General features: G+C 71.6%; 44 protein-coding genes (1 of these 44 cut by a window edge). 30 read left to right on the top strand and 14 right to left on the bottom strand.

Annotated features, from left to right (window positions below; all coding sequences use genetic code 11):
* From tesB to ACODT5_RS31770, 4 genes are all read right to left on the bottom strand, one after another.
* Window positions 1–115 carry the 5' portion of an acyl-CoA thioesterase II gene (gene tesB / locus ACODT5_RS31785; RefSeq protein WP_422522578.1) on the bottom strand. The gene continues 764 nt to the left of window position 1, outside the view, so the window shows 115 of its 879 coding nt (coding positions 1–115); its start codon is at window positions 113–115; the stop codon falls past the left edge of the window.
* A gap of 17 nt (window positions 116–132) precedes the next feature.
* Window positions 133–1,290, bottom strand: a complete 1,158-nt coding sequence (locus tag ACODT5_RS31780) for an acyl-CoA dehydrogenase family protein (protein ID WP_385369043.1) — start codon at window positions 1,288–1,290, stop codon at window positions 133–135.
* A 140-nt stretch (window positions 1,291–1,430) separates the two neighbouring features.
* Complete coding sequence (locus ACODT5_RS31775; RefSeq protein ID WP_422522577.1) at window positions 1,431–1,805, bottom strand: MmpS family transport accessory protein; 375 nt, start codon at window positions 1,803–1,805, stop codon at window positions 1,431–1,433.
* 206 nt (window positions 1,806–2,011) lie between these two features.
* Window positions 2,012–4,279: a helix-turn-helix domain-containing protein gene (locus ACODT5_RS31770; RefSeq protein WP_422522576.1), complete on the bottom strand. Its 2,268-nt coding sequence runs from the start codon at window positions 4,277–4,279 to the stop codon at window positions 2,012–2,014.
* A 97-nt stretch (window positions 4,280–4,376) separates the two neighbouring features.
* Here ACODT5_RS31770 and speB point away from each other — a divergent pair, with 97 nt between their 5' ends.
* The 6 genes from speB (at window position 4,377) to ACODT5_RS31740 (ending at window position 11,101) form a co-directional block, all read left to right on the top strand.
* Entirely contained in the window at window positions 4,377–5,345 is a 969-nt protein-coding gene (gene speB / locus ACODT5_RS31765; protein WP_422522575.1) for an agmatinase, read from the top strand.
* A 38-nt stretch (window positions 5,346–5,383) separates the two neighbouring features.
* A complete protein-coding gene (locus ACODT5_RS31760; protein WP_422522574.1) occupies window positions 5,384–7,051 on the top strand; it encodes a thiamine pyrophosphate-binding protein in 1,668 nt (555 codons plus the stop codon).
* Between the two features lie 82 nt (window positions 7,052–7,133).
* Window positions 7,134–7,508 (top strand): hypothetical protein, encoded by a 375-nt coding sequence (locus ACODT5_RS31755; protein WP_422522573.1) that lies wholly within the window; start codon window positions 7,134–7,136, stop codon window positions 7,506–7,508.
* A gap of 16 nt (window positions 7,509–7,524) precedes the next feature.
* Entirely contained in the window at window positions 7,525–9,681 is a 2,157-nt protein-coding gene (locus ACODT5_RS31750; protein WP_422522572.1) for a hypothetical protein, read from the top strand.
* Window positions 9,650–10,333, top strand: coding sequence for a hypothetical protein (locus tag ACODT5_RS31745; RefSeq protein WP_422522571.1), 684 nt, complete (start codon window positions 9,650–9,652; stop codon window positions 10,331–10,333). The genes ACODT5_RS31750 and ACODT5_RS31745 overlap by 32 nt, the downstream gene beginning before the upstream one ends.
* A gap of 84 nt (window positions 10,334–10,417) precedes the next feature.
* Window positions 10,418–11,101 (top strand): hypothetical protein, encoded by a 684-nt coding sequence (locus ACODT5_RS31740; RefSeq protein WP_422522570.1) that lies wholly within the window; start codon window positions 10,418–10,420, stop codon window positions 11,099–11,101.
* Here ACODT5_RS31740 and ACODT5_RS31735 read toward each other — a convergent pair.
* A complete protein-coding gene (locus tag ACODT5_RS31735) occupies window positions 11,091–11,498 on the bottom strand; it encodes an ATP-binding protein (RefSeq protein ID WP_422522569.1) in 408 nt (135 codons plus the stop codon). The two genes, ACODT5_RS31740 and ACODT5_RS31735, sit on opposite strands and share 11 nt — an antisense overlap.
* Window positions 11,499–11,662: 164 nt before the next feature.
* Here ACODT5_RS31735 and ACODT5_RS31730 point away from each other — a divergent pair, with 164 nt between their 5' ends.
* The gene (locus tag ACODT5_RS31730) at window positions 11,663–12,427 is read left to right on the top strand and encodes a GntR family transcriptional regulator (RefSeq protein ID WP_422525100.1); all 765 of its coding nucleotides are present in this window, start codon (window positions 11,663–11,665) and stop codon (window positions 12,425–12,427) included.
* 72 nt (window positions 12,428–12,499) lie between these two features.
* Window positions 12,500–16,366: an ABC transporter ATP-binding protein gene (locus ACODT5_RS31725; protein ID WP_422522568.1), complete on the top strand. Its 3,867-nt coding sequence runs from the start codon at window positions 12,500–12,502 to the stop codon at window positions 16,364–16,366.
* Window positions 16,367–16,390: 24 nt separating this feature from the next.
* Here the strand turns inward: ACODT5_RS31725 and ACODT5_RS31720 are convergent, their stop codons facing one another.
* Window positions 16,391–16,945: an EF-hand domain-containing protein gene (locus tag ACODT5_RS31720; RefSeq protein WP_422522567.1), complete on the bottom strand. Its 555-nt coding sequence runs from the start codon at window positions 16,943–16,945 to the stop codon at window positions 16,391–16,393.
* Between the two features lie 98 nt (window positions 16,946–17,043).
* Between ACODT5_RS31720 and ACODT5_RS31715 the strand changes: the two genes are divergently transcribed.
* The 3 genes from ACODT5_RS31715 (at window position 17,044) to ACODT5_RS31705 (ending at window position 20,725) form a co-directional block, all read left to right on the top strand.
* Window positions 17,044–18,627 (top strand): aldehyde dehydrogenase family protein, encoded by a 1,584-nt coding sequence (locus ACODT5_RS31715; RefSeq protein ID WP_422522566.1) that lies wholly within the window; start codon window positions 17,044–17,046, stop codon window positions 18,625–18,627.
* A gap of 130 nt (window positions 18,628–18,757) precedes the next feature.
* The gene (locus ACODT5_RS31710) at window positions 18,758–19,171 is read left to right on the top strand and encodes a hypothetical protein (RefSeq protein WP_422522565.1); all 414 of its coding nucleotides are present in this window, start codon (window positions 18,758–18,760) and stop codon (window positions 19,169–19,171) included.
* 84 nt (window positions 19,172–19,255) lie between these two features.
* Window positions 19,256–20,725: a S28 family serine protease gene (locus ACODT5_RS31705; RefSeq protein WP_422522564.1), complete on the top strand. Its 1,470-nt coding sequence runs from the start codon at window positions 19,256–19,258 to the stop codon at window positions 20,723–20,725.
* Between the two features lie 31 nt (window positions 20,726–20,756).
* Here the strand turns inward: ACODT5_RS31705 and ACODT5_RS31700 are convergent, their stop codons facing one another.
* Both ACODT5_RS31700 and ACODT5_RS31695 read right to left on the bottom strand, forming a co-directional pair.
* Window positions 20,757–22,619 carry a glycoside hydrolase family 3 protein gene (locus ACODT5_RS31700; protein ID WP_422522563.1) on the bottom strand — a complete coding sequence of 621 codons (1,863 nt, stop codon included), beginning with the start codon at window positions 22,617–22,619 and terminating at the stop codon, window positions 20,757–20,759.
* 10 nt (window positions 22,620–22,629) lie between these two features.
* Window positions 22,630–23,586 (bottom strand): LysR family transcriptional regulator, encoded by a 957-nt coding sequence (locus ACODT5_RS31695; RefSeq protein WP_422522562.1) that lies wholly within the window; start codon window positions 23,584–23,586, stop codon window positions 22,630–22,632.
* Between the two features lie 142 nt (window positions 23,587–23,728).
* Here ACODT5_RS31695 and ACODT5_RS31690 point away from each other — a divergent pair, with 142 nt between their 5' ends.
* Entirely contained in the window at window positions 23,729–24,796 is a 1,068-nt protein-coding gene (locus ACODT5_RS31690) for an EamA family transporter (RefSeq protein WP_422522561.1), read from the top strand.
* Window positions 24,797–24,859: 63 nt separating this feature from the next.
* Here the strand turns inward: ACODT5_RS31690 and ACODT5_RS31685 are convergent, their stop codons facing one another.
* The gene (locus ACODT5_RS31685) at window positions 24,860–25,735 is read right to left on the bottom strand and encodes a helix-turn-helix transcriptional regulator (RefSeq protein ID WP_422522560.1); all 876 of its coding nucleotides are present in this window, start codon (window positions 25,733–25,735) and stop codon (window positions 24,860–24,862) included.
* 401 nt (window positions 25,736–26,136) lie between these two features.
* On the opposite strand from ACODT5_RS31685, the gene ACODT5_RS31680 reads away from it, so the two are divergent.
* From ACODT5_RS31680 to ACODT5_RS31630, 11 genes are all read left to right on the top strand, one after another.
* Window positions 26,137–26,940 (top strand): hypothetical protein, encoded by an 804-nt coding sequence (locus ACODT5_RS31680; protein ID WP_422522559.1) that lies wholly within the window; start codon window positions 26,137–26,139, stop codon window positions 26,938–26,940.
* Window positions 26,941–27,137: 197 nt separating this feature from the next.
* On the top strand, window positions 27,138–27,719 hold the full coding sequence (locus tag ACODT5_RS31675) for a GNAT family N-acetyltransferase (protein WP_422522558.1): 582 nt from the start codon (window positions 27,138–27,140) through the stop codon (window positions 27,717–27,719).
* 390 nt (window positions 27,720–28,109) lie between these two features.
* Window positions 28,110–28,694 carry a cysteine hydrolase family protein gene (locus ACODT5_RS31670; protein ID WP_422522557.1) on the top strand — a complete coding sequence of 195 codons (585 nt, stop codon included), beginning with the start codon at window positions 28,110–28,112 and terminating at the stop codon, window positions 28,692–28,694.
* Between the two features lie 43 nt (window positions 28,695–28,737).
* The gene (gene hypE, locus ACODT5_RS31665) at window positions 28,738–29,763 is read left to right on the top strand and encodes a hydrogenase expression/formation protein HypE (RefSeq protein WP_266908658.1); all 1,026 of its coding nucleotides are present in this window, start codon (window positions 28,738–28,740) and stop codon (window positions 29,761–29,763) included.
* A 23-nt stretch (window positions 29,764–29,786) separates the two neighbouring features.
* The gene (hypF, locus tag ACODT5_RS31660; RefSeq protein WP_422522556.1) at window positions 29,787–32,213 is read left to right on the top strand and encodes a carbamoyltransferase HypF; all 2,427 of its coding nucleotides are present in this window, start codon (window positions 29,787–29,789) and stop codon (window positions 32,211–32,213) included.
* Entirely contained in the window at window positions 32,210–33,544 is a 1,335-nt protein-coding gene (locus ACODT5_RS31655; protein ID WP_422522555.1) for a diaminobutyrate--2-oxoglutarate transaminase family protein, read from the top strand. The genes hypF and ACODT5_RS31655 overlap by 4 nt, the downstream gene beginning before the upstream one ends.
* Window positions 33,545–33,603: 59 nt before the next feature.
* Window positions 33,604–34,329, top strand: a complete 726-nt coding sequence (locus tag ACODT5_RS31650; RefSeq protein ID WP_422522554.1) for a hypothetical protein — start codon at window positions 33,604–33,606, stop codon at window positions 34,327–34,329.
* Window positions 34,310–35,632 (top strand): MFS transporter, encoded by a 1,323-nt coding sequence (locus ACODT5_RS31645; RefSeq protein ID WP_422522553.1) that lies wholly within the window; start codon window positions 34,310–34,312, stop codon window positions 35,630–35,632. Before ACODT5_RS31650 ends, ACODT5_RS31645 begins: the two co-directional genes overlap by 20 nt.
* Before the next feature lie 61 nt (window positions 35,633–35,693).
* Entirely contained in the window at window positions 35,694–37,019 is a 1,326-nt protein-coding gene (locus ACODT5_RS31640; RefSeq protein WP_422522552.1) for an amidohydrolase, read from the top strand.
* The gene (locus ACODT5_RS31635) at window positions 37,016–38,317 is read left to right on the top strand and encodes an ATP-grasp domain-containing protein (protein ID WP_422522551.1); all 1,302 of its coding nucleotides are present in this window, start codon (window positions 37,016–37,018) and stop codon (window positions 38,315–38,317) included. The genes ACODT5_RS31640 and ACODT5_RS31635 overlap by 4 nt, the downstream gene beginning before the upstream one ends.
* Window positions 38,318–38,412: 95 nt before the next feature.
* On the top strand, window positions 38,413–41,025 hold the full coding sequence (locus ACODT5_RS31630) for an ATP-grasp domain-containing protein (RefSeq protein ID WP_422522550.1): 2,613 nt from the start codon (window positions 38,413–38,415) through the stop codon (window positions 41,023–41,025).
* A 12-nt stretch (window positions 41,026–41,037) separates the two neighbouring features.
* Here the strand turns inward: ACODT5_RS31630 and ACODT5_RS31625 are convergent, their stop codons facing one another.
* Window positions 41,038–42,261 carry an RNA-guided endonuclease InsQ/TnpB family protein gene (locus tag ACODT5_RS31625; protein WP_422522549.1) on the bottom strand — a complete coding sequence of 408 codons (1,224 nt, stop codon included), beginning with the start codon at window positions 42,259–42,261 and terminating at the stop codon, window positions 41,038–41,040.
* A 143-nt stretch (window positions 42,262–42,404) separates the two neighbouring features.
* On the opposite strand from ACODT5_RS31625, the gene ACODT5_RS31620 reads away from it, so the two are divergent.
* The 3 genes from ACODT5_RS31620 (at window position 42,405) to ACODT5_RS31610 (ending at window position 45,452) form a co-directional block, all read left to right on the top strand.
* Window positions 42,405–43,745: an MFS transporter gene (locus ACODT5_RS31620; RefSeq protein ID WP_422522548.1), complete on the top strand. Its 1,341-nt coding sequence runs from the start codon at window positions 42,405–42,407 to the stop codon at window positions 43,743–43,745.
* On the top strand, window positions 43,742–45,010 hold the full coding sequence (locus ACODT5_RS31615; RefSeq protein ID WP_422522547.1) for an aminotransferase-like domain-containing protein: 1,269 nt from the start codon (window positions 43,742–43,744) through the stop codon (window positions 45,008–45,010). The genes ACODT5_RS31620 and ACODT5_RS31615 overlap by 4 nt, the downstream gene beginning before the upstream one ends.
* A 67-nt stretch (window positions 45,011–45,077) precedes the next feature.
* Entirely contained in the window at window positions 45,078–45,452 is a 375-nt protein-coding gene (locus ACODT5_RS31610; protein ID WP_422522546.1) for a nuclear transport factor 2 family protein, read from the top strand.
* Between the two features lie 107 nt (window positions 45,453–45,559).
* On the opposite strand, the gene ACODT5_RS31605 is transcribed toward ACODT5_RS31610, so the two are convergent.
* The gene (locus ACODT5_RS31605) at window positions 45,560–46,159 is read right to left on the bottom strand and encodes a DUF937 domain-containing protein (RefSeq protein WP_422522545.1); all 600 of its coding nucleotides are present in this window, start codon (window positions 46,157–46,159) and stop codon (window positions 45,560–45,562) included.
* A gap of 308 nt (window positions 46,160–46,467) precedes the next feature.
* Here ACODT5_RS31605 and recD2 point away from each other — a divergent pair, with 308 nt between their 5' ends.
* Window positions 46,468–48,714, top strand: coding sequence for an SF1B family DNA helicase RecD2 (gene recD2, locus ACODT5_RS31600; RefSeq protein ID WP_422522544.1), 2,247 nt, complete (start codon window positions 46,468–46,470; stop codon window positions 48,712–48,714).
* A gap of 183 nt (window positions 48,715–48,897) precedes the next feature.
* Entirely contained in the window at window positions 48,898–50,187 is a 1,290-nt protein-coding gene (locus ACODT5_RS31595; RefSeq protein WP_243335006.1) for a citrate synthase, read from the top strand.
* 327 nt (window positions 50,188–50,514) lie between these two features.
* On the opposite strand, the gene ACODT5_RS31590 is transcribed toward ACODT5_RS31595, so the two are convergent.
* Together ACODT5_RS31590 and ACODT5_RS31585 are read right to left on the bottom strand one after the other, a co-directional pair.
* Window positions 50,515–52,818: a heavy metal translocating P-type ATPase gene (locus tag ACODT5_RS31590; RefSeq protein ID WP_422522543.1), complete on the bottom strand. Its 2,304-nt coding sequence runs from the start codon at window positions 52,816–52,818 to the stop codon at window positions 50,515–50,517.
* Between the two features lie 106 nt (window positions 52,819–52,924).
* Complete coding sequence (locus ACODT5_RS31585; RefSeq protein ID WP_422522542.1) at window positions 52,925–53,158, bottom strand: heavy-metal-associated domain-containing protein; 234 nt, start codon at window positions 53,156–53,158, stop codon at window positions 52,925–52,927.
* A 175-nt stretch (window positions 53,159–53,333) separates the two neighbouring features.
* Between ACODT5_RS31585 and ACODT5_RS31580 the strand changes: the two genes are divergently transcribed.
* Window positions 53,334–54,578 (top strand): cation:proton antiporter, encoded by a 1,245-nt coding sequence (locus ACODT5_RS31580; protein WP_422525099.1) that lies wholly within the window; start codon window positions 53,334–53,336, stop codon window positions 54,576–54,578.
* Here the strand turns inward: ACODT5_RS31580 and ACODT5_RS31575 are convergent.
* Complete coding sequence (locus tag ACODT5_RS31575) at window positions 54,556–55,272, bottom strand: TetR/AcrR family transcriptional regulator (RefSeq protein WP_422522541.1); 717 nt, start codon at window positions 55,270–55,272, stop codon at window positions 54,556–54,558. The two genes, ACODT5_RS31580 and ACODT5_RS31575, sit on opposite strands and share 23 nt — an antisense overlap.
* A 141-nt stretch (window positions 55,273–55,413) precedes the next feature.
* On the opposite strand from ACODT5_RS31575, the gene ACODT5_RS31570 reads away from it, so the two are divergent.
* A complete protein-coding gene (locus ACODT5_RS31570; protein WP_422522540.1) occupies window positions 55,414–57,666 on the top strand; it encodes an MMPL family transporter in 2,253 nt (750 codons plus the stop codon).
* Window positions 57,667–57,671 lie beyond the last annotated feature (5 nt).

Genomic DNA, 57,671 nt, shown 5'->3' with positions numbered 1-57,671 from the left:
CCTGGCCGCCGAAGACCCGCGGTACCAGCGCGGAACGGCTGGTACCGCGGAAGATGTTCTCCTCGATCTGCTCGAGGTCGAGCAGGTCGAGGAGAGTCGTGAGGGCCTCGTTCATGGGGGAAGGCTAGATGCCTACAGGCCCATCGACTTGGCGATGATGGACTTCATGACCTCGCTGGTGCCGCCGTAGATGCGGTTCACGCGGTTGTCGGCGTACAGGCGGGCGATCGGGTACTCGTTCATGTAGCCGTAGCCGCCGTGCAGCTGGAGGCACTTGTCGATGACGCGGTGCGCGACCTCGGTGCAGAACAGCTTCGCGGAAGCGGCCTCGGCGGCGGTGAGCTCACCGGCGTCCAGGGCCTCCAGGGCGCGGTCGGCGACGGCTTCGGCGGCGTCCACCTCGGCCTGGCAGGAGGCCAGTTCGAACTTGGTGTTCTGGAAGTGCGCGACCGGCTTGCCGAAGACGGTGCGGTCCTGCACGTACTCCTTGGCGAACCGGACGGCGGCCTTGGCCTGCGCGTAGGCGCCGAAGGCGATGCCCCAGCGCTCGGACGGCAGGTTGGCGCCGAGGTAGTAGAAGCCCTTGTTCTCCTCGCCGAGCAGGTCCTCGACCGGGACCTTCACGTCGACGAACGCCAGCTCGGCGGTGTCGGAGGTGCGCAGGCCGAGCTTGTCGAGCTTGCGGCCGATGGAGTAGCCCTCGGACTTGGTGTCCACGGCGAAGAGGGAGATGCCGAAGCGGCGGTCGTCCTCGCTGGGGGCGGAGGTGCGGGCGCAGACGATCACGCGGTCGGCGTGCACGCCGCCCGTGATGAAGGTCTTGGAGCCGTTGAGGACGTAGTGCGTGCCGTCCTCGGAGAGCTTGGCGGTGGTCTTCATGCCCGCGACGTCGGAGCCGGTGCCGGGCTCGGTCATCGCCAGGGCCCACATCTCCTCGCCGGAGACGAACTTCGGCAGGAAGCGCTTCTTCTGCTCGATGTCGGCCAGCATCTTGATGTACGGGAGGGCGAGCAGCACGTGCACGCCGGAGCCGCCGAAGTTGACGCCCGCGCGGGAGGTCTCCTCGTAGAGGACGGCCTCGAACTTGTGGGTGTCCAGGCCGGCGCCGCCGAACTCCTCGGGGACGTTGATCCCGAAGATGCCCAGCTCGCCGAGCTTGTAGTAGAACTCGCGCGGGGCCTGACCGGCCGCGAACCACTCGTCGTAGACCGGGACGACCTCGGCCTCGATGAAGGCGCGGATGGTCTCGCGGAACGCCTCGTGGTCCTCGTTGAACACCGTACGGCGCACGGCCGACTCCCTTCGTCGCGGCAGTCCGCCGCCCAATCTAAGCGCTTGCTCAGATTAAGTTACCGGCGAGTTGGTCGCGCTGTCCAGAGTGAGGTCCGGCACGTCGGTAGTGAGGTCCGGCACGTCGGGCCGGAAGCCGGTCAGAAGCCGTCGCAGATGGCGGAGGCGAAGGGGCCGGTGGCCGTCGCCGTGACCGGCGGGTCGTCGTCCACCGTCACCGAGCAGGTGGCGGTGCCGCCGTCGGGGCCGAGGGTGACGGCGAGGGAGCCGCCCTTCACGAAGCCCTTCGTGGTGATCTCCTTGGTCCAGGGCAGGGTCGGGTCGCCGACCTGGCTGGTGGAGAGGTTTCCGTCGCGCCAGGTCGAATAGGTGATGGCGACCACGCCGGAGGCGGTGCCGGTGGCCGCGTACGTGATCCGGGCGGGCCGCGCGGCCTCCTCGGACACCTCGTTGACGAAGACGGCGAAGAGGGCGGCGCAACCGCCGAGTAGGAGGAGGAGCAGGCCTAGGAGCACCCACGGCCAGCGGCGGCGCCTCCGGGGTGGTGGGGGGTACGGGTACGGGTACGGGTACGGGTGCGAGGTTGGGTCCGCGTACGGCTGCCGGGGTGGGTGCCGGGGTGGGCGCGGTCCCCATTGATGGGGGTCCGAGGGTTCTGCGGGGGTGTCCGGGCGGTTCATGTCCTCAGCGTCACCCCGTCCCTGGCGCACCGCGACACGGCCTACGGGCCGTCCGCGCCGTCGGTGTGGCGCAGTGCGAACCACAGCTCCATCCGGGTGTCCGGATCGTCCAGGTCGGCCCCGCGCAGCAGGTCGGCGGTGCGGGTGATGCGCTGGCGGACGGTGTTGCGGTGGATGCCCAGGGCGGCCGCGCTGCGGTCCCAGCTGCCGTGGTGGGCCAGCCAGGCGCGCAGGGTCTCCCGGAGTGCGGGGGAGAGGGGGGCGAGCAGGGCCTCGGCGTGGGCCCGGGCCTCGGCCGCGCCGACCAGGCCCGCGAGGCCGGGGTCCCGGTGCCGGGCCAGCGGGGTGCGGGCCGCCTCGGCGCGTTCCAGGGCCCGCCCGGCCTGCGCGTCGGCGACGGGCAGGCCTCCGGGCTCGGCCGCGGCGCTCACCCCGAGCCGCCAGCCGGGCTGCGGGGTGGGCTCGCGGTCGGTGAGCAGGCGTACGGAGCCTGCGCGTGCGGAGGCTGCATGCGCGGAGCCTGCGCGTACGGAGTCGTCGCGGACGGGATCCCCTTGTACGGAGTCCCCGCGCGGGTCCAGCAGTACGGTGCCCAGCGCGGCCGCCAGGGCCTGCGGGTCCCCGGTGCCGCGGGCGTGGACGGCGTACCAGGGCCCGGGGCCGAGCGCCGTCCCCGGATCCCCGTCGAGCAGCAGCCGGGTCAGGGCTGCCTCCGCCCCGGCGGGGCGGTGGGCGGTGAGCAGCGTCAGGAGGACGGCCGCGACCGAGGCGATGGTGTGGTCCCCGGGCGCTCGCGTCGGGGTCGCGAGGGCGAGGGCCCGCCCGGCGCCGAGGGAGTGGACGCTGAGGTGGAGCCCGCCGTGGGCCGCCGTGGCGGTGACGGCGGAGCCGGGTGCGACCCGCCGGGCGAGTTCGGTGAGCACGGCGAGCGCCTCGGGGTCGGGCGCCGTTCCGGCGGAGGCCCCGGAGGCCCCGGAGGCCCCGGAGGCGGCGGTGCCGCCCGGGCCGGAAAGGCCCGCCGGTCCCACCTTTCCCGCCGGTCCAGAAGGTCCCGCCGGTCCTGCGGGCATCGGCCCGGGTTCCGCCCCGGCGGCGCCCGCCCCGAGGCCCTGCTCCTGACGGGCGTCCGGGCCCTCCGGCGCGGTGGGCGCGGCCCCGGCCCCTGCATCGAGGGGTGCGGGTCGAGTGGTGCCTGCCCTGGTGGGCACGGGTGCGGGCCCGGTCCCTGCCCCGGTGGAAGCGGGTCGAATGGTGCTTGCTCCTGTGGCTGTGGTCCCGGTCGCTGGTCCGGTGGGCGCAGGCCCGGTCCCTGCCCCGATGGGTGTCGGCCGATCGGTGCCTGCCCCGGTGCGTGCGGTCCCGGCCCCTGTACTGGTGGGTGCGGGCCCGACTCCTGCCCCAGTGGGTGCGGGCCGATCGGCCCCCGCCCCGGCGGTGGGTGCCGGCTCGGATCCCGCTGCTGCGGGTCCTGTCCCCGAGGGCCCCGGCGTGGTGGCTGTCGGGGCGTCCGGCCGGGTGGTGGGGAGGAGGCCGGCCCAGCCGCCCAGGGTTGCCGCGAGTCGGCGTAGGACCGCCGGGACCGGGTCCGGGCGGGCGGCGGCCGCCGCCAGGGACTGCTGGGCTTCGGTCACCCGGCGGAGCTCGGCGGTCCGGGCCCGTGCCATCAGCCGCCAGACGCTCCGGCCGACCGCGGTGAACGGGGTCCCGGGCGGCACCTCGACCAGGGGCAGCCCGTACCGCTCGCAGGCCTCGATCAGGGCCCTGGGCACGGTCTCGTGCACCGGGGTCACCCCGAACCCGACGGCTCCGACCCCGGCCCGGACCAGCCGCGCGACGTACGGACCGGCGTCGATCAGCTCGCCCGCCGCGTGCACGGCACTTGTGTCCCCGCCGTCCAGGTGCCCGGCACCCCCGCGCCCGGTGTCGGCCGGCTCCGCGCCGGCCCACTCGGTGTGGGCACGGCCGTTGTCCGCGTGCCCCGCGCCCCCGTGGCCGGGGCGCACGTCGGCGGGCCCGGCTCCCGCCGGACCGACGTCCGCCGTCCCCGCGGGCTCCTCGTGGCTGCCCGCGCCGTGTTCCGTCCCCCCAGCCGGCCAGGCCACCGCGAGGCCCGCCCCCGCCGTCAGGAGGAGTTCGCCGCCGAGCAGGTACGGGGACGGGTCCGCCATCTCGGAGGCGTGCACCCCGTGCAGCTCGGCCTCGGCGGGTCCGGCGAGGTGGCGCAGCCCCAGCTCGTGGTCGGCGAGCAGCCGGGCGAGCGCGACCGGCGGGGTGGGAGGGGCTTCCACGAGTGGATACTCCGTACACATCGGGGGACTCTGGTGGATGAAACGTACACTTCGCGGCTCCGGGGTGTCCGTTTACGCTCGAAGGACCGCACCGCACACCTCCCCGGAAGGCCCCCTCATGAGCACGCAGCCGCGCGGCCCCGTCGACTCCTCCCGCATCCCGCGCTACGCGGGCCCCGCGACCTTCGCCCGGCTGCCCCGCCTGGACGAGGTCGGCGGCAAGGCCGACGTGGCCGTCGTGGGCGTGCCGTTCGACTCCGGTGTCTCGTACCGCCCCGGCGCCCGCTTCGGCGGCAACGCCATCCGCGAGGCCTCCCGCCTGCTGCGCCCGTACAACCCGGCGCAGGACGCCTCCCCGTTCGCGCTCGCCCAGGTCGCCGACGCCGGCGACATCGCCGCGAACCCCTTCAACATCAACGAGGCCGTCGACACGATCGAGGCCGCCGCCGACGAGCTGATCGGCAACGGCTCCCGCCTGATGACCCTCGGCGGCGACCACACCATCGCGCTGCCCCTGCTCCGCTCGGTGGCGAAGAAGCACGGCCCGGTCGCGCTGCTCCACTTCGACGCCCACCTGGACACCTGGGACACGTACTTCGGCGCCGAGTACACGCACGGCACCCCGTTCCGCCGCGCCGTCGAGGAGGGCATCCTCGACACCGAGGCCCTGTCCCACGTCGGCACCCGCGGCCCGCTGTACGGCAAGCAGGACCTGGACGACGACGCCAAGATGGGCTTCGGCATCGTCACCTCGGCCGACGTCTACCGCCGCGGCGCCGACGAGGTCGCCGACCAGCTGCGCCAGCGCATCGGCGACCGCCCGCTCTACATCTCCATCGACATCGACGTGCTCGACCCGGCGCACGCCCCCGGTACGGGCACCCCGGAGGCGGGCGGCATGACCTCCCGCGAGCTGCTGGAGATCATCCGCGGCCTTTCCTCCTGCAACCTGGTCTCGGCGGACGTCGTCGAGGTCGCCCCGGCGTACGATCACGCGGAGATCACCTCGGTCGCGGCCTCGCACACCGCGTACGAGCTGACCACGATCATGAGCCGCCAGATCTCTGCCGCCCGGCAGGGGCAGTAAGCACAGCAACGCGGCGAAGGCGAAGGGCAACTAAGAGCGTGACGCACGACCACGACCTGGTACTCCGTCCCACCGAAGCCCAGAAGGCGGCGGCGCTCGCGCCCCCGCCGGGGCGCACGGGCGGGGACCTGGTCGTGGAGACGCTCCGCTCGCTCGGCGCGACCACCGTCTTCGGGCTGCCCGGCCAGCACGCGCTGGGCCTCTTCGACGCCGTCGGCCGCTCCGACCTGCGCCTGGTCGGACTCCGTACGGAGAACAACGCCGGGTTCGCCGCCGACGCGTACGGCCGGATGACCGGCGAGGCGGCACCGCTCCTCCTGTCCACGGGCCCGGGAGCGCTCATGGCGCTCCCCGCCCTGGCCGAGGCGGCGGCGGCGTCCGCGCCCGTCCTGGCGATCTCCTCGCAGGTCCCGACCCCGGGCCTGGGCGGCGGACGGCGCGGCCACCTGCACGAGCTGCGCGACCAGTCGGCCTCCTTCCGGGACGTGGTCAAGTCCGTGCACACCGCCCGGACCCCCTCCCAGATCCCGTCCGTGATCGCCGAGGCCTGGGAATCGGCGCTGACCGCCCCGCACGGGCCGGTGTGGGTGGAGATCCCGGAGGACGTCCTGCGCGCGGAAACCGTCGTCCCGCAGGTCACGGGCATGGACGCGACCCCGCACGAGCTGGCCCCGCGCCCGGAGCTCACCGCTCTGGCGGCGCACTGGCTGGAGAACGCCGAGCGCCCGGTGATCATCGCGGGCGGCGGGGTGATCCGCTCGGACGCGGCGGGCAAGCTGAAGCAGCTCGCGGAACGGCTGAACGCCCCCGTCGTCACCACCTTCGGCGGCAAGGGCGCCTTCCCCTGGACCCATCCGCTCTCCCTCCAGTCCTGGCTGGAGGACCGGCACATGACGGACTTCCTGGAGGACGCCGACGTCCTGCTGGTGGTCGGCTCGGGCCTGGGCGAACTGTCCTCGAACTACCACACGTTCTTCCCGGAGGGCCGGGTCGTCCAGATCGAGGCGGACCTCGGCAAGCTGGAGTCCAACCACGCGGGCCTCGGCATCCACGCGGACGCCCGCCTCGCCCTGCAGGCACTCCTCGAAACGGTCGCCGAGCGCCCCGACCCGCAGGCCCCCGAGCGCGTCGCCCTGCTCCTCGCCGACGTCGCGGCCCGCCTCGCCACCCAGGACCTGACCCTGGAGCAGCAGCTCCTGACCTCGATCCGACAGGCCCTCCCGCCCCGCTCCCCGTCCTTCTGGGACATGACGATCCTGTCCTACTGGGCCTGGTCGGCCTTCGACGCCAAGCACCCCAACACCATGCACTCGGCGCAGGGCGCGGGCGGCCTCGGCTACGCCTTCCCGGCCGCCCTCGGCGCGGCCGTCGCCGAGCCGGACACCCCGGTCCTGGCCGTCTCCGGCGACGGCGGCGCGATGTACTCGATCGCCGACCTGGCCACCGCCCGCCAGCACGACCTGGACGTCACCTGGCTGATCGTGGACGACGGCGGCTACGGCATCCTGCGCGAGTACGGCTGCGAGACGGGCACGGCCCTGACCGGCCCCGACTTCGTGGCGCTGGCGGCCTCCTTCGGAGTCCCGGCGACCACGACGACCCCGGAGTCCCTCCGCGAGGACCTGGCCAAGTCCCTGAAGACTCCGGGCCCTTCGCTCGTGCTACTTCCGGCCAAGCTGAAGATGTTCGCCCCCACCCACGTCTGAGTGATCCGAGGCCCGGGTTAGGTTGGTACCGGTCATTCCGGTCGGCCCGGGCCGGTCCCGGTCGCAAATCCTTGGGGGAGCGGTGTCGTTCGAGCAGCAATGGGCCCAGCAGAGGCAGTCCACGCCCGCGCCGGGCACCGGAGTCCTGGGGACGGCCCCGCCCGAGAAGAAGAAGGCGGCCGACACCATCGAGAACGTCCTCCAGCCCGGCACGACGAAGGCGGCGGACGCCGCCGACGAGCCGACGACCACTGCGGTCAAGGCCTTCGCGGGCTGGGAGACGGCGACCGGCCTGACGAAGGCCCACACGCACTGGGACGACCAGGTCAAGCGCCTGATGGGACGCCTGAACTCGGAGAAGACGGCCCTGCGCGGCGCCTCGAACCTCTTCACCGGCAACGACCAGCTGACGGGCCAGGGCTTCCAGCCGGTCACGTCCAAGCTCTCTGGCCTGTAGGGGAGACGGACACACGATGCCGAACTACCAGGAGATCGTCACCACCGACCTCGGGGCGCTGGTCACCGCCGCCGACGGCTGGAAGTCGATGGCGACGCAGTTCAAGACGCTCGAGGACGTCTACGAGAAGGAAGTCCAGAGCGTCTCCGCCGGATCCGGCTGGATGGGCAGCAGCGCCCAGACGGCGAGCAACAACGCCGCCATCACCCGCCGGGAGTTCGACGCGGCGCAGACGCAGGCGCTGGCCATGGAGTCGCTGCTCCGCGACGCGCACGCCCGCTTCACGGACCTCAAGGGCCGGGTGACCTCCGCCGTCGCGGACGCGGTGAAGGCCGGCATGAAGGTCTCGGACGCCGGCATCGCGAGCTACGACTTCAGCAAGGCCGACCCCGCCTCCGTGAACGCGATCCGCCACGACCCCGACCTCCCGGAGATCGAACGGTCCTGGACGCAGCGCATCGCGGACACCGTCAAAGCCGTCACGGAGTTCGACGAGGACGTACGCATCGCCCTCCTCAACGCCTCCGGAGCCGACGGCACTTCCCCCTTCGGCTTCAACTCCCGGGCCGTCGGCGACGTGGAGGCGGTGGAGGCCCTGGCCCTCACCCAGAAGATCCAGTCGGGCGACGCCTCCCCGGACGACCTCAAGCACTACGACGAGCTCCTCCGCCAGAACGCGAAGGACAGCCACTTCGGTGAGGCGTACCTGCACGCGCTGGGCGCGAAGGACACGGTCCACCTGGCCGACCAGCTCGTCCTGGCGTCCAGCGAACGCGGCGCCTCGGCGGCGGACAAGAAGCTCTACGAGTCCATCAGCACGGGCCTCGCGGGAACGATCGCCTCGGGCACGAAGGACCCGGACAGCTACGCCTACAAGCCCTTCATGGCGGGCCTCAAGGAGCAGGGCCCGGCCCTGGTCGCCGACGGCCTGCGCCCGACGTACGGCTACCAGTCCCTCGTCACCGTGATGCAGCGCGGCGACGGCTACGGCAAGCAGTTCCTGAACGACCTCGGCGACGGCATGATCGAGGCCGAGAAGTCGAAGCCCCACATGTACGACCACGCCTACGACTCCCAGCGCCCGAACCTGGTCACGGACCCCCTGGACGGCCTCCTGGGCATCATGGCCAAGGACCCGGACGCGGCAACGCACTTCCTCGACCCCGAGGCCCCCGGGAACAAGAACGAGCACCTGAAGTACCTCCTGACCGACCGCGACATGCCGGACCCCTGGATCTCGACGGGCGTGGGCCAGCCGATCGAAATCCAGGGCGACAAAACAACCGGCCTCGGCGCGGCCATCCAGGCGGCGGCCACGGGCCACGTGGACGGCGAGAAGCTCGGCCCGCCCGGCCCGCACACGGAGGGCCAGGCCCGCGTGATGCACGACGCGGTCCGCCTCCTGGACAAGGAAATGGGCGGCGACGAGTTCCCGAAGGACCTGGAGGGCCTGCGCCAGCCGATGGCGAAGGCGCTGGTCGACTACGTCGCGGACACCCACCTCATCTTCGGCGGCCAGGAGTCGAGCCTGGGCGGCTCCGGGGGCAGCGACTCGATCTCCGGGTCGGGCGATCAGTCCCACATCGCGGTCGGCCAGGGCAGCCTGGTCCGCGTGGTGCGGGGCATCGCGGACGACGGCCCGGCGTTCGCGCTGATCTACGAGGCGGAGCGGGCGTATTCGGCGGAGCGGCTGGCGACCGCACCGGCCTTCGACGGGGATCCCGTGCACGGGTCGAGCGCGAACTGGGACCACAGGAGTTACGAGATCGGCACGGCACAAGGTGCCCTCAACGGAATCGGCGCGGACGTCTACAAGGACAAGGAAGACGACAGGGCCGACTGGGCGGAGAGCACCGCCGAATACTCGTCAGCGGCAGGGAACGCCCTCATCGGCGAGATTCCGATCGTGGGCACTCTGGGCGGATCCCTGATCGACGCGGTCAAGTACGACTGGGTCCAGGACATAACGAACGAGGCCGAGGACCAGGGGAAGCAGGACTCCAGTCGCAACTACGGCCAGGGGAGCGACGACCTCAACAAGCTCTACGAGCAGTGGCGCGTCCAGAGGGAGATGGGGACGGAGGATGGTGGATTCACCAACGCGAGGGACAGGGCGGGCGGCGGTTATGACGACGGACGGAATGCTGCGCATGCGCACCTCAAGTCGTCGTGACGTGGGCAGGGCAGCCAAGTGGTCGGTGGTCGCGCTTGCGTGCTTGCTAGCGGCTTCCGGGTGTTCCGCGCAGGATGCCGAGTCCCGTCCTGACCACCTCTGCGAGATTGCCGATCCCTCGGACGAGCGGGATCTCCTGCGGCAGATCGTCAGGTCCGACGAATTCGACACACAGATCAGCACCACCACCGAGCGCCTGGTGGACCGCCTCAAGGGGGACCTGCGGACGATGCCGTCCGACGACGAGACGTCGCCGTGGCTCGTGTGCGGGTACGTGCCCACGCAACGGAAGGACACGGGCCGGGTGCGGTTGCAGGTCCGCTGGCAGCCGCATAGCCACCGGGAAGGGACCCCGGAGGGCAGTGTGCCCTTCGAGGCAAATGGGGCCGTCGGCAGGGCCAACGACGTCGGATCGCTGCTGCGCGTGCGCTGCGACATGCCCGGCGACCTCCGGAGCCTGTCCGACGCGGCCGTGCTGTCAGTGGAAGGCTCCTTCGGAATCAGCACTCCTCGGACGGATATGGTCCAGGCGGACCGGGACCGGCAGACGACCCTCACCTACTTCATGGCCCGCCGCGTCACCGAAGCCCTCGGCTGCGAGAACAAGCCGCTGGAGCAGGCGCCCGTGGTCAAGCCGCTCCCTACTCCCTGACGACGCAAGCAGAAGGAATCGCGGGAAGTGGTCAGTTCAGAGAGGCGAAGGGCAGCGGGAGCGGCGGCTCAGGCGGTAGTCGGGATGCTGGGCAGTCGCACCTCCGGCAGTGAGGCCGGCAAGGTCGTGCGGCGATCGGTGGTTGTCCTCGCGTGCGTCCTCGCGGCCTCTGCGTGTTCCGGGGAGCCTCAGGAGTCCGAGGCCGGTCACCTGTGCGATGTGGTCGAGGACTCCCCCGAGGGGGCTGCGCTCCGCCAGATCACCGGTCCTGGCGAATACCGGACCGAGGCGTACGGAACCAGCGCTGAGCGGGCGGCCGACCTGACGGAGGACCTGCGTGGCAGGGCGCAGGGCAAGGACACCGGTGCTCGCACGGTGTGCGCCTACGTCCCTTCGCAGCAGGCGAAGTCGCAACGGGTGCGGTTCGAGGCGAACTGGGCCCCGCGTGACGCACCGAAGGAACCGCCCCTGCCCGGGGGTCTTCCCTTCGACGTGAACGGCACGTCCGGCGAAACCAGTGACATCGCGTCCAGGCTGTACGTTCCGTGCGACCTGCCGGGAGATCTCCGACCGCTGTCGGACAAGGTGTGGCTCAAGGCGAGCGGCTCCTTCACGGTCAACATCCCGCGCGAGGACATGGACCAGGCGGCCAGAGACCGGCAGACGGCCCTCACCTATCTGATGGCCCGCCGGATCACCGAAGCGCTGGGCTGCGAGAACAAGCCGTTGGCGCAGGCGCCCGTGGTGAAGCCGGTCTCTACTCCCTGACCTCGGCCCAGATCGCCTTGCCGATGCCGTGCCGCCGGGGGCAGCTGCCCCAGCGTTCCGCCAGGGTGGCGATGATCGCGAGGCCGCGGCCCCGCTCGTCCGTGTCCGCCACCACCTGTGGCGTGAGCTTCACGGCGGGGCCCGCGTCGGCGACCTCCACGCGCAGCAGCCCGTCGTAGCGGGCGAGCCGGATGCCGATGTCCCGGCCCTGCGGCGCGCGCGAGTGCCGTACGGCGTTGGTGACCAGCTCGGAGAGCAGTAGCTCCGCCGCCTCGGCGGGCGTCGTTCCGATGCCCCACGCGGTGGCCTGTTCGCGCAGTAGCGCGCGGGCGCGCCCCGGAGCGCGGGGACTGCGGGGCACGATCCAGAGCATTTCGTCGGCAGAAGACAGCGTCATGGGGGCCTCACCTATCTAGATACCTAGGAATAGTGAAGCGAGGGTCCGATCACCCGTCAAGGGATATCTAGATATGTTCATTGCTGGCGAGTGTTGCGCGGGCGGACGGCCTCCGGTGCCCTGATGCGCCCCTAGGCTGTCGGGAGATGATCGGGGAGGACCGCATGCCGAACGACGGCTCCGCACGGCAGCCCAAGTACCTGCGCATCGCCGCCGCGCTGAAGGACGCCATCGCCTCCGGCGAGTACGGGCCAGGTGACCGGCTGCCTGGTGAGAGCGACCTCATGGCCACGTACGGGGTCGCCCGGATGACGGCACGGCAGGCATTCGGAGTCCTCCAGGCCGAGGGGCTGACCGAAGCGCGCAAGGGTGCCGGGGTCTACGTGCGCGAGTTCCGCGTCGGGATCCGGCGGCGCGGCATCCAGCGGCTGGCCGTCGAGGTGTGGGGTACGGGCGGCTCCATCTGGGCGGCGGACGGCAAGGGGCGGGAACCCGTCGTCGACTTCATCGGGGTCACCGAAGAGCCCGCCCCCGGACCCGTCGCCGCCGTGCTCGGGCTTGCCGACGGCTCGCTCGCCTGTGTGCGGCGGCGCAGGTTCCTGCTCGACGGGAAGCCCGTCATGTTCGCGACCTCCTACCTCGACGCCGCCCTCGTGGCGGGTACGCCCGTCGCCGAGCCCGACAGCGGTCCCGGCGGGATCTACGCGCGCCTCGCCGAGCTCGGTCACAAGCCGGCCCGGTTCCGTGAGGAGGTCCGCTCGCGGATGCCCGGCGCCGAGGAGGCCGTGAGCCTCGGGCTGGCCGCCGGGACGCCCGTGGTGCTGGTCGTGCGTACCGCCTTCGACGGTGGCGGGCGGGTGGTCGAGGTCAACGAGATGGTGCTCGATGCCTCCGCCTATGTATTGGAGTACGAGTTCGACGCACCGTAGGGCTCCGTAGACCCCGTAGGACCAGCACCGCGCGCGGAACCCGCGCAACCCAGTTCGAATTGTTGCGGCGGGATGAAATCCGCCGGTCGGAGCGTTGGCGCTTCCGGTAGGGCAGGACGAACGGGGAGGCAGTACGTGGCTACGGCGACGGCGGAATCGGCGGCTGGAAGCAAACAGGGGTGGGGGAGGCGGCTCGCCGCCTACACCTGGCGGTACAAGGCCAACGTGCTGCTGGCCCTCGGATCCTCGCTCGGCGGCATGGCCGTCATGGCGCTCGTCCCGCTCGTCACCAAGGTGATCCTCGACGACGTCATCGGCGACCACAGCAAGCCCATGACGCCCTGGGCGCTGATGCTCATCGGCGCCGCGGTCCTGGTGTACGTGATGACCTACATCCGCAGGTACTACGGCGGGCGGCTCGCCCTCGACGTGCAGCACGACCTGCGCACCGACATGTACGCCACCATCGCCCGGCTCGACGGCCGCCGCCAGGACGAGCTGTCCACCGGGCAGGTCGTGGGGCGGGCGACCACCGACCTCCAGCTGATCCAAGGGCTGCTCTTCATGCTGCCCATGACCATCGGCAACTTCCTGCTCTTCGGGATATCCCTCGGGATCATGCTGTGGCTCTCGCCGCTGCTGACCGTCGTCGCGCTGCTCATGGCCCCCGCCCTGTGGTTCATCGCCAAGCGCAGCCGCAAGAAGCTCTTCCCCGCCACCTGGTACGCCCAGAGCCAGGCCGCCGCCGTCGCCACCGTCGTCGACGGGGCCGTCACCGGCGTCCGCGTCGTCAAGGGCTTCGGCCAGGAGGAGCAGGAGACCGGCAAGCTCCGCGAAGCCGGCCGCCGGCTGTTCGCCGGGCGGATGCGCGGGATCCGGATGAACTCCCGCTACACCCCGGCGCTGCAAGCCGTACCGGCCCTCGGCCAGGTCGCCATGCTGGCCCTCGGCGGCTGGATGGCCACCAGGGGGCAGGTCACCCTCGGCACCTTCGTCGCCTTCTCCACCTACCTCGCCCAGCTCGTCGGCCCCGTCCGCATGCTCGCCATGGTCCTCACCGTCGGCCAGCAGGCCCGCGCCGGCGTGGAGCGCGTCTTCGAGCTTATCGACACCGAGCCGGTGATCCAGGAGGGGAAGCAGGAGCTTCCCTCCGACGCGCCCGCCACCGTCGAGTTCGACGACGTGCGCTTCGGGTACGACCCCGAGCGGCCCGTGCTCGACGGGTTCAGCCTGTCGATCGCCGAGGGGGAGACCGTCGCCCTCGTCGGTTCCTCGGGCAGCGGGAAGTCCACCGTTTCGCTGCTGCTGCCGCGCTTCTACGACGCCGACCGCGGCGCCGTCCGCGTCGGCGGCCACGACGTGCGTGAGCTGACCTACGACTCCCTGCGCGATGCCATCGGGCTCGTGCCGGAGGACTCGTTCCTCTTCTCCGACACCATCCGCTCCAACATCGCCTACGGACACCCCGGCGCCACCGAGGACCAGATCCGGGCCGCCGCCCGCGCCGCCCAGGCCGAGGGCTTCATCGAGGCGCTCCCCGCCGGTTACGACACCACGGTCGGCGAGCAGGGCCTGACCCTCTCCGGCGGCCAGCGCCAGCGCATCGCGCTCGCCCGCGCCATCCTCACCGACCCCCGCCTGCTGCTCCTCGACGACGCCACCTCCGCGGTCGACGCCCGCGTCGAGCACGAGATCCACGAGGCGCTGCGCGCCGTCATGGCCGGCCGCACCACCCTGCTCATCGCGCACCGCCGCTCCACGCTCGCGCTCGCCGACCGGATCGCCGTACTGGACCACGGGCGGCTCTCCGACGTCGGTACGCACGAGGAGCTGGAGCGCCGCTCCGCCCTGTACCGGCGGCTGCTCACCGACCCCGACGCGCTGGGCGCCGGCTCCCCGCGGACGCCCGAGGCGCCCGTGATGGAGGAGTTCGAGCGGGACATCGAGCGGGACATCGAGCGGGACATCGAGCTCGAAGCCGAGATCGACTCCGAGCCCGTCAACGCCAAGCGCCGGGTGGCCGGCGGGATCACCCCCGAGCTCTGGCAGCGCCAGGAGGAGGAAGAGGAGAAGACCACCGCCGCCGCGGGGATGTCCGCCACCCCCGAACTGCTCGCGCAGGTGGCCGCGCTGCCGCCCGCCGACGACACCCCCGACGTGGACGAGACCCGCGCCGCGTCCGCCGAGGACAGCTACAACCTCGGCCGCCTGCTGCGCGGCTTCTGGGCCCCGCTCGCCATCTCCCTCGGCCTCGTCGCCCTCGACGCGGGCTCCGGACTGCTCCTGCCCATCCTGATCCGCCACGGCATCGACCAGGGCGTGGAGGCGGCCGCCCTCGGCGCCGTCTGGGCGGCGTCCCTCCTCGCGCTCGGCGTGGTCCTGGCCCAGTGGGCCGCGCAGTTCGCCGAGACCCGGATGACCGGCCGCACCGGCGAGCGCGTGCTCTACGCCCTGCGCGTCAAGATCTTCGCCCAGCTCCAGCGCCTCGGCCTCGACTACTACGAGCGCGAGCTCACCGGCAAGATCATGACCCGGATGACCACCGACGTGGACGCCCTGTCCAGCTTCCTGCAGACCGGGCTCGTCACCGCCGTCGTGTCCGTCCTCACCTTCTTCGGCATCCTCGTCGCCCTGCTCGTCCTGGACGTGGAGCTGGCGCTGATCGTCTTCGCCACGCTGCCCCTGCTGATCATCGGCACCGTCTTCTTCCGCCGGAAGTCCGTGGCCGCCTACGAGCTCGCCCGCGACCGGGTCGGCCTGGTCAACGCCGACCTCCAGGAGTCCGTGGCCGGACTGCGCATCGTCCAGGCCTTCCGCCGCCAGCGGGCCGGCGCCGTCCGGTTCGCCGAGCGCAGCGACTCGTACCGTGAGGCCCGGGTCCGCGGCCAGTGGCTGATCTCGGTCTACTTCCCCTTCGTGCAGCTGCTGTCCTCCGGGGCGGCCGCAGCCGTGCTGATCGTCGGCGCCGGGCGGGTGGAGGCCGGCACGCTCACCACCGGCGCGCTGGTCGCGTACCTGCTCTACATCGACCTGTTCTTCGCCCCCGTCCAGCAGCTCTCCCAGGTCTTCGACGGCTACCAGCAGGCCACCGTCTCCCTCGGCCGGATCCAGGGCCTGCTGCGCGAGCCCACCAGCACCCCCCGCCCGGCCGACCCCCGCCCGGTCCCCGAACTGCGCGGCGAGATCGCCTTCGAGGGGGTCGACTTCTCGTACGGCACGGCCGAGGAGCGCGGGGAGAAGGAGCCCGCGCTCACCGGGATCAGCCTGCGCATCCCTGCCGGGCAGACCGTCGCCTTCGTCGGGGAGACCGGAGCCGGCAAGTCCACGCTGGTCAAGATGGTGGCCCGGTTCTACGATCCGACCTCCGGCCGGGTCACCGCCGACGGGGTGGACCTGCGCGAGCTGGACCTGACGGGCTACCGCCACCGCCTCGGCGTCGTCCCCCAGGAGCCGTACCTCTTCCCGGGGACCGTCCGCGACGCCATCGCCTACGGGCGGCCCGGGGCGAGCGACTCGGAGGTGGAGGCCGCCGCCCACGCGGTCGGCGCCCACGCCATGATCGCCACGCTGGACGGCGGCTACCTGCACACCGTCACCGAGCGCGGCCGCAACCTCTCGGCCGGCCAGCGCCAGCTGATCGCGCTGGCCCGCGCCGAGCTCGTCGACCCCGACGTGCTGCTGCTCGACGAGGCCACCGCCGCCCTCGACCTGGCCACCGAGGCCCTGGTCAACCAGGCCACCGACCGGCTCGCGGGCAAGCGCACCACCCTGGTCGTGGCGCACCGGCTGACCACCGCCGCGCGCGCCGACCGGGTCGTGGTCATGGACCGCGGCCGGGTCGCGGAGGACGGTACCCACGCCGAACTGCTGGCCCGCGGCGGCCGGTACGCCGAGCTGTGGCGCACCTTCGTGGGCGAGGACGAGCCGGCCGCCGCGTAGGGCGTCTCCTAGCGGAGCAAGGGGCTAGAGCTCGCCGAAGAGCAGGTTGCCCGGGGCGTCCTCCTCGGTGCCGGTGTAGTACTCCCGCACCGCGCCGAGGAGTTCGTCCACGGACAGGAACCCGTCGTGGTCGGCGTCGATCCGGGCGAAGAGCGCGTCCGTGTCCGCCTTGCTCAGCTTCGTGTCGAAGGCCGTCTGGGCCTTCTGGAACTCCTCGGGGCTGATCCGGCCGTCGTCGTCCTTGTCGACGACCAGGAGCATCGCGTGGGCCATCGGCCGGAACGACTTGTCGTACGCCGCGCGGTCGTCCTGGAAGAGGCGGGTCATGCCCTGCTTGTACTCCTCCGGCGTGACCTTCCCGTCCCGGTCCATGTCGAGCTCGGTGAAGAGCTCCTGCCAGAAGTCGACCAGCCCGCCCATCATCTGGGTCGCCTTGGGCGAGGTCGCCGGCTCGCCGAGGGCCGACAGCAGGCGGGAACCGAGCCCGATGATGTCGTGCTCGTCGATCACCTGGTCCTCGTTGACGTCGAGGTGGGCGAAGGCGCGGTCCAGCTTGCGGTCGAGAAGGTCGTTCGTCATTTCAAGTGCCTTTCACGGCTACGGTGCGAGGTCTCTCGCTCACCTAGCGTAATCTCCTCGTGATCACGAACTCCCGTTATCCCGCTAGGAAGTTGTGGATGCACTCTTACGAGGTATGGGTCAACGGCGCCGAGGAGCCCGGCACCCGATGGATCTACTGGCCGCGGGTGGGTCAACTCCTGCGCGAGCCGTACGAGGTGCTCGGGCTCAAGGCCCGGCTGGAGCGCGGCGAGGACCTGCCGTACGACGACCGGCTGCTGGCCGGCCGCGTCGCCATGTCCACCCCCGAGCAGGGCCTGCGCGCCCTGGCCGCCGCCCGCGCGGCCCAGCCGGGATGGGCGCGGGTCCCGCTCGCCGACCGGCTGGAGCTGCTGCACGGCATCCACCGGGCCGTGGTCGAGCGGCGCGAGGAGCTGACGGGCCTGCTGGTCGCCGAGGGTCATCCGGTACGGCTCGCCGGCTGGGAGCTGGACTCCGTGGCCGCCTCCTTCCACCCGGACTCCGTCGCCGACTTCGCCGGGCGGCTGCGGGAGCCCGAGCGGACCGCGGCCGGCCGCCGGACCCGCATGGTGCGCAAGCCGGACGGGGTGGTGTGCCTCAGCCCGCCGCGCAACGCCCCGACCTCGAACTCCTTCTACGGGGTGATGGCGCTCGCCGCGGGCAACAGCCTGGTCGTCAACGCGCCGCCCACCGCCCCGCTGGGCGTCGGCTTCGTCTACCGGGAGATCGTGGCCCCGCTCCTGGAACGGCTCGGCGCCCCGCCCGGCACCCTGAACGTGCTCTGCACCCACGCCCGCGCCGTGGTGCGCCAGTGGCTGGACAGCCCCGACTGCGACGACCTGGTCTTCTTCGGCGGCTCCGAGCAGGGGCTCAAGCTGGAGCGGGAGTGCGTGGCCGCGGGGAAGAAGCCCGTACTCGAACTGTCGGGCAACGACGGGGTGCTGGTGTGGCACGACGCCGAGACCGATCTCGCGGCGCGGGCCCTGTGCGAGCGGTACTACGGCTCCGGGCAGATCTGCATGACCCCGAAGTTCGCCATCGTCCACCCCGAGGTGGCCGACCGGCTGCTGAAGGAGCTGGTGGAGCAGGTGCGGGAGATCCGGCCCGGACCGCCGGAGGATCCGCGCACGGTGCTGAGCCCGGTGGTCAAGCGGGCGGAGTTCACCGAGGTCCTCGGCGAGGTGCTGGCGGCCGGCGGGGAGCTCTTGTGCGGCGGCGAGTTCGTGGACGTGGACGACGAGCCGGCGGCGGCGGGGCCGTTCATCCGCCCGGCGGTCGTCCGGGTGGACGGGCTGGCCGGGGCCGCCCGGCTGCGCGCCTTCCGCGAGGAGACCTTCTTCCCGCTGCTGTGCGTGGTCGTGCCCGAGGCGCCGGTCCGGCTGGAGGAGGCGATCGCCTTCCTCAACGCCAACCGCTACGGGCTGCGCAACTCCCTGTGGACCCAGGACGAGCGGGTCGTCGAGCGGTTCTGCGAGGAGGTGGTCAACGGCGGCATGCTGAAGGTCAACGATTCGCACATCGGCTGCCTGCCGGGCATCCCGTACAACGGAGGCACGGGAGCGACGGGCGGAATCTTCGGCGAGGCCAACCTGCCCGCCGTGCGCACCACGCACCTCCAGTCGATCGCCGTCGCCACTCTGGTCCGGCCGCGGGAGGCGGTCTTCGACCACGGGGCGGTGTAGGGGTCGGTTTACGGGGCGAACCGGACAGAATGACCAGTCTGCCGGGCTCCGCGGGCTGAATCCTTGTTCCACGCAACCATTCGAGGAGGTCAGGCGTCGTACGAACGTACGCACGTTGTACGTACGACCGATGGGGGACAGGGTGTTGAAGGCGCGGAACCGGAACGGGCGATGGGCCGCCCGCGCGGTGGTGGCCACGGTCTCGCTGTGGCTGGGCGCGGCCGCACTGCTGACGGCGCAGCCGGCGTACGCGGCGACCGGTGGGTGCGCGGGGAACCTGGTGCGGACGCTGCCGTTCTCCACGGGGGAGGTGCGCGTGTACAAGAGCCGCGACCGGGCCTGCGCGGTGGCGGTCGCCCGGGAGCCCGGTCAGCGGCGGTCGATGTCGGTGAGCATCCAGCCGCGCGGCGGCTACCCGGTGCGCGACGCGGGGCAGTTCACCCGGTACGCCGGGCCCGTCAGCGTCCACGCGATCAACCGCTGCGTGTATGTAAAGGGGAGCGTGGGAGCCGGATCCGTGGCTTCCGGCTGGATCCTTTGCTGATGGAGCGGCCCAACTAGGTCTGTTCAGCCGCACGTTCCCCCGGCTAGGTTCACGGCGACCGATGTGAACTCATGGGGAGTGTGAATGCGCAAGAAGCTCGGATGGCTGCTGTCGCTCGTGGTGCTGATCGGCACCGCGGGTGCGGCCGGCACCACGGCGCAAGCGGCCACCGCCGCGGAACCGTCCGCCGTCACGGATGCCACCGCCACGGATGCCAAGGCCGCCACGGAAGACATCAAGGACCGGATCCTCGCGGTCCCGGGGATGACCCTGATCGAGGAGAAGCCGTACCCCGGCTACCGCTTCTTCGTACTGAACTACGAGCAGCCGGTCGACCACCGCGCGCCGTGGAAGGGCACCTTCAAGCAGCGCCTGACCCTGCTGCACAAGGACGTCACGCGGCCCACGGTGTTCTTCACCTCCGGCTACAACGTCAACACCAACCCGCGCCGCAGCGAGCCGACGACCATAGTCGACGGCAACCAGGTGTCGCTGGAGTACCGTTTCTTCACCCCGTCCCGCCCCGACCCGGCCAACTGGGCGAACCTCGACATCTGGCAGGCCGCCAGTGACCAGCACCGCGTCTTCACCGCGCTGAAGAAGGTCTACAAGAAGAACTGGCTGGCCACGGGCGGCAGCAAGGGCGGCATGACCGCCACCTACTTCGAGCGCTTCTACCCGCGCGACATGGACGGCGTCGTCGCGTACGTCGCCCCCAACGACGTGGTGAACAAGGAGGACTCGGCCTACGACCGGTTCTTCGCCAAGGTCGGCACCAAGGAGTGCCGCGACCGGCTGAACGCGGTGCAGCGCGAGGCGCTCGTGCGCCGGATCCCGCTGGAGGCCAAGTACGCGGCCGCCGCCGCCGAGAACGGCTGGACCTTCACCACCGTCGGCAACCTCGACAAGGCCTACGAGGCCGTCGTGCTCGACTACGTGTGGGCCTTCTGGCAGTACAGCCTGCTCGCCGACTGCTCCACCATCCCGGCCGCCGCCACCGCGACCGACCAGGAGATCTGGGACACGATCGACTCGATCTCCGGCTTCTCGGCCTACGCCGACCAGGGCCTGGAGACGTACACCCCGTACTACTACCAGGCGGGCACCCAGCTCGGTTCCCCCGACATCAAGCAGCCCCACCTCGGTGACCTGAGCCGCTACGGCTACCAGCCGCCGCGCAACTTCGTGCCCCGCGACATCCCGATGACCTTCCAGCCGTCGGCCATGCGGGACATCGACACCTGGGTGAAGAACAACGCGAACCAGATGCTCTTCGTCAACGGGCAGAACGACCCGTGGGGTGCCGAACCGTTCCACCTCGGCTACGGGGCCCGCGACAGCTACGTGATGATCGCTCCCGGCGCCAACCACGGGGCCAACGTCGCCAAGCTCACGGAGGGCGAGAAGGCGCTGGCCACCGCGAAGATCCTGCAGTGGGCCGGAGTCGCCCCCGCCGCCTCGCCCACCGGCGCGGCGAAGGTCGCACCGCTGGCCAAGCCGGACGCGCAGCTCGACCAGCGCGACATCGAGCGCGAGCCGATGCTGCGCCCGTAGGACCCGGGGGGCCGCGGGAGGGGTACGGGGACTACCCGTACGCCAGCCCGTGGCCCAGCGGGTAGCGGCCCGGCACCGGGACCGGCAGGCGCCCCGTGGGGCGTACGGTCCCGGTGATCACCCGGGCCGCCGCGCGCAGCTCCACGTCCGTCCAGGTGTAGGTGGCCAGTTCGGCCGCGCAGGCCGGCAGCCGGGCCGGGTCGTACGGGTTGCGGATCGCCACCAGGACCACCGGCACCCCGGTGGCCAGCAGCTCGGTGACCAGCTCGCGCTGCGGGCTCGCACCCTCGGGGACGTTGTACGTGCACACGAGCACCGCCGCGTTGCCGGGGGCGGCCGCCACCGCGCGCGCGGGCGGCAGGGCCGTCGCCCGGCAGCCCAGCGCGGACAGCTCCCGGGCCAGTACCGCCGTAGGGGGTCCCGTCGTACCCGTGGGGGAGACCGGGTCGGTCCCGGTGACCAGGAGCAGCGGCCGGTCCGCCGGATCCAGCGGCAGCAGCTTCACCGGATTGGCCAGCAGGGTCGTCGTGCGGTCCGCGATCTCCCCGGCCGCCGCCAGGTGCGCCGGGATGCCGACGGCCGCATCCACCGCGTCCATCGCCCGCGCCGCGTCCACGGCCGGCGCCGCGGCCTCGAACAGGCCCCGGCGGGCCTTCAGTTCCAGGATCCGCAGCACCGACTCCTCGATCCGGGCCCGCGTCAGCTCGCCGGACTCCACGGCCGCCAGCACGCTGCGCACGGCCAGCCCCAGGTCCGGCGGGTTCAGCAGCTGGTCGCAGCCCGCCTTGAGGGCCAGCACCGGGACCCGGTCGTCCCCGTACTTCTGGCGGACCCCGGCCATGTCGAGGGCGTCGGTGACCACCACCCCGCCGAAGCCGAGGCGTTCGCGCAGGATCCCGGTGACGATGGGCCGCGAGAGGGTCGCCGGATCCCCCGAGGGGTCGAGCGCGGGGAAGACGATGTGCGCGGTCATCACCACGTCCACGCCCGCCTCCACGGCCGCCCGGAACGGCGGCTCGTCCAGCTCCTCCCACCGCGCGCGGGTGTGGGTCATCAGCGGCAGCCCGACGTGGCTGTCGGTGCCGGTGTCCCCGTGCCCCGGGAAGTGCTTCGCCGTGGCGGCCACCCCGGCGCTCTGGTAGCCGCGGACCTGGGCGGCGACCAGCGCCGCCACGGCCTGCGGGTCGGCGCCGAAGGACCGTACGCCGATGACCGGGTTGGCGGGGTCCACGTTCACGTCGGCCACCGGGGCGTAGTTGTGCCGGATGCCCATGGCCGCCAGCTCCGCGCCCGCGATGCGCGCGGCCCGGCGGGCCTCGGCGGTCGACCCGCCGGTCCCCAGGGCCAGGGCCCCCAGCGCCATGGCCCCCGGCAGCAGGGTCGCGGGCCGGCCCACGCGGGCGACGGCGCCGTGCTCCTGGTCGATGGAGAGCAGCAGCGGGATGCCCGCACCGTCGCCTGCGGCCGCGCGCTGGAGCCCGGCCGACAGCTCGGCGACCTGGCGCGGGGAGCGGGTGTTGTGCGCCCAGCCGAAGTAGACGATCCCGCCGAGGTGGTAGCGGGCGACCAGCTCGGCGGGGGTGCGCACCCCGAACAGCTGCTGGTTCTGCGCGGCGTCCTCGGAGTCGGGAGCGGTGGCCGAGTGCCCGTACACCCGCGATACGAAGAGCTGCCCGACCAGTTCGGCCAGGCTCATCCGCGCCATCGTCTCGCGCGGCCGGACCCGGGGGGCCGGGGTGCGGCCCGGTGCGCGGTCGCCCGGCCGGGGGTCGTCGGGGGCGGGACCGCCGGGGTTCCGGTCGGGGCCCACCGCGGCGGACGCGGCCCCCGCGGCGGTGACGGCGGCCACGGCGGCCACGGTGAGCAGGGTCCGGCGGGAGGCGTGGTTCGGCACGCGCCGGACCCTACTGCGGGGCGGGGCCCCCGGCGCGGGGGACACTCGCGGAGTCCCCCGGACGGGGGGCGACCAGCGGCCAGTGCTCGCGCAGGGTCCGTACGGCCTCGGTGATCGCCGGCCGGCGGGCCGCCCCGGTCCGCCACAGGGCGTACAACCGGCGTACGGGGCCGGGCTCCAGCGGTACGGCCACCGCGCCGGGCGGCAGCGTCCCGGTGCCCAGCCGCGGTACGACGGCCACCCCGAGCCCGGCGGCGACCAGCGAGACGATGGTGTGGTTCTCCTCGGCGACGTGCGTGATGTCGGGCTCGAACCCGGCCGTGCGCAGGGTCCGCACCAGCCAGTCGTGGCAGACCCGGCCGGGCGGCTGGCAGACCCAGCGCTGCCCGCCCAGGTCCGAGCGGTGGATGACGGCGCGGGAGGTGAAGGGGTGCCCGGCGGGGACGAGGAGGTCGCAGCGGTCGTCCCCGATCACCGCCTGCTCCACGCCCTCGGGGGCCGGCAGCGGGGCGATGTCCCAGTCGTGGGTCACGGCCAGGTCGGTGACCCCGCGCGAGACCAGGTCCATCGACAGGTGGGGGTTGATCTCGGTGAGCCGTACTTCCAGGGCCGGGTGACGGTGGGCCAGGTCCGCGAGGACCCCGGGGAGCAGGCCGCGGGCGGCCGAGGCGAAGGCGGCGACCCGCAGCCGGCCGATGGGCTGGCCGCGGGACTCCTCCAGCGCGGTCTCGGCCTGCTCGGAGATGTCCAACAGCTGCTGGGCCGTGGCGGCCAGCAGTTTGGCCTCCTCGGTGAGGGCGACGCCGCGGCCGTGGCGTTCGAGGAGGGTGGTGCGGGTTTCCCGTTCCAGCTTGGCGATCTGCTGGGAGACGGCGGAGGGGGTGTACCCGAGGGCGGCCGCGGCGGCGCCGACCGAGCCGTGGACGGAGACGGCGTGCAGGGCGCGCAGCCGGGAGAGGTCGAGCATGGCGGTCAGCTTAGGGCGTGCCGTTCGGATCGGGCCGGGCCCGCGGCGGCGGCACCGCCGATTGCCGGATGAAGCATTGCTACATCCGACCCTGAAGAGATCTGCGCTAGTGCTAAACGGTTGATGAGCCGATGCTCGGATCATGCGACCCATGCACACTGCCCTCGCGGTCCTCGTAGCCGCGGTCTGGGGTTTCAACTTCGTCGTCATCGAGTTCGGGCTCGGATCGTTCCCTCCGCTGCTGCTGTCCGCCCTGCGCTTCCTTGTCGCGGCACTGCCGGCGGTGTTCTTCGTCGGACGGCCCAAGGTGGCCTGGAAGTGGATCATCGCGGTGGGCGTGGTCCTCGGCATCGCGAAGTTCGGGCTGCTGTTCACCGGGATGGACAACGGGATGCCGGCCGGGCTGTCCTCGCTGGTCCTCCAGGCGCAGGCGGTGTTCACGGCCGTGTTCGCGGCCGTCGTGCTCGGGGAGCGGCCGGGCCTGCTGCGGATCGCGGGCATGACCGTGGCGTTCGCGGGGATCGCCGTGGCCGCCGTGGACGAGGGGGCCTCCGGGCCGGTGCTGGGCTTCACGATGGTCATCGCGGCCGCCGCGTGCTGGGGCGTGTCCAACGTGCTGACCCGCAAGGCCTCCCCGCCCGACGCGCTGAACTTCATGGTGTGGGTGAGCGTGGTGCCGGTGCTGCCGCTGGCGGGGCTCTCGCTCCTGCTGGAGGGGCCGGAGCGGGACTTGGCGGCGCTGCGCGGGCTCGACTGGAGCGGGGTCGGGGTCATCGTGTACCTCGCCTGGATCACCACGGTGTTCGGCTTCGGGGCGTGGGGGTTCCTGCTGCGCACCTATCCCGCCTCCTCGGTGGCCCCCTTCTCGCTGCTGGTGCCGGTCTTCGGGATGAGCTCGGCGGCCCTGGTGCTGGGGGAGGGCGTGAGCGGGCTGCGCTGGGTGGCGGCCGTCCTGCTGGTCGGCGGGGTGGCGGTGACCTCGCTGGTGCCGTCGAAGCCCAAGGCCGGGCCCAAGGCCGGGCCTGAGCCCGGGCCCGCGGCGGCGGAAGCGGAAGCAGGTCCGAAGGCGGAAGCGGAACCGGAAGCGGGGGCCTCGGCGGAGGGGCCGCAGGCCGCGGAGGGGACCGGTCGGACCCCCGTGCCCGCGGCCGCGGGGGTCCCGGCGCCCGACCCCGGCCCGGTTCCGCTTCCGGCCGCGGGCGGTCGCTAGCGGGAACGCTTCCGGCTCCCCGGCAGGCCGGGCCGCACCCGCGCGGCCCGGGCGGCCACAGGCTCAGACACCGTTGAAAGGCTCCTTGCCCAGCAGATATCCGGCGTGCAGCCGGTTGCGGGCTCCGATGCTCTTCATGATGTTCGCAATGTGGCGTTGGCAATTCCGCAACGATATCCCGACCACATGCGCTATTCGGTTGTCCGATTCACCCTGAATGAGCAGCGAGACGATCGTCTGCTGAATATCCGAGGTAATCGCGGCACGTGCGGGCCTGTCGTCGTCCGAGGTGAATTTCTCGGCCGCGCTCCAGGCCCGCTCGAAAGCCTCCACGAGGAATGAGACAAGGTGGCTGTTTTTCGATACCGCTGCACCGTGGGAGCCATCCGAAAGCGGCAAGATCGCCACTTCCTTGTCGAAGATGATGCAGCGCGGAAAACCGTGCGCGAGCGTGCACACTTCCGCGCCGAGCGGTGCGACCCGCGCGACGAAGGACGCGGTGGCCGGGCTGAACCGGGCCGTGTGCTGGTACAGGGTGCGCATCCGGACACCGCGTTCCAGCAGCCGTTCGGTGCGGTCCAGGCTCTCCTGGAGCACCTCCGTGTCCCGGGCTCCGCCGGGCTGGGAGGTCATGACCTCGGTGCGGCAGCCGACCGCGAGGCCGGCGATGAGTTTGCGGACGTCCGCTACGCCCGGGACCAACTCCAGTGCCGTCTCGTCCTTCAGGTGCGCCGTCGTGAGGGTCAACAGGTCGAGATCTCCGCGTAGTTGATCGAGAAAAGTCTGTGTCTCGTTCAGGCTGTGCTGTGCCGGGTTGAGGACCTTGATGCGTGCGTGGTCCACGGGGTAGGGGGTGTAGATGTTGCTCAGGGGGCACTCGCTGAGCAGTCCCAAGGCCTCCAGGGACACCGCGGCCGCCTCTATTTCCTCGGTGGTCATGCCGAGGGCTGTTGCGGCCGTATCGCATGTTGTTCCGGGTGTCTGTGTACAGAACCGGTAGAGACGATCTCCGGCAGGGGTGAGCCGGGGCACGGGAAAAGGGTGGACTTGTCTGATTGTGTTCAATTCATCCCCCTGTCATGTTTTCGCCAGCGGCAACATGATCCCAGAAAGGGATGGATCCGGATGTCGAAGAACGGACAGGATGAGGCCGAAGCTGATCCGGACCGCAGGACATCTTGAGGGGCAGGCAAGCATGCCACGTATAGCGAGTTTCCTCATCGCCATTGCGGCAACTTTCGCGGTGACCGTCTTCCTGGCCCCGTCGACTAGTGGTGCGGCGAACATCGCCGGCCCCACTGGTCCGGGTCAGGTAGCCAACGATCTCGGCTGGGGATGAGATGCCTCGTAGTAAGTCGTACAACACGTACTCCAACCTGCAGCGCCCTGAGTTCCGCAAGCGCGTCGACGAGCTCCTGCTGAAGTTCGAGCGGGACTTCTACGAGCGCAGCGCGGGCGCCGACGGGATGCTCGACAAGGAGAAGTTCGACCTCGAGCTGTACAAGCGGCACAACGTCGAGACGATGATCCGGATCGGCCTCAAGCGTGCCGTCGACCCCCTCATCGCCAACTACTGGGCCACCCGGGACCCGCAGCTCTGCAAGGAGTGGGGCATGTACGGAGCGGAGGAGGGCCGCCACGACCGCATGTTCGCCGGCGACCTGCACAAGGTCGGCATGACGGACGAGGAGATCTACGCGATCCGCCCGACCTTCGCCACCGAGCTGCTCAACGGGTACTTCTACTACACGATGGCCACCGAGGGCCCGCTGGCCGCGATGATCAGCGGGTTCTACCTGGAGTACATCGCGGGCAAGACGCAGCCCGACTGGCTGGACATCATGGAGCAGCACGTCGGCGCCGACAAGACGAAGGGCGCCCGCGCCCACCTGGCCCTCGACGAGGACGACGACCACGTCGACATGGTCTGGAACCTCATCATGCGCATCATCAAGGACGAGGCCGACGAAGAGCGCTTCGTCGAGCACCTCATCAAGATCAACTCGCTGTTCGTGTCGTACTTCGTCGAGGTCTACGCGGCCACCGTGCTCGGCGCCGGCGCCGACGCCTCGCTGCTGACCCAGGCCGCACCGGCCGCCGCCGTACAGACCAACCTGCAGACGAGGGCCACCGCTTCGGTCTGACCGACCGGCCCCCACCTGCCGGCGACGCCCTGAAGGCCGAAGGGCCGAAGGGCTGAAGAGCTGAAGGGCCGACACTCCCGCAGTCCGGCGATCCCGGGCATTGCGTTCCAGATGTGCCGCACAGCCCCCCGCACGGGGGGCGGTGCCGCGATGTCCGGGGTCCGGCTGCTCCACCCGTCTACTCACCAAGGAAGACGATGCACTATTCATGGCCCCGCGAACTGTCCGAACAGGACATGCGCGAAATGATCGAGCTGATGGACGCCGTCGCGGTCAAGGAGATGACCCTCGGCTTCTACGAACCGGTGGGCCTGGAGAAGGGCCTGCCCCTGATGCGGGCCTTCGAGGCCGACCTGCAGAAGGGCGCCGTCGACCTCCTGCACGTCCGCACCGACGAAGGCCGCATCGTCGGCATGGTGACGCTCGCCCGGGCCCCGCTGCCCGCCCGCCGCCACATCGTCGAAATGCGCCGCTGCGTCGTCGCCCCCGACTACCGCGGGCAGTTCCTGCTCGAAGGATGGGCCGAGGCCCTGCGCAAGGTCGGCGAGATGGGCTGCGACGTCATCACGCTCGAAGTCCGCGACGACGGCCCCTCCGTGCTCTGGCAGCGCCTGGGCTTCCGCGAATACGGCCGGCTGCCCGACTACGCCCGCGCCGACGGCCGCCCCGTCACCGGCTTCTACATGCACGCCCGGCTCGCCGACATCACGGACCACTTCGAGGCCACCGGCACCTGGCTGCACGAGCTCGAATCCGACCGCGTCGCGGTCGCGAGCTGACCTCCCCACCGGCAGGCCGTACGCGCGGCACCTCCTGCGCGCACCGTGCCTGAGGTACGTCCCGCGCACCCGCACCCGCACCCACACCCGCACCCGCGCCCCCTCCTGAGCGCCGCGCCGCCCGAACCGGCTGCCGGCACAGGAGCCCCCGCACGCCGAGCACACCGAGCACGCCGAGCACGCTGCACCGAGGACGCCGGACTCGGCCCCGGGCCGATCCGCCCCTGCGCCACGGCCCTTCGCGGCCGACCGTCCGGTGCGCACCCTCGCGCCCCACCCACGGCTCCCACCGCTCTCACCGCTCCCGCCTCACCCACCGCCCGCCGGGGCGCACGTCGACGTGCGCCGGCCGGGCCGCGGGACCACACCACTCCACCGAAGGGCACAGCCATGTCCAAGATCGCCGTCCTGACCAACGACCTCCAGTACGAACTGGTCGAGAAGAACCCGGAGCGCGTCGCCGCCGTCGAGGCCGCGACCCCCCACTTCACGGGCTTCCTCGACGAGATGCGCAGCCGCGGCCACCACATCTTCCACCTGCAGCTCGTCAACGACCCGGACGACCCGAACGCCGAGCGCTACGACGGCCACCTCCCGGTCCAGCGCGGCACCCACGGCGCCGACATCATCGAGGCCTTCCTGGCCCCCGAGGACGTCGTCATGGAGAAGAGCAAGGACTCGGGCTTCTACGAGACCGACCTGCACGAGCGCCTCCAGGCCCTCGGCGTGGACACCGTGCTGATCACCGGCATGCAGACGCAGATATGCGTCCAGACCACCGCCGCCGACGCGTTCTTCCGCGGCTACAACATCTGGGTCCCGTCCGACTGCGTTGTCTCGGCCCGCCTGGACGACAAGCAGCGCGCCCTGGACTGGCTGGAGGGCTACTGCGCCACGGTGACCGACTCCGCCGAGGTCATCAAGGTCCTCGACGCCGAGGGCGGCCTGCCCCGCAAGAACATCAAGACCCCGTGACCACGCCCCTCCCCTCAACTCCCCGTTCCAGAGAGGAACAGGCATGACCACGAGCGTGGATCCCACCGAATTCATCGTCCTCGACCACGGCACCGGCGCGAAGCTGAGCCAGGACCTGGTCCAGCTGATCGCGGCGACCCTCGGCGACGTGTACGTCGGCATCATGGAGGACAGTGCGGTCCTCAAGATCGAGGGCGACCGCATCGCGATGACCACCGACTCCTTCGTGATCGACCCGCCGTTCTTCGGCAACGGGGACATCGGGAAGATCGCGGTCTGCGGCACCGTCAACGACCTGGCCGTGGCCGGCGCCCGGCCCAAGTACCTCACCCTCGGGATGATCCTGGAGACCGGGCTCCCCATCCCCAAGCTGGTCCAGGTCCTGGAGTCGATCCGCGACACCGCCCGCGAGGCCGGCGTACAGATCGTCGGCGGGGACACCAAGGTGGTCCGCAAGGGCGAGGCCGACCAGATCTACCTGAACACCGCGGGCGTCGGGGTCTTCGAGCGCGAGCCGCTCACCATGACCGACGTGCGCCCCGGCGACAAGGTCATCCTCAGCGGCCCCATCGGCAACCACACGGTGCACCTGCTCTCCATCCGCGAGGGCCTCGGCTTCGAGCAGCGCGTGGACAGCGACTGCGCACCGCTCAACGGCCTGGTGGACACGGTCCTGTCGACCGTGGAGGCCGGCGCCGTCCGCTCGATGCGCGACGTCACCCGCGGCGGCCTGACCGCCGTGCTCCACGAGTACGCCCACAAGCTCGGCCGCACCATCCGCGTCGCCCAGGACGACCTGCCCATCCAGCACGAGACCGCGATGGCCGCCGACATGCTCGGCATCAACCCGCTGCACTGCGCCAACGAGGGCTGCCTCGCGGTCTTCGTGGCCCCGGAGGCGGAGGCCGACGTACTGGCCGCCCTGCGCTCGCTGCCCTACGGCAAGCACGCGGTCACCATCGGCGAGATCTCCGAGGACACCGAGGCGCTGGTGCTGCTGCGCGACAAGGACGGCCGCGAGACCCAGCTCGAGGAACTCCTCGGCGCCGAACTCCCCCGGCTCTGCTGAGACAAGGGACCGAGGAGACCGCCATGAGCAGCACCGAGCAGCAGACCGTCACGGAGCGGCCCGCAGGGATCACGGGCGTCGACAGCGCCCACACCGATGTCGACGCGTGGCGCATCCGCGTCACCGGCGTGGTCCAGGGCGTCGGCTACCGGCCGTTCGTCTACAAGCTGGCCCGTGAACTCGGCCTCTCCGGCTGGGTTCGCAACGACCCCGAGGGCGTGCTGGTGGAGGCGTCCGGACCGGTCGCCGCCCTGGAGGAGTTCGCGGCGGGCCTCAGCGGCCGCGCCCCCGAGCTCGCCCGGGTGGACGAGGTCCGGCCGACCAGGGGACTGGACCGCGGCACCGTGCCCGAGGGCCCGTTCACCATCGTGCACAGCGAGCACACCGGAGCCCGGTCCGCGCTGCTCCCGGCGGACACCCACGTCTGTGGCGACTGCCAGGCGGAACTTCGCGACCCGAAGGACCGCCGGCACCGCTACCCCTTCATCAACTGCACCAACTGCGGGCCCCGGTACTCCATCATCCAGGACCTGCCGTACGACCGTCCGATGACCACCATGGCCACCTTCACCATGTGCGCGGACTGCAAGGCCGAGTACGAGGACCCGATGGACCGGCGCTACCACGCGCAGCCCAACGCCTGCCCGGACTGCGGCCCCCGGCTGCTGCTCCAGGACCGCGAGGGGAACACGGCCGAAGGGGACGAGGCGCTCCTGCGGGCCGCCCGGGTCCTCGCGGACGGCGGGATCGCGGCCATGAAGAGCGTCGGCGGCTTCCACCTCGTGGTGGACGCGACCAACGCCGAGGCCGTGGCGCTGCTGCGCAGCCGCAAGCGCCGCGACTCCAAGCCGTTCGCGGTGATGGTCCGCGACCTCACCACGGCGCAGGGCCTGGTGGAGCTCTCCGAAGCGGAGATCGACGTCCTGCGCTCGCCGGCCCGGCCCATCCTGCTGGCCCGCAAGCGCGCGGGCTCCCTCCCGGAGTCCGTGGCCCCGCGCAACCCCAACCTGGGGATCATGCTGCCCTCGGCACCCCACCACCACCTGCTGCTGGACGAGCCCGGACTCGAGGCGCTCGTCGCCACCAGCGGCAACATCTCCGGCTACCCCATCGCCTACCGCAACGAAGAGGCCCTGGAGCAGCTCTTCGAGATCGCGGACGTGATCCTCTACCACGACCGCGACATCGAGATCCGCGTCGACGACTCGGTGGTCCGCCTCTCCGACCACCCCGAACTGGACGAGCCGCTCCTCCAGTTCATCCGCAGGGCCCGCGGCTACGCCCCCTACCCGGTGGACGTCGGCCGCGACGTGGCCCCCGTGGTCGCCCTCGGCGCCGAACTGAAGACGACCGTCGCCCTCACCAACGGCTCCCAGGTCTTCCTCAGCCAGCACATCGGCGACCTCAAGAACGACGAGACCTTCGCCGCGCACCACCGCACCGCCCGGCACCTGGCGCAGCTCTACGCGCTCAAGCCGGAGGTCACGGCGCACGACATGCACCCGCAGTTCCGCTCCACCCGGGCCGCCCTCGACGAGGACGGCGCGGGCCCGGCGCTCCCCACCGTGGAAGTCCAGCACCACCACGCCCACATGGCCTCCTGCATGGCGGAGAACCACGTGAGCGGCACCACCCTCGGCGTGATCTTCGACGGCTTCGGCTACGGCGAGGACGGCACGGTCTGGGGCGGGGAGTTCCTCCTCGGGGACTTCGCCGCTTACCGCCGGGTCGGCCGGATGCGCGGCCTGCCGCTGATCGGCGGGGACCAGGCCGTACGCGAACCCATCCGCACCGGGTACGCGCTCGCCCTGGACGCCTTCGACGGGGACGGGGACAAGGCCCTGGCGGGCTTCCCCGCCCTCGCCGCCCTCGACGAGCAGCGCCGGCAGGTCTTCGCCACGATGGCCGCCCGCGGGATCAACTCCCCGCCCACCTCCAGCATGGGCCGGCTCTTCGACGGGGCCGCCGCCCTCGCCGGGGTCTGCGCCAAGGCCGAGTACGAGGCCCAGGGCCCGATCGAGCTGGAGGGGCTGCTCGACCGCGACGCCGCCCCGGAGCCGCAGGCCTCGTACCGCTTCGGGGCCTACGGGGCCGACGGACTGACCGAGGTGGACCCGCGGCCCGTGATCCGGGCCATGGCCGCCGACATCGCCGCCGGGCTGCCCGTCGACCGGATCAGCCGCCGCTTCCACACGGCCGTCGTCGAGATGGTGCGCGAGCGCTGCAAGGCCCTGCGGGAGGAGACCGGGGTCAACCAGGTCGCCCTCTCCGGAGGCGTGTTCCTCAACGAGTTCCTGCTGCTCAACTGTCTGACCGGGCTGACCGCCGACGGGTTCGACACCTATGTCCACCGGCTCGTCCCGACCAATGACGGAGGGATCGCCCTCGGCCAGGTCATGGTCGCGGACGCCCGCTCACGCCCGAGGAATGGAAGAGGAGTGACGACGTGACCACCCTCACGCCGGACGAGATGTACACCTTCGTCGAGGCGCGCGAATCGGGCGCCCGGACCTACGCCAACGCCTTCGGCAAACTGCTCGCCGAAGGCCACGGCGCACGGATCCGCGACGGGCACGGCCGCGAGTACCTGGACTGCCTCGCCGCGGCGGGCACCCTCGCCCTGGGGCACAACCACCCCGGCGTGCTGACCGCGGTGGGGGAGTACCTCACCTCCGGTCAGGTCCAGCAGGCACTGGACCTGACCACCCCGGCCAAGTACGAGTACCTCCAGGCGCTCTACGAACGGCTGCCGGGCACCATGGCGGACACCTTCAAGACGCAGTTCTGCGGACCGGCGGGCACCGACGCCACCGAAGCCGCCATCAAGCTGTTCAAGATCGCCACCGGCCGCCGCACGGTGATCTCCTTCCACGGGGCGTACCACGGCATGACGGCGGGCGCCCTCGCCCTCACCGGCAACCTGGGCGCCAAGGAGTCCGTGCCCTCCCTGATGCCGGACGTCCACCACCTGCCCTACCCCTACGACTACCGCTGCCCCTTCGGCATAGGCGGCGAGGCGGGCATCCAGGCCGGCCTGACCTACATCGAGCGGCTGCTCACCGACCCGGAGAGCGGCATCACCACACCGGCCGCGATCTTCGTCGAAGCCGTCCAGGGCGAGGGCGGGGTCATCCCGGCGCCGGCCTCCTGGCTGCGCGGTCTGCGGGAGATCACCGCCCGGCTGGACATCCCGCTGGTCCTGGACGAGATCCAGGCCGGCTTCGGACGCACCGGCACCATGTGGGCCTTCGAGGAGTCCGGGATCGAACCGGACGCGGTCCTCGTCTCCAAGGCGGCCGGCGGCGGCTTCCCGCTGTCGCTGCTGCTCTACCACGGCAAGTACGACGCCTGGGCGCCCGGAGCCCACGCGGGCACCTTCCGCGGCAACCAGATCGCCCTGGTCGCGGGGCTCGCCGCCATGCGGGTCACGGAGTCCGAGGGACTGATCGAAAAGGCCGCCGCCAAGGGCAGGCTGATCGGCGCCCTGCTCGGCCGGCTGGCCGCCGGCCACCCCGAGATCGGCCAAGTCCGCGGCCGGGGCCTGATGTGGGGCCTCGAGATCGTCGACCCCGCAGGCCCGGCCGACCGGCTCGGATCGCTGCCCGCCGACGGGGCCCGGGCCAAGCGCATCAAGCGCGCCTGCCTGGACCACGGGCTGCTGCTGGAGAGCGGCGGCCGGCACGGCGCCGTGCTCCGGCTGCTCCCGCCACTGGTGATCACCGACGAGGAGATCCACGAGATGGCAGCGGCCCTGGAGAAAGCTCTGATCGACTGCGCCTGAGCCGGAGAAGCCGGTTCGGCACGGCAGAGCACGGATCCACGAAGAGAAGGACACAGAACATGGCCACGGGAACGAACAACAGCGCTGAGTGGCGGGTCGACTTCGACGCGGAGGTCGTCTTCAGCAACGGAGGCGCCCTGCAGATGCAGGGGTTCCGCCTGGACATCCCCGGCGACGACATCGCCGACGGGGAACTGGGCGAACTGATCGTCCGCCACCTCGGACTGCTGATGGTCGGCAGCACGAAGATCACCCGCCGGGAGCTGCTCCAGGAGCCCCACAAGGGCTCCCGGAACACCGGCTCCCGCGCCGGTTCGGGCCGCACCACGACGGACCTGACCGGCCCCGCGACCCGGGCCGCCTGGCCGTCGGGCCCGGACGGCGCCGCACCGGGCCTGGCCGGCCTGGTGGACCTTCCCGTGGTCCTGGTCCGGCTCCTCGGAGCCGGAGCGCCGGTCGCCGACCGGCTCGCGCTGGCGCCCTTCGACCTCGCGGGGCACGCCGTCGTCGTGCAGACCGGCCGCGCGGCCGGCCCGTACCTCACCGAGGACGCCGTGGCCCTGCTCGCCGGGCAGGGCGCGCTCCTCGTGGCCACGGACAGCCGTGAGGGCAACGGGCCGGTGGCGGCGGCGCTCGCCGCCGCCGGCCTGCCCGCCCTCACGGGTCTGACCGGCCTGGAAGCCCTCCCGGCGACCGGGGTCCGGCTGCACGCCGTGCCCTTCCCCGGCCAGGACAACTCGTTGATCAGGGCCTACGGAGTGACAGATGACCAGCACGAAGACTGACCGTCAGGCGGAGGGCGGCCTCCCGGCGGACGGTGCGGAGGCGGCCGCCACCGCCCCCGCGCCGGCCCGGCGCCCCCGCCGGGAACTGGCCGCCGCCACCGTCGGATCGGTCGTCGAGGCCTACGACTGGACCATCTACGGCATCCTCGCCCCCTACTTCGCCGAGGCGCTGTTCCCCGGCACCTCGCCCACCGCCAAACTCATCGCCGCCTACCTGGGCTTCGCCCTCGGCTTCCTGGTCCGCCCGCTGGGCAGCATGCTCATCGGCCGGTTCACCGACACCCGCGGCCGGCGCTACGGACTGACCCTCACCGTCGGCCTGATCGCCGCCGGCTCCCTGTTCCTGGCCGTCATACCCGGCTACGCCGCCATCGGCCTGGCGGCTCCGCTCCTGGTGGTCGGGGCCCGGCTGGTGCAAGGCCTGTCGGTCGGGGCGGAGAACCCGAGCGTGGCCGCGTACGTCACCGAGACCGCGCCGGCCGGGCGCCGCTACTTCTACAGCGCCGTCTCCTACGGGGGCGTGGTGCTGGGCAGCGCGCTCTCCTTCATCGTCATGAACGTCCTGCTCGGGGTGTTCGGGGAGAGCGGAGTCGAGGACGGCGCCTGGCGCTACGGCTTCGCCTTCGGCGGGCTGCTCGGCCTCACGGCCCTGTGGATCCGGCGGGGCGCGGCGGAGAGCGCCGTCTTCACGGCCGCCACCGGCAAGGACCCGGGGCCGGCCCGTGGGAGGGCCGGGGCACCGAAGGCACCGAGCCCCTGGCCGGTGCTCCGGGCCCACCTCGGGCGCCTGGCCGTGGTGTTCGCCATCACCTCCGGGCACCACCGGCTTCTACTTCGCCACCTTCGGCGGCACGTTCCCGATGCTCGCGGAGCTGCTGAGCTCGGCGGGTCACAACGACTGGCTGCCGTGGTGGCCCGCACTGACGGCCGCGGCGGCCCTGGCCGCCTCATCGGGTGTGCGCGAACACCCCGTGTCCGTAACCGTTCCTTTTCACTCCGCAGAAGTGAGCTCTGCGTAGTGGCACGCCCCGAACGGTCTTGGGCGCACTGGGTTCCGGCTTTCGCGGCCCGGTCGGCGACACGCATCGTGTGCGTGGTCCGTTCCGGGAGGTCCGGTTCCCTCACGACCTGGCCAAGTGGGTACGGCCAAAGGCGACGGGGAGGCCCTGAACCATCACTCCGGTGGAGCAGGCGCCCCGCACGCTGGCACCGAACCCGGCGTCCCAGATCGCACCAGCGACGTTACTGGACCAGGTACGGCTCCCCGCAAGCCGCCAATCCGACAACCACCCAATCGAGCTAACACGCGCCTGCCCGCACTCCCTGCGAGCAGTTCGCAACCCCTCATGCCTGAGAAGGACGTCATGACTGCACTGCTCGAAGGCCTCGACTCGCTGATGCCGGCCCTGGAGGCCGACTACCGCGAGCTGCACACCCACCCCGAACTCGCCTTCCAGGAGAAGCGGACGGCGGCCCTCGTCGCCGAGCGGCTGGCCGCCCAGGGCGGCTGGGAGATCACCACCGGCGTCGGCCGCACCGGCGTGGTCGCGGTCCTCGTCAACGGCGACGGACCGGTGGTCATGCTGCGCGCCGACATGGACGCGCTGCCCGTCAAGGAGGCCACCGGGCTGCCCTACGCGAGCACCGAGACCGCCACCGACGAAGCGGGCGCCGAGGTCCCGGTGATGCACGCCTGCGGCCACGACCTGCACGTGGCCGCGCTGATCGGGTCCTGCGCCCTGTTCGCCCGTAACCGCGGGGCCTGGAGCGGCACCGTCGTCGCCGTCTTCCAGCCGGGGGAGGAGAGCGGCTACGGAGCCCGCGAGATGGTCGAGGACGGCCTCTTCGAGCGCTTCCCGCGCCCCGACGTGATCCTCGGCTCGCACGTGGGACCCGGGCCCGTCGGCCTCATCGCGACCCTGCCGGGCACGGTCATGGGCGCCACCGACTCCCTCACCGTCAAGCTCTTCGGGCGCGGCGGCCACGGCTCCAAGCCCGAGGCGGCCGTGGACCCCGTGGTGATGGCGGCCTCGCTCGTGCTGCGGCTCCAGACGATCGTCTCCCGCGAGATATCCGCCCAGGAACCGGTGGTGGTCACCATCGGCAAACTCCACGCCGGCACCACCGCCGCGGTCATACCCGACACGGCCGAGCTCGGCATCAACGTGCGCACCAGCTCCGCGCCGGTCCGCGAGAAGGTCCTCGCGGCCGTCGAGCGCCTCGCACGCGCCGAATCCGCCGCCGCGGGCGCAACCGCGGACCCGGAGATCACCTCGGTCTACCACCTGCCCATGACCGTCAACGACACCGCGAGCGCCGAGCGGGTGGCCGACGCCCACCGCGAGCACTTCGGGGCCGGCGCCGTCATGACGATGGGCCCGACCACCGCCAGCGAGGACTTCGGCCTCCTCGCCACCGCCGCCCAAGTCCCCTCGGTGTACTGGTTCTACGGCGGCCTCGACCCGCAGGCCTTCGGCGAGGCCTTCGCCGCCGGCAAGCTGGACGAGCTCCCGCAGAACCACTCCTCCACCTTCGCGCCGGTCGCCGGACCCGCGCTCTCCGTCGGCGTCCGCACGATGGCGACGGCCGCCCTGCCATGGCTCTCCGCCTCGGCCTCCGCCTCCGCAGCCGCCTCCGCCCCCGCAGCCGACGCCGGTGCCGACGCGGGTGAGGGGGGCGAGACGGCATGAGCGTCGCCGACCGGCCGCACATCATCGTCCTGCACCGCTGGCGGGACACCCACGCGCACTACGCCGACTACCTGGACCACGGCGCCGCCCACGTCACCTACGTGAGCACCGAGCTCGGCCGCGCCTCGCTGCCGCAGAGCGCCGCCGCGGTGACCACCGTCGGGCTGACCGACGACCTGCCCGCCGTCCGCGGGGCCGTCAGCGGACTGGTGGCCCGCTTCGGCGCCCCGGCACGGCTGATCGCCCTCAACGAGGGGGACCTGGACACGGCCGCGCTGATCCGCGAGGAGTTCGCGATCCCCGGCCAGCACACCGCCGAACTGGCCGTGTTCCGCGACAAGCTGACCATGTGCCGCACGGCCGAGGCCGCCGGCCTGCCGGTGCCCGCCTTCGCCCCCGCTCCCGACCCGGCCACCGTGCTCGCCTTCGGCGAGGCCCACGGCTGGCCGATGGTCGTCAAACCGCACCGGGGCACCGCCAGCCGCGGCGTGGTCCAGATCGACTCCGCCGCCGAACTGGCGGAGCTCGGCGCCCTGGCCGCCGCCCTGGCCGCCGAGCCGCACCTCGTCCAGAGCTACGTGGACGGGCCGATCCTGCACATCGACGGCCTGTGGGAAGGCGATTCGCTCGGCAGCTGGACCGTCTCGCGCTACGTGGGCGGCACCTGCGCCGACTTCACCCAGGGCACCTGGCTCGGCTCCGTCGAGGAGGACGACCCGGCCCTGCTCGAGGCGGTCGAGGCCTTCGCCGGCGCGGTCGGCCCCGCCCTCGGCGGCTCCCAGCCCTGGGTCTTCCACCTGGAGGCCTTCGTCACCCCGGCCCCCGACGGCGGGCCCGCGCTGGTCTTCCTGGAATGCGGGGCCCGGGTGGGCGGCGGGGAGATCCCCTTCACCTGGCGCGACGTCCACGGCATCGACCTGATGGCCGCCGCCGTGGACATCCAGCTCGGCCTGACCCCCGTCCTGCCGCCGCTCAAGACCGGCGAGGTCGGCGGCTACCTGCTGCTCCCGCTCCCGGTGCCCGCCCCCTGCCGGGTCGAAGCGGCCGGCTGGGTACGGGAACCCGCGCCCGGCCGGCTCCCGTACGCCGTCAAGCACACCCCGGTCGGCTCCACGGCCCCGGCGATCAGCGGCTACGAGCACGTCGGCACCCGCTTCCGCTTCCGCGGCTCCTCCACCCGGGAAGTCGAGGCGGCCATCACGGAGTCCGCCGACTCCTTCCGCCTGACCTGCGTACCCGTCGGAGCCCCACCGGCCGCCGCCGCCGTCGCCAGTGGCGCCGCCGACCGGACGGACTGACCCCCACCACACCTCGTAAGACCTCTCGCACCCCCTGTTCTCCGGGGCGAACCCGCTCCACGCCCCGAACCGGAAAGGAATCCACCGTGGTCCTCATGACCTCCGAACGCCGGCGCGTCATCCTCGTAGGCAGCCGCATACAGCAGTACCGGGAGTACGCCCTGGCCTCCCTCGCCCAGCACTACGAGGTGACGCTCGTCGCGCCGGAGGCGCCGACCTGGCAGGCCCGTTACGTGGAGACCCACCGGATCGCCGACACCACGGATGCCGCCAAGCTGTACGCCCCGGTCGCCGACCTGCGCGGGGAGGTCGCCGACGCGGCGATCGTCACCTGGGACGAGTGGTCGCTGGTCGCCGTCTCCTCGGTCGCCAAGAAGCTCGGCCTGCGGGCCATGGACCCGGCCGCCGCCAAGATCTGCCGCGACAAGTACGCCACCCGCCAGGCCCTGGAAGCGGCCGGCATGGCCGCCGTCCGCTACATCCCGGCCACCACCGAGGACGAGGCCGTCGCCGCCGCCGAGGCCATCGGCTTCCCCGTCGTCGTCAAGCCCCGCACCCTCGGCGGCAGCTTCGGCGTGATGATGGCCCGCGACGTCGACGGCCTGCGCCGGGCCTTCCGGCTCGCCTCCACCAGCCGGCTGCGCGGCGCCGGCACCACCGCCTCGGTCTTGATCGAGGAGTTCGTCGAAGGCCCCGAACTGAGCGTGGACAGCGTCGTCGTGGACGGCGTGGCCACCCCGGTGTGCGTGGCCCGCAAGCGTCTCGGCGCCCACCCCTACTTCGAGGAGGTCGGCCACCTCGTCACCGACTGGCGCCACGAGCCCTGGGCCGACGCCGTCACCCAGCTGGTCCAGGACTCGCACCGCGCCGCCGGGGTCGACTACGGCGTCACCCACACCGAACTGCGCGTCGCCGCGAACGGCCCCCGCCTGATCGAGCTCAACGGCCGCCTCGGCGGCGACCTCATCCCGCACCTGAACGAGCTCGCCACCGGCGTGGACCTGCCGCTGGCCGCCGCCAGGATCGCCTTCGAAGAAGCCCCCGACATCACCCCGACCCGCGCCCTCAGCGCCGAGGTCCGCTTCCTCTACCCGGCCTACGACGGCGCCGTCGACCGCGTCGTCCTGCCCGCCCCCGAGGACGTCGAGGACCTCGCCGAGGCCGTCGCCCTGGTCGAGCCCGGCGACGAGCTGCTGCTCCCGCCCCGCGGCCTGACCCCCCGCTCCGCCGCGCTCGTCGCGGTCAGCGAGAACCCGGCCGGCACCCGCCGCGCCCTGGACCGCGCCGAGGCCCTCTCCCGTACGGAGGTCTCCGGAGTCGCCGCGCACCGGCTCGGCGCCCGCGTCGAGAACGCCGTGACCCGCCGCTTCTTCGACCACGAGCGCACCGCGCGCCGGCAGACCGTCTCCGGAGTCCGCGGCGTTGAGTGGTTCCGCTACGGAGCCGGCGGCGGCGAGGGGCTCAACCGCCCCGTCTTCCTCAGCGAGGCCGACGTGACCGGCCTGGAGAACGACCTGAACGGCCTCTTCGAACTGCTCAAGGCCGTGCCCGCCCGGCTCTTCGGCGGCGACCTGCGCGCCTTCGCCACCGCGGTGGGCATGTCCCCCACCCAGGCCGACCTGGTCCTGCGCGGTTCCGTGGACGAGCTCGCCCCGCTCTCCCGCGCCGACCTGTACCGCGAGACCGGCGGCTTCCGCGTCATGGAGCTCAACACCGGCTCCTCGCTGGGCGGCTGGCAGATGGGCGAGTTCGCCCGCGCCCTGATCCAGGACGAGGAGTTCGCGAAGTTCGCGGCCGCCGAGAGCCTGGTCTACCCCGACCCGCTCGCCCGCATCACCGAGGTGCTGCGCCGCCAGGCGCCCTCCCTCGAAGGCATCGAGCGGCCGCTGCTCGCGATCACCGACTGGCCCGAGGGCTTCGAGAAGTCCAAGTGCTGGATGGAGTTCGTCGTACCGGCCTTCGAGCGGCTCGGCTTCGAGACCGTCGTCTGTCACCTGGGCGACTTCGCCTACGAGAACGGCAACGTCGTCCACGAGGGCCGCAAGGTCGACGTGGTCTACCGGATGTTCCTGCCCGGCGAAATGCCCGACGAGCCCCGCACCTACGACCTCGTCAACCCGCTGCTCGACGCCGTCGAGGCCGGCACGGTCGAACTGTTCGCCCCGCTGGACTGCGAGCTGTACGGCAACAAGGGCAGCCTCGCGATGCTCAGCGACGAGCGCAACCGCGCCGTCTTCTCCGAGGCCGAGCGCGAGCTGATCGACCGGATCCTGCCCTGGACCCGCTTCGTCCGCGACGAGAAGGTCACCTTCGGCGGCGAGAAGATCGACCTGCTGCCCTACGCCATCGCCAACAAGGACCACCTGGTCCTCAAGCCCACCCTGCTCTACGGCGGCGTCGGCGTCACCCCCGGCTGGACCACCGACCAGAAGGAATGGGTCGCAAAGCTCCGCCAGGCCGTCGACGGCCCGTACGTCCTCCAGCACCGCCTGCTGCCCACCACCGAGCGGTTCCTCTCCGAGGACGGCGAGACCTGCGAGGACATGGCCGTCGCCTACGGAACGCTGATGGTCGACGGACGCTACGCCGGCACCCTGGCCCGCGGAGTCACCGACCCGGCCGTGGGCATCGTGAGCATGCTGCGCGGCGCCCAGATCGGCTGCGCGTTCCACGTGGACCCGGCGGCAGAGGGAGTGGAAGCAAATTGAGTCCTCCGCGCCCTAACGGGCGGGGATTCCTGGCTCACGTTGGCTGTGGACCGGCGGCCCGTCAGCTCTTACACGATCGGTACCAGCCGGGTTGAGACCAGCCCGGACGAGCATGACGCGTGCGGAGTTCTTGTCTCTGGGAGAGACGGCTCCGCATGCGGTGCACGTAAACGTTCGCATCGAGAGGGGTAGCGCGTGCTTGGTTCTCGCTCCGCACTGTGCGCAGTCCATGGTGGTATGCGCGGGGTGGACAAGGTGCACGATGCGCCCGTGCTTGCGGCCCATCTCGATCAGGGCAGTTCGGGTGGCGGAGATCGCAGCGTCGGCGGCTTTGCGGGCCAAGGTGGACTTGGCGAGGAAGTTTGGTCGGAAGTCCTCGACCGCGAGGGCGTCGTGGTCTCGAACCACAGTCTTGGCCGATTTGCGGGCGGTGTCCCGGCGTTGCCGGGCCACCTTCTTGTGGAGCTTCGCCGTCAGCCTCTTCGCCGCCCGGTAGCCCCGCGAACCGGGCTTGCCCTTCACCGGTTTCCGGCGGGCCATCATCCGTTGGTAGTGGGCGAGCCCGGCGACGGCCTTCCGCCCGTGCTCGGGATGCGGGAGATCGTGGGCGTCGCTGGTGGTAGTCGCGGTCTCCCTCACGCCCCAGTCGATCCCGATCACCGCACCCGTCTCCGGAAGCCGCTGCACCTCGGCGGCGACGACGAAGGACGCGTACCAATGGCCGAGGGTGTCGCGGTAGATCCGTACCGAGGTCGGAGGCTTGGGCAGGTCCCGGGACCACACGACCGTCACGGCGATGCCGCCCGCCAGGTGCAGACGCCCATCCTTCAACCGGAATCCGCGCTGCGTGTAATTCAGGCTCGGGTCGGCCCGGTTCTTCCTCTTGTACTTCGGCATCCCGGCCCGCTGGCGCAGCGGCAGCCGTGCCTTGATGTCCTTGAGCGCCTTGGCGCGGGATTTCCCGAAGTCCCGGATCAGCTGCTGCTGCGGAACGCTGCTGCCCTCACGCAGCCACGCGTTTGCTGTGCGGGCCATGGTCAGCAGCTTGTCCAGTCGGGCCGGACCGCACTTCTCGTCCTCGGCGTGGGCCTTCTTCGACCAGGCCACGGACTCGTTCCAGATCCATCGGCACCGCGCCCACTCCGCCTCCAGCGCGGCGCAGGTAGTGGCCGACACGCGAAGCCGATAGGTGTACCGGGCGTACCCGGGCTCCTCGGTCACCTGCGCTGTCGTCACGCGGTCAACTTAACCAAGGCCACTGACAATCCAAGAAGGTGCAGGTCGCAACAGATGTGCAGCGCGCTCAGTCGCTTCGCGGCTCCGTGTCAACGACCCATTCTTCCCCTGGCCGAAGCCCAGGGCGTCCTGGGAGAGACCAAGTGACCGACATCGGGAACGGGGCCGCCGAGCCGGTGGAGGAGACGGTGGCGCCGCCTGCGGCCACCGCCGCCCCCGCCACGCTCTGGCGGGACCCGGAGTTCCTCAAGTTCTGGTCCGGGGAGGCGATCTCGCAGGTCGGGGCCCAGGTCACGACCCTGGCGCTGCCGCTCACCGCGGTGCTGACGCTCGACGCCAGCTCCTCCCAGGTGGGCTTCGTCAACGCGGCCTCCTACGCCCCGTTCCTGATGGTCACCCTCCTGGTCGGCGTCTGGGTCGACCGGGTGCGGCGCAGGCCCCTGATGATCATGGCCAACGTGGGGCGTGCGCTGCTGGTCAGCGCGGTGCCGCTGCTGGCCGTGCTCGACCTGCTGCGCATCGAGTACGTGTACGTCGCCGCGCTGCTCGTGGGCACCCTCACGGTGGTCTTCGACGTCTCCTACCAGTCGTACCTGCCGACCCTGGTCGGCAAGGAACACCTGGTGGAGGGCAACAGCAAGCTCCAGGGCACCAGTTCGCTGGCCCAGATCGGCGGGCCGGGCCTCGCCGGTCTGCTCATCGGCTGGGTCACCGCCCCCTACGCGCTGCTGATCAACGGGGCCTCGTACCTCGTCTCCGTGCTGACGCTGCTCGCCGTACGGCGCGTCGAGCCGGAGCCGGTGCCCCAGCAGGAGCGCACCGGGATCCGGACCAGCATCGCCGAGGGCATCCGGATCATCTGGGACAGCGCCCACCTGCGCGCCTGCGCCCTCCAGTCCGGGCTGTACAACCTGTGCTGGATGTCCCTCCAGACGGTCTTCGTGCTCTACGCGGCCCGCACGCTCGGCATCTCGCCCGGTGGCATCGGCCTGCTGCTGGGCACGGGTGCGGTGGGCTCGCTGGTCGGCTCGATGCTCGCCCAGTGGCTCAAGCGGAAGACCGGGCTCGGACCGGCCATCCTGGCGGCGCTGCTGCTGTGCTGCCTGGCCCCGGTGGCCATCCCGGCCGCTCCGGCGGACGGCGGGGCGCTCTCGCTGGCCCTGTTCGTCGCCGCCTTCGGCCTGATCGGGGCCGGCGGCACCATGGCCAACATCCACATCATCAGCCTGCGCCAGTCCATGACCCCGGACCACCTCCTGGGCCGGATGAACGCCGGGTACCGCTTCGTCTCCTGGGGCACGCTCCCGCTCGGCGCCCTGCTGGGCGGCTGGCTCGGCGACCTCATCGGGCTGCGGGAAACGCTCTTCGTCACGGCCGCGCTCTTCCTGACCGCGGTCCTGGTCGTCCTGAAATCGCCGGTGTGGCGCCTGAAGGACTTCCCGCCCCAGATCGTCGCCGAGCCGCGGAAGGCGGACGCGAGGTGAGCGCAGCGCAGCAACCCGCGGCTCCCCAGGGCACGGAGGCCTCCCGCGGCATCGAAGCCCCCGGCATCGAAAAGCTGCTCGCCCGCCGGACCGGCTGGGGCCGCTCGGACGCGGTGAGCCGGATCCTGGCGGCGGCCGCCGCCCCCGGGGTGCTCTCGATGGCCGGCGGGATCCCGGCCCCGGACAGCTTCCCCGTGACCCGGCTCGCCGAGGCCACCGACCGGCTGTTCGCCGGGTCGGGCGGGTCGGCCGTACGGGCGCTCCAGTACGCCCCCACGGACGGCATCGCGCCGATGCGCGAGGTGATCGCCGCCCGGGCGAGCGCGACCGGGGCCCCCGTCGGCCCCGACCGGGTGATGGTCACCGCGGGCAGCCAGCAGGGCCTGGACCTCGTCGCCCAGACCCTCGTGGACGAGGGCGACGAGGTGGCCCTGGACGACCCGAGCTACCTGGGCGCCGTACAGGTCTTCCGGCGGGCCGGCGCCCGGCTGCTGCCGGTGCCCGGCGACGCGGAGGGGATGCGCACCGACGTACTGGAGCAGCGCCTCCTCGCCGGGGCCCGGCCCAAGCTGGTCTACGTCGTACCGCACTTCCACAACCCCACCGGAGCCGTGCTCTCCGAGGAGCGGCGCCGCCACCTGGCCGCGCTGGCCGAGCGGTTCGGCTTCCTCGTCGTCGAGGACGATCCGTACGGGGACCTGGCCTACGAGGGGAGCCGGCTGCCGTCCACCGACGTCCACAGCGGGCGGGTGGTCCGGCTCATGAGCCTCTCCAAGACGGTCTGCCCGGGACTGCGGGTGGCCGGCCTGGTCGCCCCGGCCGAGCTGATCGGGGAGCTGGTCGCCGCCAAGCAGTGCGGGGACCTGCAGACCAACACCTTCGGCCAGTACCTCCTCGCCGATCTGCTGGGGGACCCGGAGTTCCTGCCGGCCCATCTGGCGGGCCTGCGCACGCTGTACGGCGGCCGGGCCCGCGCCATGGAGACGCTGCTGCGCGAGCGGCTGCCCTGGCTGGACTTCGAGCGGCCGCGCGGCGGGCTCTTCTTCTGGTGCCGGCTGACCGACCCCCGGGTGGGCTCGGACGCGCTGTACGCGCACGCGCTGGCGCAGGGGGTGGCCATCGTGCCCGGCACGCCCTTCTGCATAGAAGAGGACGGCTCGCGGGTCCTGCGGCTGTCCTTCGCCTCCCTGGACGGCGCGCAGCGCCGGGAAGGGGTTTCGCGGCTGTCCGCTGCCTGGGAGAAGGCCCTCGCCGACGGGCCGTGACCGGAGCCCTTCAGCCTTCCGTTCTCCGTCCGCACGTTTTTCGTCCACACCCTTAAGGAGCAAGGCCGTGACAACGACGTCGCCCGCACCGGTGACCGCCGAATCCCTGGTGGCCCGGCTGTTCCAGGTGATCGACTCCCGCTCGTGGGACCGGCTCGGCGAGGTCTTCGCGCCGGACGCCGTGTACGAACGGCCGGGCTACCCGGCGCTGGAGGGGCTCGACCGGATCCGCCGGTTCTACGAGCACGAACGGATCATCACCTCGGGGGCCCACGAGGTGAGCCAGGTGACCGGCGGCCTGGCCGCGGCCGCCTGCTGGGGGCGCTTCCAGGGCGCCGACAAGGACGGCAAGGCCCTGGACGAGGCCTTCGCCGACACCTACCTCGTGCGCGACGGCAGGATCGAGCGCCGCAAGACCTTCTTCTACCGCCCGGCGATCTGACCGCGGGCCGGGTCCGGACCGCCTGTGCGGTCCGGACCCGGCCCGGGACCGATTCGTCCGAACGGGTGAGGAGCGTTCCCTTCGCGCGCCCCCCGCGCTCCTGCTCGCTACTTCTTTCCGCCGCCGAGGATCTGGCCGAGGAGGTCGCCGAGGCTGCCGCCGCCTGCCGGAGCCCCGCCCGCCGGACCCGCGGGAGCGGCGCCCGCCGCTCCCGGTACCGCTCCCGGCGACGGGATCGGGGACTCGCCGCCGGCCGCCGCCGGGGCTCCGGCTCCGCCGCCCTTCCCGGAGGCCGCGCGCTTGGCGAAGACCGCCAGCAGGACCGGGATCAGCAGCTCGATGACCCGGGCGACGGTGGGCGCGGGGATGCCGGTCTTCTTCGAGACGGCATTGGCCACGGGCTTGCTCACCTTGGCGAGCACCCCGGCCATCATTCCGCCGCTGAGCATGCCGCCCAGGCCGCCGCCGAGGGTGGCCACGCCTTCCAGCGGGGCCTGGGTGACCTCGGCGAAGGCCTGGCGGACCTCGTTGCCGTCGTCGTCATCGGCGTCGGCCTTCTGCTGGAGGTCGCCGGTCATCGCCCCGACCGTCGTCGCGACGGTGTCACGGGCGCCGTTCGTGTCGGTGCCGAGGAGGCCGGCGATCTCGGTCAGCCGGTCGTCGCCGAGTTCGGTCAGCACGTCGTCCTGGAAGGAAGGTTCGCTCATGTCTGAAACGCTACTTCTGTGGCGATTCGGCGGCACCTCGGATGGCGTTCGGAACCCCCTTTGGTAATGGAAAGGTAAAGTTCCGAATTCGCGTGCAACCACGGGCAGGGGTCGTGGGTCGTATGTTGCGTCGGGACTTCCGGGGGGGATCCGGGGGGATCGGGAAGTCCGACGAGGGAGGGGTAACCGTGAGGGGGTCCGGCCGAAAGGCGGGACCCCCTTCTGGTTGTCCGCTCGCGGCTTCCGGGCGGCCGGCTTTTTTCCACAGGCCCGGCAGGCCTGTCGCACCCGGGCTGTAGCTTCGGGCCATGACGACGAACGCGGCCGTGGCGCCGGCGGTGGTCGAGGGGGTGCTGGAGCGCATCACCTACGCCAACGAGGAGAGCGGATACACGATCGCCCGGGTGGATACCGGCCGTGGCGCAGGTGACCTGCTCACGGTCGTCGGATCCCTCCTCGGGGCCCAGCCGGGCGAGTCGCTGCGCATGGAGGGCCGTTGGGGCTCGCACCCCCAGTACGGCCGCCAGTTCGCCGTGGAGAACTACACGACGCTGCTGCCCGCGACCATCCAGGGCATCCGGCGCTACCTCGGCTCCGGCCTGATCAAGGGCATCGGCCCGAAGATCGCCGACCGGATCGTGGAGCACTTCGGCCTCGACACCCTCGACGTCATCGAGGAGCAGCCGAAGCGGCTGATCGAAGTGCCCGGCCTCGGCCCCAAGCGCACCCGGCTGATCGGCGCGGCCTGGGAGGAACAGAAGGCGATCAAGGAGGTCATGGTCTTCCTCCAGGGGGTCGGCGTCTCCACCTCCATCGCCGTGCGCATCTACAAGAAGTACGCCGACGCCTCCATCTCGGTGGTCAAGAACCAGCCGTACCGGCTCGCCGCCGACGTCTGGGGCATCGGCTTCCTCACCGCCGACCGCATCGCGCAGGCCGTCGGGATCCCGCACGACAGTCCGGAGCGGGTCAAGGCCGGGCTCCAGTACGCCCTGTCCCAGTCCGCCGACCAGGGGCACTGCTTCCTGCCGCAGGAGCGGCTCATCGCCGACGGGGTCAAGCTGCTCCAGGTGGACACCGGGCTGGTCATCGACTGCCTGGCCGAGCTCGCCGCCGATCCGGAAGGGGTCGTACGGGAATCCGTGCCGGACCCGCAGGGCGGCCCGGACCCCCTCACCGCCGTGTACCTGGTGCCGTTCCACCGCGCCGAGCTGTCCCTGGCCGGTCAGGTGCGCCGCCTCCTGAACGCGGACGAGGACCGGCTGCCCGCCTTCCGGGACGTGGACTGGGACAAGGCCCTGGGCTGGCTCGCCGGCCGGACCGGAGCCACGCTGGCCCCCGCGCAGCGGGACGCGGTCCGGCTCGCCCTCACCCGCCGGGTCGCGGTCCTCACCGGCGGGCCCGGCTGCGGGAAGTCCTTCACCGTCCGCTCGATCGTGGAGCTGGCCCGGGCCAAGAAGGCCAAGGTCGTCCTCGCCGCCCCCACCGGCCGGGCGGCGAAGCGGCTGGCCGAGCTCACCGGGGCCGAGGCCTCCACCGTGCACCGGCTCCTGGAGCTCAAACCGGGCGGTGACGCGGCGTACGACCGGGAACGGCCGCTCGACGCGGACCTGGTCGTCGTGGACGAGGCCTCGATGCTCGACCTGCTGCTGGCGAACAAGCTGGTCAAGGCCGTGGCACCCGGTGCCCACCTGCTGCTGGTCGGGGACGTGGACCAGCTGCCCTCGGTCGGGGCCGGCGAGGTGCTGCGCGATCTGCTCGCCGAGGGCGGGCCGGTCCCGGCCGTCCGGCTGACCACCATCTTCCGGCAGGCCCAGCAGTCCGGAGTGGTCACCAACGCCCACCGGATCAACACCGGCCTGCCGCCGATCACCGACGGGCTGCCCGACTTCTTCCTCTTCCCCGAGGAGGACACCGAGGAGGCCGGAAAGCTCGCCGTCGACGTCGCCGCCCGTCGTATTCCGGCCAGATTCGGTCTCGACCCGAGGCGGGACATCCAGGTGCTCGCCCCCATGCACCGCGGTCCGGCCGGCGCCGGAAACCTCAACGCGCTGCTCCAGCAGGCCATCACCCCGGCCCGGCCGGGCCTGCCCGAGAAGCGGTTCGGCGGCCGGGTCTTCCGGGTCGGCGACAAGGTCACCCAGATCCGCAACAACTACGACAAGGGCGCGAACGGGGTCTTCAACGGCACGGTCGGCGTGGTCACAGGCCTTGACCTGGAGGAACAGCGGCTTACGGTGCGCACGGACGAAGACGAGGAAGTGGCCTACGAGTTCGCGGAGCTCGACGAGCTGGCCCACGCGTACGCCATCACCATCCACCGCTCCCAGGGGAGTGAATATCCGGCCGTCGTGATCCCGGTCACGACCGGCGCTTGGATGATGCTCCAGCGGAACCTGCTGTATACGGCCGTCACCCGGGCGAAGAAATTGGTCGTCCTGGTCGGGTCCCGCAAAGCCCTGGGTCAGGCGGTGCGTACCGTTTCCGCAGGCAGGAGGTACACGGCCGTCGCGCCCAGGCTGTCCGGCCGGATACCGGTGGGAAACATCACCTAGATGATCGATCATTTGGGGTTCCTACAACGGTTCCGGAGGGGGCAGGATGTGCACGCTGGCGGCACTGAGTGCCGTCGAAAACACCAAAGCTCGACCCCGAGTGCACTCACCTGCGCCAAATGGGGGAAGGTAGAGGCAGTCAGGGCACCTCGAAGAAGAGGCACTACGTCGGTGAGGGATGACGTGAGCGACAACTCTGTAGTACTGCGGTACGCGGACGGTGAATACACCTACCCGGTGGTCGAGAGCACCGTCGGTGACCAGGGCTTCGACATCTCGAAGCTCAGGGCTCAGACCGGGCTGGTCACCCTGGACAGCGGCTACGGAAACACCGCCGCCTATAAGTCCGCCATTACTTATCTCGACGGTGAGCAGGGCATCCTGCGCTACCGCGGTTACCCGATCGAGCAGCTGGCGGAGCGCTCGACCTTCATCGAGGTCGCGTACCTGCTGATCAACGGGGAGCTGCCGACCGTCGACCAGCTCGCGTCGTTCCGCAACGAGATCACCCAGCACACGCTGCTGCACGAGGACGTCAAGCGCTTCTACGACGGCTTCCCGCGTGACGCGCACCCGATGGCGATGCTGTCCTCCGTGGTCAGCGCGCTGTCGACGTTCTACCAGGACAGCCACAACCCGTTCGACGAGAAGCAGCGCAACCTCTCGACGATCCGGCTGCTGGCCAAGCTCCCGACGATCGCGGCCTACGCGTACAAGAAGTCGGTCGGCCACCCGGTGGTCTACCCGCGCAACGACCTCGGCTACGTCGAGAACTTCCTGCGCATGACCTTCTCCGTGCCGGCCCAGGAGTACGACCTGGACCCGGTCGTGGTCGCGGCGCTCGACAAGCTGCTGATCCTGCACGCGGACCACGAGCAGAACTGCTCGACCTCCACCGTGCGTCTGGTCGGCTCCTCGCAGGCGAACATGTTCGCCTCGATCTCCGCCGGCATCTCGGCCCTGTGGGGTCCGCTGCACGGTGGCGCCAACCAGTCGGTTCTGGAGATGCTCGAGGGCATCAAGAACGACGGCGGCGACGTCGACGCCTTCATCCGCAAGGTGAAGAACAAGGAAGACGGCGTCCGCCTGATGGGCTTCGGGCACCGCGTCTACAAGAGCTTCGACCCCCGGGCGAAGATCATCAAGGCGGCGGCGCACGATGTCCTCTCGGCGCTCGGCAAGGACGACGAGCTCCTCGACATCGCCCTGAAGCTGGAAGAGCACGCGCTGGCCGACGAGTACTTCGTCGAGCGCAACCTCTACCCGAACGTGGACTTCTACACCGGCCTGATCTACCGGGCCATGGGCTTCCCGACCGAGATGTTCACCGTGCTCTTCGCGATCGGCCGACTGCCCGGCTGGATCGCCCAGTGGCACGAGATGATCAAGGAGCCCGGCTCCCGCATCGGCCGCCCGCGCCAGATCTACACCGGCGAGGTCCTGCGCGACTTCGTTCCGGTCGAGTCCCGCTGACCCGAGGGTTGAGCCGCAGTACCCGCAGTACCCGCAGTACCCGTAGAACCCGCAGTAGTTGGGCTTGTAGTACAGGAAAAGCGCCCCGCCATCGATCCCCCCACGGGTCGAAGGTCGGGGCGCTTTCCTTACCCCGGAACGGATTCCCCCCACGGGACCCGGACCGGGTGTCTGCGTGCCGGGCAACGTGTGGTCGTCGTGTAGTCGTCCCAACACGTTTTCGGCATCGCCCCATTAGACCCACGGCGTCACCCGAAGGTTACGTCGGGGTCCCTGTGATCTGCGTCTCGCGTGAAGGTGATGTGCGCGGGACGTGAAGGGTGATCACTAGCGGAAGGAGCGCAGCCGCAGGCTGTTGGTGACCACGAAGACCGAGGAGAAGGCCATCGCGGCCCCCGCGATCATCGGGTTGAGCAGTCCGGCGGCCGCCAGCGGCAGCGCCGCGACGTTGTAGCCGAAGGCCCAGAAGAGGTTGCCCTTGATGGTGGCCAGGGTCCGGCGCGAGAGCCGGATCGCGTCCGCCGCGACCCGCAAGTCGCCGCGTACGAGGGTCAGATCGCTCGCCTCGATCGCGGCGTCGGTGCCGGTGCCCATGGCCAGTCCCAGGTCGGCCTGGGCCAGTGCGGCCGCGTCGTTGACCCCGTCGCCGACCATGGCGACCGTACGGCCCTCGGCCTGCAGCCGGCGTACGACGTCCACCTTGTCCTGCGGGAGGACCTCGGCGATGACCTCGTCGATGCCCACCGCGCGGGCCACCGATTCCGCCACGGCCCTGTTGTCGCCGGTCAGCAGGACCGGGGTCAGGCCCAGGGCCCGCAGCCGGGACACGGCCTCGGCGCTGGTCTCCTTGACCGCGTCGGCCACGGTCAGCACCCCGCGGGCCTCCCCGTCCCAGGCGACCAGCACGGCGGTGGAACCCTCGGCCTCGGCGGCGGCCTTGACCTCGGCGAGGGCGGCGGGCAGCGCGATCGACCAGTCGGCGAGCAGCTTCTCGCGGCCCACCAGGACGGCGTGCCCGTCGACCACGCCCTGCACGCCGAGCCCGCCGTGGTTCTCGAAGCCCTCGGGGACGGACAGGCCCCCGGCGAGGTCCGCGGCGGCCGTCGCGACGGCCCGGGCGATCGGGTGCTCGGAGGCGTGCTCCAGCGAACCGGCCAGGCGCAGCAGTTCGGCCGGGTCCACGCCCTCGGCGGGGTGGGCGGCGGTCAGGGTCATCCGGCCGGTGGTCACGGTGCCGGTCTTGTCCAGGACGACGGTGTCCACGCGGCGGGTGGACTCCAGTACCTCGGGGCCCTTGATCAGGATGCCGAGCTGCGCGCCCCGGCCGGTGCCGACCATCAGCGCGGTCGGAGTGGCCAGGCCCAGGGCGCAGGGGCAGGCGATGATCAGGACGGCGACGGCGGCGGTGAAGGCGGCCGTCGGGTCGTCGGTGATCAGCAGCCAGGTGACCCAGGTGCCCAGTGCGAGGACGAGCACGACCGGGACGAAGACGCCGGAGATCCGGTCGGCGAGGCGCTGCACCTCGGCCTTGCCGTTCTGCGCGTCCTCGACCAGCCTGGCCATCCGGGCGAGCTGGGTGTCCGAGCCGACGCGGGTGGCCTCGACGACGAGACGGCCCGAGGTGTTCACGGTGGCTCCGGTGACGGTGTCGCCCACGGTGACCTCGACCGGGACGGATTCGCCGGTCAGCATGGCGGCGTCCACGGCGGAGCTGCCCTCGACGACCGTGCCGTCGGTGGCGATCTTCTCGCCGGGCCGGACGAGGAAGCGGTCGCCCACGGCGAGCGCGCTGACGGGGATGCGCACCTCGGTGCCGTCGCGCAGGACCGCCACGTCCTTGGCGCCGAGCCGCATCAGGGCCTTGAGGGCCGCGCCGGCCTTCCGCTTCGAGCGGGCCTCCAGGTAGCGGCCGAGCAGGATGAAGCTGACGACTCCGGCCGCCACCTCCAGGTAGATCGCCGAGGAGCCGTCGGTGCGGGAGACGGTCAAGTCGAAGCCGTGCCGCATGCCGGGCATGCCGGCGTGGCCGAAGAACAGGGCCCACAGCGACCAGGCGAAGGCGGCCCCGGTCCCCACCGAGACCAGGGTGTCCATGGTGGCGGCGCCGTGCCGGGCGTTGGTCCAGGCGGCCTTGTGGAAGGGGAGCGCGCCCCAGACGACGACGGGGGAGGCGAGGGTCAGCGAGAGCCACTGCCAGTTGTCGAACTGGAGGGCCGGGACCATCGCGAGCAGGACGACGGGCAGCGAGAGCACGACGGAGACCAGGAGGCGCTGGCGCAGTGCGGCCAGTTCGGGGTCGCGTGCCTCCGGGGGAGCGGCGTCCTGAGCCTCGGATCCGGTCTCGGGCGCGGGCTCCGGCGGCGGGGGCTCCTCGGCGGTGTAGCCGGTCTTGACGACCGTCGCGATGAGGTCGGCGACCTGCACGTCGGCGCCGTAGGAGACCTTGGCCTTCTCGGTGGCGTAGTTCACCGAGGCGGTGACCCCGTCCATCCGGTTCAGCTTCTTCTCGATGCGGGCCGCGCAGGAGGCGCAGGTCATCCCGCCGATGGTCAGCTCGACCTCGGCCTCGGCCGTGGACTCGGCGGGGCCGGCCGCCGCTATGGGTCCGTCGTGCACGGTGCTGCTGCTCATGATCCGGGCTCCAGGGGGTGGGCCGGGCCGTACGGAACCAGTATGAGCTGGCCGGTACGGCCCGGCGGGGCTGTGCCTTGAGGAATGCGTGCGGAGGAGAGGGTGCTCAGGCCTGGCCGGCGAACTCGTAGCCGGCCTCGTCGACGGCGGCGCGTACGGCCGCTTCGTCGAGCGGGGCGGCCGAGACCACGGTGACCTCGCCGGTCGCGGCGACGGCCTTGACCGAGCTGACGCCCGCCAGGGAGGAGAGCTCGGTGGTCACCGCGCCCTCGCAGTGCCCACAGGTCATGCCGGTCACCCGGTAGACGGTGGTGGTCTGGGTGTCCGTGTCGGCGCTCATGTCGTTCTCCTCTTCAAGGGCGTTTCCGGGCGGCCGGAAGGCGGCGGATCGCTCGTGGAGAGGCCACCGTTCATCCCGACACTTCGAGACTATACCCCTAGGGGGTATCGACGCGAGCATCCGACGAGATCTTTTGCGGTGGACAATCCGCGCGAAGCGTATGTAAATGGCACACATGGCGCACTCGGGGACCACTCTCATCCTGATCATGTCGATCGCCGTACTCGCGCCCCTTCTCGCGTACGGGGTTTCGCGCTGGCTTCCCGTCCCGCTGGTGATCTTCGAGATCGTCCTGGGCGTCGTGGTCGGGCCCGACGTCCTCGGCTGGGCACACTCCACCGATGTCATCGACGTGCTCAGCGAGCTCGGCCTCGCGATGCTGATCTTCCTGGCCGGCTACGAGATCCAGTTCGCCCAGGTCAAGGGCGACACCCTGAAGCGGTCGGTGTGGGCCTGGGTGGCCGCCCTCGCGCTCGGGCTCGGGCTCGGCCTGCTGCTGTCGGGCGGCGGATTCGAGAAGGGCGTCTACATCGGCACCGCGCTCACCAGTACCGCCCTCGGCACGATCCTGCCGGTCCTGCGGGACTCGGGGGACCTCCAGAGCCGGTTCGGCACGGTGATGATGGCGATGGGCGCGGTCGGCGAGTTCGGGCCGATCATCGCGATGGCCCTGCTGCTCAGCGGCCGGGCGCCGGGGCAGTCGGCGGCGCTGCTGATCGGCTTCGCGGTGCTCACGGCCGCCGCCGTGTTCTGGGCGATGCGGCCCAAGCCGCCGTGGTTCGCCCGGGTCATCGCCAAGACCCTGCACAGCAGCGGGCAGTTCGCGGTGCGCCTGGTGGTGCTGATCCTCGTGGCGTTCCTGGTGCTGTCCGAGGTGCTCGGCCTCGACGTCCTCCTCGGCGCCTTCGCCGCCGGGCTGATCACCCGGCTCGTGCTGCACGGGGCCGCCCCGGAGAGCAGCGAGGCCGTGCTGTCGAAGGTGGAGGCCATGGGATTCGGCTTCCTGGTGCCGGTGTTCTTCGTGGTCACCGGGATCGAGTTCGACCTCGCCGCCCTGCTCGGCGGCGGGTGGGCGCTGGTGCTGCTCCCGGTGTTCCTGCTGCTCTTCCTCCTGGTGCGGGGGCTGCCGATGTGGCTGCTGGCCCCCCGGGACCTCGGCCGCCGGGACCGGTCGGCGCTGGTGCTGTTCGGCTCCACGGCGCTGCCGCTGGTGGTGGCGATCACCACCCTGGGCGTGCAGGCCGGGAAGCTGGAGTCCGGGGAGGCGGCGGCCCTGGTCGGGGCCGGGATGGTGTCCGTACTGGTCTTCCCGCTGGTGGGGCTGCGGTTGCGGGCGGGATCCGGCGGCGGGTCCGGCACCGGCCCGGGTGCCGGCCCCGGGGACGTCGGGAAGATGGTCAGCGAGGAGGAAGCGTGGTGAACATCGGGTCCAGGTAGCGGAACAGGACGGTCTTCAGCTCCGTGACGTACGCGGCCCGCTCGGCGCCCTCGCTGGCCAGGATCAGTTCGAGCGAGGTCTTGACGATCCCGAGCACCATGTGGGCGATGTGGGTGAGCTCCGCATCGGTGGCGGGAGCGCCGGGGTCGCCGGGCGTGACGCAGGCGCGCAGCACCTCCTCGACCCGGGTGAGCATGCCGACGTGGAGCTCGTCGTGTTCCTGGGTGATGCCGGGGATGCCGGCGCCGTGCATGAGGGCCCAGAAGGCCGGGTTCTCGCAGTTGAAGGCGATGACCGGATCGAGGACGGCGTCGAGCAGCTCGGGCAGCGGCCGGTCCAGGTTCTCGGGGAGGAAGGCCCGGCCGTGCGCCTCGTGGGCCTGCTGGAGGAGGTGGCCGCCCAGCTCGACGGCGATGGCCTCCTTGTTCGGGAAGAACTGGTAGAGCGTGCCCGGGGAGACGCCGGCCTCGCGGGCGATGGCGTTGGTGCTGGCCGCCGCGTAACCCGTACGGCAGAACACCCCGGCGGCGGCTGCCAGGAGCTGGGCGATCCGGCGCTCACCGCGGGCCTGGCGGCGGCGGGGGGCCGGTTCGGACTCCGTCGCTGCTCCCAGCGCGGTCTCCGCGATCGATTCACCCGCTTTGTCCGCACTCCTGGTCCGAGAGGTCTCCCGCATGTCCAATCCCTTGCTTCCCGTTGCTTCCCGTGGGTGATTGACAAACACGAGAGATCGCTCGCATTCTTGAGGAACGCGAGCGACTGCTCGTGTTTGCCAGTCTAAATGGCCTGGCAATCACGGTGAAGGGGACACCGAGACATGTCCGAAGTCAAAAAACCGCCGTCGCCTGGGGAGGGCGGCCGGTGGACCGGGTTCGTCGCCACACGGCCGAGGCTCTCGCTGCTGCTCGCCCTCGTGGTCACTGCCCTTGCCGTCTTCGCCGGCGGAGGCGTCGCCGACCGGCTGGGAAGCGGGGGCTGGGAGGATCCGGGCGCCCGCTCCACCTACGCCACCAAGGCGCTGGAGCGCGAGTTCCCAGGCTCCCAGCCCAACCTGCTGCTGCTCGTCGACGCGGGTGCCGCCGCCGGGACGGCCGGGGTGGACGACCCCGCCGTCGCCGCCGAGGCGGAGCGGCTGACGGCCCGGCTCGCCGCCGAGCAGGGGGTGACCGGCGTGGGCTCGTACTGGCGGACCGGGCTGCCCACCCTGCGCTCCCAGGACGGCCGGCAGGCCCTGATAGCCGCCCGGGTGCTGGGCGACGAGAAGACGGCCAACGCCGTCCTGGACCGGATCGTCCCGAGCTACCGCGGCGAACACGGACCGGTGAAGGTCACCGTCGGCGGGCCGGCCGCCGTCCAGCGCGAGGTGACCTCCACCATCCAGGAGGACCTGCTGCTCGCCGAGCTGATCGCCCTGCCCGTGACGCTCGTCCTGCTCGTCCTCGTCTTCGGCAGCGCCGTCGCGGCCCTGCTGCCCCTCGGTGTCGGCATCGTCGCCATCATCGGAACCAATGCCGTGCTGCGCGGGCTCACCGAGATCACCGACGTCTCCGTCTTCGCGCAGAACCTGACCACCGCCCTCGGGCTCGGACTCGCCGTCGACTACGCCCTGTTCATCGTGCGCAGGTTCCGCGAGGAGCTCGCCGCCGGGCGCGACCCGGTGGCGGCCGTCGGAGTCACCCTGCGCACCGCCGGGCGGACGGTCCTCTTCTCGGCACTGACCGTGGCCGTCGCCCTCTCGGCCATGCTCTTCTTCCCGATGTACTTCCTGCGCTCCTTCGCCTACGCCGGAGTCGCGGTGGTCCTGCTCGCCGCGGCGGCCGCGCTCATCCTGCTGCCCGCGGCGCTGGTGCTGCTGGGGGAGCGGGTCAACTCCTTCGACCTGCGCCGGCTGTGGCGCAGGGCCGGGCCGGCCGGGAGCGATCCGGGCCGGGCCGGGGGCGGGCGGGGCTGGGCCCGGCTCACGGACCTGGTCATGCGCCGCGCCCCGGTGTTCGCCGTGGCCACCACGGCCGGACTGCTGCTGCTCGGACTGCCCTTCCTCGGAGTGAAGTTCGGCACCGTGGACGACCGGCAGCTGCCGGCGACCGCCGAATCGCACGTGGTGCAGCAGCACATCCGCGAAGGCTTCCCCGGCAGCCCCGGCGGAGCGCTCACCGTACTGACGGAGGGCGCCTCCGGCGCCGCCGATCTCGACGCCTACAAGCGGCGGGTGGGAGCCCTGCCCGGAGTGCTGGGGGTGGAGGGGCCGGTCAGTTCCACCGCCGGCACCGGATACGCCTACTTCTCGGTGCTCACCGAAGGCGAGGAAGTGGGAGAGCAGGCCCAGGATCTGGTGGGCATGGTCAGGGCGGTGGACGCGCCCTTCGACACCGCCGTGACCGGACAGGCCGCAGTGCTCGTCGATGCCCGCGACGCGATAGCCGAGGAACTGCCCCTGGCCCTGGCCGTCGTGGTGCTGGCCACGCTGCTCCTGGTCTTCCTGCTCACCGGGAGCCTGCTGATACCCCTCCAGGCGGTGCTGCTCAACGCGCTGAGCCTGACCGCGATGTTCGGGGCGGTGGTGTGGGTGTTCCAGGAGGGCCACCTCTCCGGGCTGCTCTCCTTCACCTCCACCGGAGACATCGAGACCACCCTGCCCGTGCTGATGTTCTGCATCGCCTTCGGGCTCTCCATGGACTACGGGGTGTTCCTCATATCCCGGATCAAGGAGGAGTACGACCGGACCGGAGACCACGAGGGGGCGGTGCGCGCCGGGCTGACCCGCACGGGAGGACTGATCACCGCGGCGGCCGTGATCCTGGCGGTGGTGATGGTCGCCATCGGCAGCTCGCGGGTGACCAACACCAAGATGCTCGGCCTGGGGATCGCACTGGCCGTGCTGATGGACGCGATGGTCGTGCGGAGCCTGCTGGTGCCGGCGGTGATGAAGCTGACCGGGAAGGCCACCTGGTGGGCGCCGGCGCCGCTGCGCAGACTGCACGAACGCTTCGGGCTGAGCGAGGGGGAGCCGGCGCCGGCGTCGGCCGCCGAGCGGTCCGAGCCCGAGCCGGTGCCCGCGGGGAGCCGCTAGCGGAC

It is taken from the genome of Streptomyces tatrensis (assembly GCF_049310065.1).
Classification (GTDB): domain Bacteria; phylum Actinomycetota; class Actinomycetes; order Streptomycetales; family Streptomycetaceae; genus Streptomyces.
Note: the sequence above shows the minus strand (reverse complement) of the source record. Positions and strands in the feature narration are given on the sequence as shown.

Excerpts from the sequence above, each read along its gene's own strand:
- ACODT5_RS31770 (WP_422522576.1), bottom strand. The coding sequence starts at position 4,279 with ATGTGTACGGAGTATCCACTCGTGGAAGCCCCTCCCACCCCGCCGGTC.
- speB (WP_422522575.1), top strand. The coding sequence starts at position 4,377 with ATGAGCACGCAGCCGCGCGGCCCCGTCGACTCCTCCCGCATCCCGCGC.
- ACODT5_RS31750 (WP_422522572.1), top strand. The coding sequence starts at position 7,525 with ATGCCGAACTACCAGGAGATCGTCACCACCGACCTCGGGGCGCTGGTC.
- ACODT5_RS31745 (WP_422522571.1), top strand. The coding sequence starts at position 9,650 with ATGCTGCGCATGCGCACCTCAAGTCGTCGTGACGTGGGCAGGGCAGCC.
- ACODT5_RS31740 (WP_422522570.1), top strand. The coding sequence starts at position 10,418 with ATGCTGGGCAGTCGCACCTCCGGCAGTGAGGCCGGCAAGGTCGTGCGG.
- ACODT5_RS31735 (WP_422522569.1), bottom strand. The coding sequence starts at position 11,498 with ATGACGCTGTCTTCTGCCGACGAAATGCTCTGGATCGTGCCCCGCAGT.
- ACODT5_RS31730 (WP_422525100.1), top strand. The coding sequence starts at position 11,663 with ATGCCGAACGACGGCTCCGCACGGCAGCCCAAGTACCTGCGCATCGCC.
- ACODT5_RS31725 (WP_422522568.1), top strand. The coding sequence starts at position 12,500 with ATGAAATCCGCCGGTCGGAGCGTTGGCGCTTCCGGTAGGGCAGGACGA.
- ACODT5_RS31720 (WP_422522567.1), bottom strand. The coding sequence starts at position 16,945 with ATGACGAACGACCTTCTCGACCGCAAGCTGGACCGCGCCTTCGCCCAC.
- ACODT5_RS31715 (WP_422522566.1), top strand. The coding sequence starts at position 17,044 with ATGCACTCTTACGAGGTATGGGTCAACGGCGCCGAGGAGCCCGGCACC.
- ACODT5_RS31710 (WP_422522565.1), top strand. The coding sequence starts at position 18,758 with ATGGGGGACAGGGTGTTGAAGGCGCGGAACCGGAACGGGCGATGGGCC.
- ACODT5_RS31705 (WP_422522564.1), top strand. The coding sequence starts at position 19,256 with ATGCGCAAGAAGCTCGGATGGCTGCTGTCGCTCGTGGTGCTGATCGGC.
- ACODT5_RS31695 (WP_422522562.1), bottom strand. The coding sequence starts at position 23,586 with ATGCTCGACCTCTCCCGGCTGCGCGCCCTGCACGCCGTCTCCGTCCAC.
- ACODT5_RS31690 (WP_422522561.1), top strand. The coding sequence starts at position 23,729 with ATGCGACCCATGCACACTGCCCTCGCGGTCCTCGTAGCCGCGGTCTGG.
- ACODT5_RS31685 (WP_422522560.1), bottom strand. The coding sequence starts at position 25,735 with ATGACCACCGAGGAAATAGAGGCGGCCGCGGTGTCCCTGGAGGCCTTG.
- ACODT5_RS31680 (WP_422522559.1), top strand. The coding sequence starts at position 26,137 with ATGCCTCGTAGTAAGTCGTACAACACGTACTCCAACCTGCAGCGCCCT.
- ACODT5_RS31675 (WP_422522558.1), top strand. The coding sequence starts at position 27,138 with ATGCACTATTCATGGCCCCGCGAACTGTCCGAACAGGACATGCGCGAA.
- ACODT5_RS31670 (WP_422522557.1), top strand. The coding sequence starts at position 28,110 with ATGTCCAAGATCGCCGTCCTGACCAACGACCTCCAGTACGAACTGGTC.
- hypE (WP_266908658.1), top strand. The coding sequence starts at position 28,738 with ATGACCACGAGCGTGGATCCCACCGAATTCATCGTCCTCGACCACGGC.
- hypF (WP_422522556.1), top strand. The coding sequence starts at position 29,787 with ATGAGCAGCACCGAGCAGCAGACCGTCACGGAGCGGCCCGCAGGGATC.
- ACODT5_RS31650 (WP_422522554.1), top strand. The coding sequence starts at position 33,604 with ATGGCCACGGGAACGAACAACAGCGCTGAGTGGCGGGTCGACTTCGAC.
- ACODT5_RS31645 (WP_422522553.1), top strand. The coding sequence starts at position 34,310 with ATGACCAGCACGAAGACTGACCGTCAGGCGGAGGGCGGCCTCCCGGCG.
- ACODT5_RS31640 (WP_422522552.1), top strand. The coding sequence starts at position 35,694 with ATGACTGCACTGCTCGAAGGCCTCGACTCGCTGATGCCGGCCCTGGAG.
- ACODT5_RS31635 (WP_422522551.1), top strand. The coding sequence starts at position 37,016 with ATGAGCGTCGCCGACCGGCCGCACATCATCGTCCTGCACCGCTGGCGG.
- ACODT5_RS31630 (WP_422522550.1), top strand. The coding sequence starts at position 38,413 with ATGACCTCCGAACGCCGGCGCGTCATCCTCGTAGGCAGCCGCATACAG.
- ACODT5_RS31605 (WP_422522545.1), bottom strand. The coding sequence starts at position 46,159 with ATGAGCGAACCTTCCTTCCAGGACGACGTGCTGACCGAACTCGGCGAC.
- recD2 (WP_422522544.1), top strand. The coding sequence starts at position 46,468 with ATGACGACGAACGCGGCCGTGGCGCCGGCGGTGGTCGAGGGGGTGCTG.
- ACODT5_RS31590 (WP_422522543.1), bottom strand. The coding sequence starts at position 52,818 with ATGAGCAGCAGCACCGTGCACGACGGACCCATAGCGGCGGCCGGCCCC.
- ACODT5_RS31585 (WP_422522542.1), bottom strand. The coding sequence starts at position 53,158 with ATGAGCGCCGACACGGACACCCAGACCACCACCGTCTACCGGGTGACC.
- ACODT5_RS31580 (WP_422525099.1), top strand. The coding sequence starts at position 53,334 with ATGGCGCACTCGGGGACCACTCTCATCCTGATCATGTCGATCGCCGTA.
- ACODT5_RS31575 (WP_422522541.1), bottom strand. The coding sequence starts at position 55,272 with ATGCGGGAGACCTCTCGGACCAGGAGTGCGGACAAAGCGGGTGAATCG.
- ACODT5_RS31570 (WP_422522540.1), top strand. The coding sequence starts at position 55,414 with ATGTCCGAAGTCAAAAAACCGCCGTCGCCTGGGGAGGGCGGCCGGTGG.